This window comes from Streptomyces sp. NPDC047130 (genome assembly GCF_040643475.1).
Lineage (GTDB): Bacteria > Actinomycetota > Actinomycetes > Streptomycetales > Streptomycetaceae > Streptomyces.
The window spans coordinates 1-55,137 of the sequence record NZ_JBEYUK010000031.1; the positions used below are offsets into that span (position 1 = coordinate 1).

The following is a 55,137-nucleotide window of genomic DNA, read 5'->3' on the forward strand; positions in this document are numbered from 1 at the left end:
TACGTCAACCCGGCACAGAGTGACGACGTGCGGCTACGCACCCCCTGTACACGCTCCGTGAAGAAGTGTTCACTGGGAGTGAGTTCACGGCGAAGCGCGCGGCCGGACGCCGGCAGTACTCTGCTCGCAGGAGCGACGACCTCGGCCACGGGACAACGACTGCCGCTCCTCGTCCTCTGCCCCGGCGACCAGGTGTTGTCCCCCACTCCACCGGCCGGACACCCGGCTTCAACGTCCACGGCGCTCCGGCCACCTCTGCGAGAACGCCGTCCGAGCGCTCCGCCGACCGGACGAGCGGTCGATGACAGGGTCCGAGATCACGCCCTCGGGTGTCCGGGCCGGCAACGTCGGCCCCGCGCACCGAGGCATCACCCCCATCCGCGGGCCACCCGCCGGAACACCGCCCGCCATGCGTCCCGCACCACACTCCGCCAGATCCGTGATGCTTTCCTCGACGAACGGCGCCACCACAGGAACGCCGTCTCAGCAGCAGATGCTCCCCCGGGGACAAGAGGTCGGCATCCGCCCCCGCCCCAACGGCATGAGCGGAAAACCCGCCCTGGCCGTCCGGGCTCCTGTGACGCCCGCGGTGACGGAGTGGGGGTTTCGACCCGAGTGGTCGGCGCGGCAGCTCAGTGGCGGGGGGACCTCAGTTCGATCGCCGGGCACCGGTCCATCACCATGTCCAGCCCCGCCGCCCGCACCCGCTCGTACGCCGCCTCGTCGACGACCCCGAGCTGGAACCACACCGCCTTGGCGCCGATCGCGACCGCCTCGTCGGCGACCGCGCCGGCCAGGTCGGAGTTGACGAAGACGTCCACCACGTCGACGTCGAAGGGGATCGCGTCGAGGGAGGGGTACCCCTGCTCCCCGTGAACCGTCTCCGCCTTGGGGTGCACCGGCACCACCCGCTTGCCGAAGCGCCGCAGGACCTGCGCCACGCCGTACGCGGCGCGGTCGCGGTTGTTGGAGAGGCCCACGACCGCCCAGGTGTCACCCCGCTCGGTCAGGATCCTGCGGACCGTGTCCGTGGTGCCGTCGCTCATGGGGTTCCTCCTGGTCGTCGGGGGCTTCGTCGCGGCTTCGCCCGGGGCTGTGTCGGGGCTTCGTCGCGGCTTCGTCGGGCTTCACGGTGTCGAACGGCGGGTGAGGCGGGGGCATTCCCTTCCGCATACCCTGTGCTCGAACAAAGGAGCGCTGCACCACCATGAAGTACCTCCTGCGAGCCATCACCCGCGAGGAGCACCTGGCCTTCGTCGCCCGGCAGTCGTCGGTGAGCCATCTGCAGATCCCCTCCTGGGGCGAGGTGAAGAGCGACTGGCGTCCGGCCTCGCTGGGGTGGTTCGACGACCGGGGCCGGCTGGTCGGCGCCGGGCTGGTGCTGCTGCGCCCGCTGCCCAAGGTGCGGCGCTACCTCGCGTACCTCCCTGAGGGGCCCGTCGTCGACTGGGCCTCGCCGGACCTCGAGGACTGGCTGCGGCCCATGATCGACTACCTCAGCGACCTCGGCGCCTTCACGGTGCGGATGGGCCCGCCCGTGGTCGTCCGGCGCTGGGACGCCCCGGCCCTGCGGGCCGCGGTGAGCGACCCGGAGGTGCGGTGGCTGCGGGAGGCGCCGCCCTCCGAGGAGGACCCGGCGGCGGTGGAGCTCGCGGAGCGGCTGCAGGGGCTCGGCTGGCGCCCGGTCACCGCGGACGGCGAGGACAGCGCCGCCGTGAACCAGCCCCGGTACGTGTTCCAGGTGCCGTTCCGCGGGCGTCCGCTCAAGGAGGTCCAGCAGGGCTTCAGCCAGGAGTGGCGCAGGAGCGCCAAGAAGGCGTGGCGGTCCGGGGTGGAGGTGGTCCGGGGCGGCTACGAGGAACTGCCGGCCTTCCACCGTCTCTACGCGCGGACCGCGGAGCGGGACGGCTTCCTGCCGCGCCCGCTCCCCTACTTCCGGCGCATGTGGATCGCCCTGCGCAACGAGCACCCGGACCGCATGCGGCTCTACCTGTCCCGGTACGAGGGCGAGGACCAGGCCGCCGCCCTGATGCTCGCGGTCGGCGACCATGTGTGGCACGCCTACGGCGCCGCGCCCTCCGACCGCACGGACGTGTCGCCGGACCACGCGCTGCAGTGGCGGATGATCGCGGACGCCCACGAGATGGGCGCGGACCTGTACGACCTGCGGGGCATCAGGGACGCCGTCGCGGGCGAAGAGCAGCACCTGGCGCTGCTCCGTCACCGCCTGGGCACGGGCGGGCAGGCGGTCGAGTACCTCGGGGAGTGGGACTTCCCGATCAGCAGGGTCCTCCACAAGGCGCTCGACCTCTACATCGCGCACCGCGGCGCCTGAGGAGCCCTCCGGCCCCTCGGGCGCCGCGCGGGCGAGGGCGCGTCAGTTGAAGGTGTCCGGGTCCGGCCCCGTGCGCAGCCCGCGGTCGAGGGCGGCGAGGGAGGCCATCTCCTCCTCGGTGAGGGCGAACCCGAAGACGTCGATGTTCTCGGCGATCCGGGTGGGCGTGACCGACTTGGGGATCACGATGTTGCCCAGTTGGAGGTGCCAGCGCAGCACGATCTGCGCGGGCGACCGGTCGTACCGGCGGGCGAGGGTCTCGACGGCCTCGTCCTCCAGCACCGCGCCCTGGGCCAGCGGGCTCCACGCCTCGGTGGCGATCCCCAGCTCCGCGTGCGCGGCGCGCAGTTCGGCCTGCTGGAGGCCGGGGTGGAGCTCGACCTGGTTGACGGCGGGGACCAGCGAGCTGTGGTCCAGCAGCCGGCGCAGGTGCGCGGGCCGGAAGTTGGAGACGCCCGCGGCACGGATCCGGCCGTCGGCGGCCAGCCGCTCGAAGGCGCGCCAGGTGTCGAGGTAGAGGTCGCGGGCCGGGGTGGGCCAGTGGATCAGGTACAGGTCGACGTGGTCGAGGCCCAGCTTGGCGAGGCTCTCGTCGAAGGCCCGGAGGGTGGCGTCGTATCCCTGGTCGGTGTTCCACAACTTGGTGGTGACGAACAGTTCCTCGCGGGCGATGCCGGAGGCGGCGAGGGCCTTGCCGACGCCGGCCTCGTTGCCGTAGATCGCGGCGGTGTCGATGGAGCGGTAACCGGCATCGAGCGCGGCGGTGACGGCGGCGGTGGTCTCCTCGTCGGGGACCTGGAAGACGCCGAAGCCGAGCTGGGGGATGGTCACGCCGTTGTTGAGGGTGACGGCGGGGACGGAGGGGGTCATGGTGCGTTCCTCGCAGAGACGTTGGTCGAGATGCCGGGCTGTCGAGATGTCGGGCTGGTGGGTTGGTGGGCTGGTGGGGTGCCCTGGTGTTGCGGCGCCGAAGCCTGGAAGCGGCGATGTGTCGAGGCGGCCGGCGGGATGCCAGGTCGCCGCTCCCGGCGGCTCTTGGAAGGTCCGGTGTCAGAGGCGGGCCGGCTCCGGCTGTGCCGCCCGCCCGGACCCGGCGACCACACGGCCCGCCGGGTCCCCGCCCCGCGCACGACGGTCGAGGTGCGCGGCGAGGAGGAAGAGCAGGAGGGCGACGGCGGCCAGGATCGCGCCCACCCAGTTGGGGGCGGTGTAGCCGAGTCCGCCGGCGATCACCAGGCCGCCCAGCCAGGCGGCCAGCGCGTTGCCGAGGTTGAAGGCGCCGATGTTGGCGGCGGAGGCCAGGGTGGGCGCGGCCGACGCCTGGTCGAGCACCCACTTCTGCAGGGGCGGCACGGTGGCGAAGCCCAGCGCGCCGATCAGCGTCAGGGTGACGGCCGCGAGCGCCTTGTGCTGTGCGGTGAAGGTGAAGGCCAGCAGCGTGAGCGAGAGCAGGGCGAGGGCGGTGAACAGCATGGGCATCAGCGCGCGGTCGGCCAGTCTGCCGCCGGCCAGGTTGCCGAGGAACATGCCGAGCCCGAACAGCACCAGCAGCCAGGTCACGGAGGCCTCGGCGTACCCGGTGACCTCGGTCATCATCGGCGTGATGTAGGTGATGGCGGCGAAGACCCCTCCGTAGCCGAGGACGGTCATCGCCATGGCGAGCCACACCTGGACGTTGCGGAAGGCGGCGAACTCGGCGCGGACGTCGGCGGCCGGGGGCCGGCCGGCCTCGGGGACCAGCTTGGCGACACCGAGCAGCCCGACCACGCCGAGCGCGGCCACGGCGGCGAAGGTGACCCGCCAGCCGGCCGCCTGCCCGAGGTAGGTGCCGCCGGGGACGCCGACGATGTTGGCCACGGTCAGGCCCATGAACATCAGCGAGATCGCCGACGCCCGCTTGTGCGGGGCGACCAGGTCGGCGGCGACCACGGAGCCGATGCCGAAGAAGGCGCCGTGCGCCAGGGAGGCGACGATCCGGCCGGCCAGCATCAGTCCGAAGGCGGGAGCCACCGCGGAGAGCGCGTTGCCGACCACGAAGAGGCCCATCAGGAACATCAGCATCTTCTTGCGGGACACCTTGGTGCCCAGCACGGTCAGCAGCGGCGCCCCGAGGACGACGCCGAGCGCGTAGCCCGTGACCAGCCACCCGGCGGTCGGGATGGAGACGCCGAAGTCACCGGCGACCTGGGGCAGCACGCCCATGATCACGAACTCGGTGGTGCCGATCCCGAAGGCCCCGATGGCCAGGGCCAGGAGCGCGAGAGGCATGGGAAGATCTCCCAGTCGTTGTGAGGGGTGGTAACGAGCTAGAACAATAATTGCAGACGCGCTTTAATTGCAAGCGCGGGCTAAATCTGGCCCAGGGTTACCGCCGTGTGGAAGGATTGTGGGAGCGCCCGCGCTTCCCGCGGGTCCGCCCGCAAGCCCGAGCTGGAGGTCAGCGTGACCGCGACCGATCCCTCGCTCACCGCCCTCGCAGACGGCTGGTGCGCGCTGTCCCTGCTGCACGGCAGGATCGAGTCCCACCTCGAGCGCGCCCTGCAGCGCCACGGCCTGAGCGCGCGGGAGTACTCGCTGCTCGACGTGCTCAGCCGCCAGCACGACGGGGAGGGCGGCCATCTCCAGATGAAGCAGGTCGCGGACGCCGTGGTGCTGAGCCAGAGCGCGACCACGCGGCTGGTGACCCGCCTCGAGGACCGCGGACTGCTGTCGCGCTACCTGTGCCCCACGGACCGGCGGGGCATCTACACCAACGTCTCCGACGCCGGCCTCGCCCTGCTCGCCGAGGCCCGGCCGACGCACGACGCCGCCCTGCGGGAGGCGCTGGACGAGGCCGCCCGCGACCCTCGGCTGGAGCCTCTGGTGCGGGTGGTGGAGTCGGCGCGCACCACCGTCTGACACGCCCCACGCGCCCGGCCCGCGCACGGCCGCGCGGGGGGCGCGGCCGGGCGCCGCAGCGCCTTTGGCGCTCAGCCGGTGCCGAGGAGGAACGGCAGCAGGGCCTCGTAGGAGGGTGCCGTCGCGGGCGTGAACCGCCGCGTCCCGCCGCGGTACGAGCGGACCTCCAGCCAGCTCCCGGGGGTGGCACCGGGGAGCGCCGCCAGCAGGCTGCGCAGGTCGTCGGTCCGGAAGACCAGGAACTTCTTCCTCGCCGGCCGGTGGAAGGAGGGCTCCACGGCGTACCTCAGGTCCACCACCGGGCGCGGCTCACGGTCCCAGTCGCCCAGGCGTATCGCCCCGTGTCCGGTCGTCCGCGCGTCGACCAGTACCTCGGTGTCCGCGTCGCCGATCTCACAGTCGAAGACGGGGTGGGCGCTCGCCACCCGGGCGTCGCCCGACCCGGTGAGGGCCGGTGAGCGGAACAGGGCGTGCGTGAAACGGCCGGCCGGGGCGGGCAGGCGCACCTTGTGGTGGGAGCCGCCGTCGAACGGCAGGTCCCGGCGGGTGTCGAGGAAGGCGAGGAACGCGGCGACGGCCTCCGGGTCGTGCGAGGCGGCCCCCACGGCGAACCGGACGGCGCGGCGCCCGTCGTCGCCGAGGACCAGGTACTCGTGGAATCCGGCCCGCGGGGCGGCGGTCGCCGGACGCCGCCGGTGGATCGCCTCGAAGCCGTCCACCGGCAGGAAGCCGTCCGCGTCCGGGAGGTCGCCGAGCAGCGGCCGGTCGTCGGCACCCGGCCTCTCCCGGGCACCCTGCTCCCCGGGGGCACCCGCGTCGGGGGCCGACTCCGTGCCGGCGACCGCCTCCGTCGCGGTGAAGCCCTTGCGCAGGTACTCCCGTGCCTTGCGGGAGGCATGGCGGCGGGCGTCCCGCTCGTCGTCGCGGGTGACCGTCATCGCCGTGCCGTTCCCGCCGACGATCCCCCACCGGAGGTGGCAGCGGATGCCCTCCTGCCGGACCTCCCGGTACTCGGTCCGGCCGTCCGCGTGCCGCTCGAACCGCTGCCACTCCCCCACGCCGCTCACGTTCTCCACCGGGGCAGTGTGCCAGGCAGGGCCGACGGCCCCGCGCGGGCCGGGCGCCTCACTCGCCTGCGGCGTGGTCACCGATCTCCCGCGCCGCCCCCGCTATCCGATCTCCACCACCCGCGCCCAGTCCGGCGGGAGGTCAGGGATGCGGTCGGGGTCGTCCTCCGACCAGCGCGGGGCACGCGGGAACAGGCCGACGACCGTGCGGCACGGAGGCCGGTGCTCGGGCCACGGGGTCTGGCCGTCGGTGAGGGCCACCACGACGTCGGGACGCGGGCGGGCCCGCAGGGCCGTCGTGAAACCGGCGCGGAGGTCGGTGCCGCCGCCACCGAGCAGCGGGATGCCCTCGCCCCGGCACATCGGCCCCACCCGGTGCGCTGCGGCGTCGCAGCTGACCACGCTCACCAGGTCGCCGCGACCGCCCACCGCGCGGGTGATCGCGGCCACCTCCAGCAGCGCGCTGCCGAGTTCCAGGTCGCTCACCGACCCGGAGGTGTCGATGACCACCGTCACCCGCGGCGGCCTGCGCCGCAGGCTCGGCAGCACCACGCCGGGCAGCCCGGACGAGCGGCGCGAGGGCCGGCCGTAGGTGTAGTCCTGGCCGGCCCCGGATCCGGTGGCCGCCGAGCGGATCGCCGCGCCCAGCAGCGCCCGCCACGGCTGGGGCGCGTGGAACACCTCGTCGGCCCAGCGCCGCCAGGTGCGCGGGGTCCGCCCGGGCCGGGCGGTGATGCCCTGCGCGACCCGGAAGCGCACGGCGTCCCGCTCCTGGTCGCTCAGTCCGTCGGCGCCGTCCGGCCCGAGTTCCCAGGGCCGGACCACGCCGTCCGCGCCGCTGCCGCAGTCCAGCCAGGAGAAGGGGAGGGTGTGCCGGCCGAGCCGGAAGCTCTCCACGTACTCCTCCATCACCCCGCCCTCGGGCAGTCCCAGCGACCGCGGGGTGACGGCTCCCCGCGGCTCCACCAGCCCGTCGCCGAAGGCGTCGTCGTTGATCTCGCAGTCGGCGGCGATGTTCATCCGGAACCGGTCCCCCGGCCCGGTCAGGTCGTGCGCGCGGGCCAACCGGTCGCTGCGTCCGTGGTGGTCGCGGAGGAGGTGGGACACCTCGTGCACCCAGACGGAGGCCAGTTCCTCGACCGGCGTGGCCGCCACGAACGCCGGGGAGGCGTAGCACCGCCAGTACTGGTCCACGGCCATGGTGGGGACCTTGGACGACTCGACGACGTGCAGCGCGTACAGCGCCGAGGCCAGGTAGGGGCGGGCCCGGGCGGCTTGCAGCCGGGCCGTGAACAGCTTGTCGAGGTCCAGGGGTTCGTGGCACGGCGGCGCGGGGGCAGGCCGTGGCGGGCCCGGGGACGGCCGTGGCGGGTCGGCCGGACACTGCGCTGCGGGCCGGGGGCGGGGACCGAGCCGGGCCAGGTCGCTCGGCCTGGCGCTGACCTTCTTGGTGGACTGCGGGGTGGACCGCGGGGTGGACTGCGGGGTGGCCGCGTTCGCCCGCGTGCCGGTGGTCCTCGTCATCGCGACGCCTCCGCCTTCGCGGCGTCGGCGACCCTCCGTGCGGCCCGTGCCGCGGCCCGGTCGGCGCCGCGGGAGAGTTCGACGGCTCCGGCCAGCCGCTCGATCGCCGCCGGCACGTCCCACTCGTCCTGCCGCAGGGTGGCCAGCGTGGTCGCGGGCACCACCACCAGGTCGGGGGCGCCCGTCTCCATGGCCCGCACCAGCACGGCCCAGGCGGCGTCCCACCGCTGCCTGGTCGGCCGCTTCCGCACGGCCGCCACCACGCCGTCCAGCACGGCCTGGCGGAGGTCGCCCCGCTGCGGCAGCTCCGCCCCGGCCGGGTCGGCGAGGACGTCCTCCGGGTCCGGCAGGTCCATCCGGTCCATGCTCGCCAGCAGCTCCAGCCCGGGGCCGTCCCCCACCGTGCCCCTGACCAGCAGGGACAGCACGTCACGGTCGGCGCCCGCGGCGGTCGCGAAGGCGATCAGCCGCAGCGTCATGTCCCAGGTGCGGGGCGAGGGCCAGGCCCCGCCGCGCCGCGTCTCGGCGGCCGGCAGCTGGTGGACCAGCTTGGGACGCGCGGTCAGCAGCCCGCACACGGCACGCCGGGCGAGGTCGACCGCCGGCACCAGGGCGGCGGGGTCCAGCCGGGGCAGGGTGGCCCGCGGCCACACCCCGCCCAGGCCGCGGACCACCACGTCGGGGTCGTGCGCCCACATGAGGTGGACGAACCGGTTGGCGAGCGGCGCGCTCAGCTCCCACCCGTCGGCGGCGGACGCCCGCGGGTTGGCGGCGGCGACGATGCGGACCTCCGGCGGCAGCCGGAGGGCGCCGACGCGGCGTTCCAGCACCAGCCGCAGCAGCGCCGCCTGCACGGCGGGCGGCGCGGTGGACAGCTCGTCCAGGAAGAGCAGCCCGCGGCCCTGCCGGACCAGGCGGACCGCCCAGTCCGGCGGAGCCATCGGCACGCCCTGCGCCGCCGGGTCGTCCCCGACGACGGGCAGACCGGAGAAGTCGGAGGGCTCGTGGACGCTGGCGATCACCGTGGTCAGCGGCAGGTCCAGTTCCTCGGCGAGCTGGGTGACGGCGGCGGTCTTGCCGATGCCCGGCTCCCCCCACAGCAGCACCGGGAGGTCGGCGGCGACGGCGAGGGTCAGCGCCTCCAGCTGAGGGTCGCGGCGGACTTCGGTCTCGGTGTCGCCGAGCAGGCCCAGCAGGGCGGAGGCTACGGCGAGCGGGGTGGTGGCCGGGGCGGTCGCCGGGGCGGCGGGCAGGGTGGCTGTGGTCATGACCAACTCCTTCGGGGCGGGGCGGGGCGAGGCCGGAACGACGGGCACGTACGCGGCACGTACGCGACACCGGCGCGGCATGGACGCGGCAAGGACGCGGCATGGACCAGGCGAGGCCGCGGCGCAGCGGGGTGCGGGGTGCGGGCGGGGAGAGCGGGACGGCGGGTGTGCGCGCGGGATTCAGCCGGTGGCGGCTTCGCGGTCTCGGCGCCGCACGGCGCGGCGGTAGGAGGGGGCGACCCTGCCCGACTGGTGGTGGCGGGGCACGCCGCGGAGCCGGCCCGGCTCGAAGAGCCCGGCCCGGAACAGCCCGTGGACGGTCCGACGCTCCGTCACGGCCTGGAGGGCGTCGAGCAACTCCCCCTCGCGCAGCACCGCTCGGGGCCCGAGCAGGGCCGTCACGACGTCGAGAGCGCCCTCGACGTCTCCGTGCGCCAGGCGCTCCTGGACGCCGGGCAGGCACGCGGGGCTGCGGTGCGCCGCGTCGACGGCCCGCAGGCAGGGCAGCGGTGGTCCGCCCAGCGCGGCCAGGAGTTCCTCGCGGCGCAGCTCCGCCGGATCGTGGTCGAGCGGCGTCAGCACGCCGTCGACCTGGGCGATCCGGTGCAGGGCGCCGCGGCACTCCACCACGCCGGGCTCCCCCGCCCGGCCCGCGGGCGGGGCGCCGGGCTCCGGCCGGTGTCCGGGCGCGAGCGCGGAGGCCACCAGCGGATGGAGGTCGTGCGGCGCGACGAGACCGGCCGCGAGCAGGTCGAGGTCGGGCGGCACCCAGGTCGCCGCGTCGGGCAGGACCGGCAGGCCCGCCGGGGCGCCCCGCGCCTCGCGCGCCTCGGCGATCCGCCAGGCACCGCCTTCGTCGCGGGCCACGTCCAGCACCAGGCGGCCGCGGCCGCCGAGCCGCACCACCACGCTGCCCGCGGTGGCGCCCCCGTCGGCCAGCAGGATGCCCGCCTCCTCGGCCCAGCGGCCCACCGCGCAGCGGCGTTCCTCGGCGAGGGCGCGCAGCCGCCCGCCCAGGACGTCCGCGGTGTCCGCGAAGTCCGCCGGGGCCGTCGACCGGTCCGGCAGTTCGCCCGCCCGGCTCGCGTCCCAGAGGTGACGGTGCAGGTCGAGCCGGTAGCGGCGGCTCGGCGCGGGGTGCGGATGGCGGTGGGCCGCGGCGTCCGGGGCGGCGGGGTCCCACAGGAGCAGGGAGATCCGCTGTCCGGCGTCCGCCCAGGCGGGGTCGGTGCGCACCACCAGACGCAGCGGGTCACGGGCGTCGGCACCGGCCCCGTCGTAACGGGCGAGCGGCAGCGTCAGGCCGGGGCGCAGCAGTCCGTCCGGTGCGACCCTCGGCAGGTGCCAGCGCAGCAGGTCGGGCGCCAGCCTGCGCAGGTCGGCCCGGAGGCGGGCGGCGAACTCCCGCCCGTGGCGGCGGGAAACGGCGGGGAGGTCGACATCGACGTCGACCCGTGCGGCGGCGCAGGCCCCCGCCCAGTCGCCGGTCTCACGGCGGGCCGTCGCGGTCTCGATCATGGAGGGCGGCACGGCGTAGGCACGCACGCGCCGCCAGAGGGAAAGTCGTCCGTTCGCGGTTGTGGTGGGCATCAGCACTCACCTTGCGCGGACGGGACCCCCAATCTGCGAACACAGGTGGTCTTCATCGCCGCGAACGATACCCGCCTTCCGACGATCCGTCAGCCACTTTTTCCGGGCCCGGCCGAGCGGGCACATACCACTTAATAAGGGACAAAACATCCCGGAAACGGGATTTCCAAACTGGAATGACTCGTCTTTCTGTACCTCTCGCCTAAAGCAGGGTAAGGTTCGTGACCATGACCGCACACCCCGCCTCGCCCGCCGAGGAACTGCGCGGCGCCGGCCTGCGGGTGACGGCAGCCCGCGTCGCGCTGCTCGAAACCGTCAGGGCGGGTGACCACCTCGGCGCCGAGGCGATCGCCTCCGGCGTCCGCGAGCGCGTGGGCCACGTGTCCACCCAGGCCGTCTACGAGGCGCTGCACGCGCTGACGGCCGCGGGACTGGTCCGCCGCATCGAACCGGCCGGCAGCCCGGCCCGGTACGAGGCGCGGGTCGGGGACAACCACCACCACGTCGTGTGCCGCTCCTGCGGAGCGGTCGCCGACGTGGACTGCGCGGTCGGCGAGGCGCCCTGCCTGACCGCCTCGCAGAACCACGGCTTCGTCATCGAAGAGGCCGAGGTGACCTACTGGGGCCTGTGCCCCGCCTGTTCCACAGCTCGCAGCACCTGAGCCGTGATCGCCTGATCCAGAAGGACAGACATGACTGAGAACCACGACGCTATCGTCACCGAGCCGAAGGCGGAGACGGGCGGCTGCCCCGTCGCGCACGGCGCGCGCGCCCCTCACCCGACCGCGGGCGGCGGCAACCGCCAGTGGTGGCCGGAGCGGCTCAACCTCAAGATCCTCGCCAAGAACCCCGCGGTCGCCAACCCGCTGGGTGAGGACTTCGACTACGCCGAGGCCTTCAAGGGCCTCGACCTGGCCGCGGTCAAGCAGGACCTCGCCGAGCTGATGACCGACTCGAAGGACTGGTGGCCGGCGGACTACGGCCACTACGGCCCCTTCATGATCCGCATGGCCTGGCACAGCGCCGGCACCTACCGCATCACCGACGGCCGCGGTGGCGCGGGCGCCGGTCAGCAGCGCTTCGCCCCGCTGAACAGCTGGCCGGACAACGTCAACCTGGACAAGGCCCGCCGTCTGCTGTGGCCGGTCAAGAAGAAGTACGGCAAGGCCATCTCCTGGGCCGACCTGATGATCCTCGCGGGCAACGTCGCCCTGGAGTCGATGGGCTTCAAGACCTTCGGCTTCGCCGGTGGCCGCGCGGACGTGTGGGAGCCCGACGAGGACGTGTACTGGGGCCCGGAGACCACCTGGCTCGCCGATGAGCGCTACTCCGGCGACCGTGACCTCGAGGAGCCGCTCGCCGCGGTCCAGATGGGTCTGATCTACGTCAACCCCGAGGGCCCCAACGGCAACGGCGACCCGCTGGCCGCCGCCCGCGACATCCGCGAGACGTTCCGCCGCATGGCGATGAACGACGAGGAGACCGTCGCCCTGATCGCCGGTGGTCACACCTTCGGCAAGGCGCACGGCAACGGCCCGGCGGACTCCGTCGGCGACGACCCGGAGGCGGCCGCCCTCGAGGAGCAGGGCCTCGGCTGGAAGAACAGCCACGGCACCGGCAAGGGCGCGGACACCATCACCTCGGGTCTCGAGGGCGCCTGGACGTACGAGCCCACCAAGTGGGACAACGAGTACTTCAAGATCCTGTTCGGCTACGAGTGGGAGCAGTTCCGCAGCCCCGCCGGCGCCCTGCAGTGGCGTCCGAAGCACGGTGCGGGCAAGGTCGTCCCCGACGCCCACCTCGAGGGTGTCCGGCACCAGCCGATCATGTTCACCACCGACCTCGCGCTGCGCATGGACCCGATCTACGAGCCCATCTCGCGCCGCTTCCTCGAGGACGAGCAGGCCTTCGCCGACGCGTTCGCCCGCGCCTGGTTCAAGCTGACCCACCGTGACATGGGCCCGGTCCAGCGCTACCTCGGCCCGGAGGTCCCCTCCGAGGTCCTCATCTGGCAGGACCCGCTGCCGGAGCGCACCTTCGAGGTCGTCGACGAGGCGGACGTCCAGGCCCTCAAGGCCAAGATCGCCGAGGCCGGCCTGACCGTGCAGCAGCTGGTCTCCACCGCGTGGGCCTCCGCGTCCTCCTTCCGCGGCAGCGACAAGCGCGGCGGCGCCAACGGCGCCCGCATCCGCCTGCAGCCGCAGATCGACTGGGAGGTCAACGAGCCGGAGAAGCTCAAGACCGTCCTGCGCACCCTCGAGGGCGTCCAGGAGTCCTTCAACGCCTCCCTCTCCGGCGGCAAGCAGGTCTCCCTGGCCGACGTGATCGTCCTGGCCGGCGCCGTCGGCGTCGAGCAGGCCGCCAAGGAGGCGGGCTTCGACATCGAGGTCCCGTTCACCGCGGGCCGCGTGGACGCCACGCAGGAGCAGACGGACGTCGAGTCCTTCGCCGCTCTCGAGCCGAAGGCGGACGGCTTCCGCAACTACCTCGGCAAGGCCAACCGCCTGCCGGCCGAGCACCTGCTGCTCGACCGCGCCAACCTGCTCACCCTGAGCGCGCCCGAGCTGACCGTCCTCGTCGGCGGCCTGCGCGTCCTGGGCGCCAACTACCAGGACTCCGCCCACGGTGTCCTGACCGAGGCCCCGGGCAAGCTCAGCAACGACTTCTTCGTCAACCTGCTCGACCTGGGCACGACGTGGAAGCCGGTGGACGGCGACAGCAACCTGTTCGAGGCGTTCGACGACGCCACGGGCGAGAAGAAGTGGACCGGCACCCGTGCCGACCTCGTCTTCGGTTCCAACTCCGAGCTGCGCGCCCTCGCCGAGGTCTACGCCTGCGACGACGCCAAGGAGAAGTTCGTCCAGGACTTCGTCAAGGCGTGGAACAAGGTCATGAACGCGGACCGCTTCGACCTGGTCTGATCCGGCCCGCTCCGGCCTGCTCCGGGCGGAGCCCGGAACGCCCCCGACCGGCCGCGAGGCCGGGCGGGGGCGTTCCCGTGTCCCCTGCCGGGACGGGCCGTCAGGCGCCCGGAGAGTTCCCGGCCTCCGCCGCCCGCCGACGGCGTCCCGCCTCGCGGGCCAGCACGCCGCCCAGCGCGACCCGGAGCCGCACCGGCAGCGGCGTGACCACCACCCGCACCACCCGGGCGAGCCGCCGCAGCCACCGCTCCCGGCGCGCGGACCAGGGCAGGCCGAAACGTTCCCGCAGCGCGGGCGGCAGCACGCCGACGGTCACGAACAGCGCGGCGCGTCCGGCCGCCCGGCCCACCGGCCGCCACAGCGCCTCGGGAATCCACGGGGCGGGCCTGGCCGGGGCGGCCAGCGCGTCGAGCACGTCGCGTACGGAGCGGTTCGTCTCCAGCCGGTCGGCCACCATCGTGTCGTAGTACGCGCGGAACGCCTCCCAGTCCGGCGGCAGATGGTGCTCCTTCAGCCCCCAGACCCTTCCGACGTCCCTCATCTCGCCGTAGTAGGCGGCCAGTTCGGCCTCGCCCAGCTCCCGGCCGAAGAGCCGCATCGCGTCCACCGGGGCCTGGACCAGGGTGGCGTGCACCCAGTGGTAGGCCTCGGGGTGCAGCGCGTGGTAGCGGCGGCCGGAGGAGTCGACGCCCTTCATGTCGGCGTGCACGCCGATCAGCCGCCGGGCCTCCGCCGTGGCCGCCTCCTGCCCCCCGTAGATCACCGTGCTCAGCGACATCAGGGTGCGGCCCAGCCGGGGCCAGGGCTCGGCCCGGAAGGTGCTGTGGTCGGCGACCCCGGCACCCACCACCGGGTGGGCCACCTGGAGCAGCAGAAGTTCGGGCGCCAGCAGCAGCGACCGCACGTCGCCGAAGATCCGCCACACCGGTCCCCCGGGCAGCGGCGCCCGCACCCGCGCCGGGGTGGGGACGGACGGTGTCGCGCTCATGGGTGTCTCCTCGGTGCGGTGCGGCTTCCGGAAGGCCCGGACGGGCCCGGTCGGTCCGCGGGAAACGCCGCGACGGCGGCACGGGGGAACCGTGCCGCCGTCGGGCGGTGCGATGCGGGACGCGGTGCGACGCGGGACGCCGGTCAGGCGGCGACGGCGCGGCTGCGCTCGGCGACCTGGGCCAGCACCTCGGTCAGACCGGCGACGGCCTCGGTGTCGTCGGCCGGGTGCAGCTCGGCGAAGCGGACGACCGAGCCGGCGATGGCCAGCTTGGGCTCCTCGACGACCGCGGCGCCGGCGATGCCGAGGGCCTTGCGGGCCTCGTCCTGCGCCCAGACGCCACCGTACTGGCCGTAGGCGGTGCCGACGACGGCGGTCGGACGGCCCGTGAGGGCGCCGGCGCCGAACGGACGGGACAGCCAGTCGATGGCGTTCTTCAGCACGGCCGGCATGGTGCCGTTGTACTCCGGGGTGAAGAGGAGGAAGGCGTCGGCGGAGCCGGCGGCCTCCCGCAGACGGGCGGCGGCCTCGGGCAGCGAGCCCTCGACGTCGATGTCCTCGTTGTAGAACGGCACCTCGGCCAGACCCTCGAAGATCTGGACCTCCACACCCTCGGGGGCGTGCTTGGCGGCGGCCTCGGCGAGCTGGCGGTTGTGCGAGCCGGCACGGAGGCTGCCGACAAGGGCGAGGATGCGGACGGACATGAGCACTCCCTGAAAGACGGTACGAACCGGTGGCGGCAGGTCGGGCCGCCCCAGGAGCCGGCAGGACCAGCTCTCGTTCAAATTTGTACCACCTATCCGGACCACGGTCCACTTCGGTCGTGTTGCGGTACTGTGAAGCTCATGGACACCGCCGTACCGCCGCCATCGGGCGAGCCCCTCGCCGTCGCCGACGCCGCGACGGGGCGGTCGGCGGCGGACGCGCCGGGCGGGCCGTGCGGGCTGCGGGCGGACGCGGCCCGCAACCGGGCCCGGCTGCTGGACGCCGCCACCCGCCTGCTGGCGGAGCTCGGCGTGGCGCATCTCACCATGGAGGCCGTCGCCCAGGCGGCCGGCGTCGGCAAGGGCACCGTCTTCCGCCGCTTCGGCGACCGCACGGGCCTGCTCTTCGCCCTCCTGGACCACCGCGAGCAGCAGTTCCAGGCCGCGTTCCTCTCCGGTCCCCCGCCGGTCGGGCCGGGCGCCCCGGCGCTCGAGCGGCTCCACGCCTTCGGCCCCGCCGTGCTGCGCCACGAGGCCTGCCACCAGGAGCTCTTCCTCGCCCTGCAGACCGATCCGCTGCGCCACCTCAGCAGCGCGCCGCACCAGCTGCGTCACACCCATCTGGCCCATCTGCTGCGGGAGCACGGCGCCGAGGGCGACGTGGAGCTGCTCGCCCACACGCTGCTGGCCTTCCTGAGCACCTCGCTCACCCACCACCTGACGGTCGGCTGCGGCATGGCGCTGGAACGCGTCGAGGACACCTGGCACCACCTGGTCGCCCGCCTGGCCTCCTGACCCGGCACCGGGGATCCGGCACCCGGGACCGGGAACGTGGCGCCGACCGGCCCCCGGCGGTGGCGCGGGGTCGTCACCCCGCGCAGGGCCGTCGCCTCACGCTGGGCCGTCGCCTCACGCTGGGCCGGGCGGCCTCAGGCGCGGTCGCCGCGCCCGGACCGGTCCTCGCTCCCCGACCGCTCGCCGTTGCCGGACCGGTCGTCGCCGCCCGAGTCCGCCCCCGGGGCGCCGCGCGAGTCGCCGTGCGAGGCGTCACGCGAGTCGTCGCCGTCCGTCCCGGCGCGCCGTTGCCGCACCCGGACCACGATCCAGACCACCAGGCCCACCACCGCGAGCCCCAGCACCACCTTGGACAGCACGCCCACGTAGCTCTGGACGAGCTCCCAGCGGTCGCCCAGCAGGTAGCCGGCCAGCACCAGCGCGGCGTTCCAGATCAGGCTGCCGAGTCCGGTCAGCCCGAGGAAGATCGGCAGCGGCATCCGCTCCAGCCCGGCCGGTACCGAGATCAGGCTGCGGAACACCGGCACCATCCGGCCGAAGAACACCGCCTTGGTGCCGTGGCGGGCGAACCACTCCTCGGTCCGCTCCAGGTCGGAGGTCTTCACCAGCGGCAGCCTGTCCCACACGGCGTACATCCGCCGCCGGCCGAGCAGCATGCCGATCCAGTAGAGGACCAGCGCGCCCACCACCGAGCCGAGGGTGGTCCAGAACAACGCGGACGCCAGGCTGAGCACGCCCTGCCCCGCGGCGAAGCCGGTGAGCGGCAGGATCACCTCGCTGGGCAGCGGCGGGAAGAGGTTCTCCAGCGCGATGGCCAGCCCGGCTCCCGGACCGCCCAGGGTCTCCACCAGGTCGACGGCCCAGCCGGCGATGCCGCCCGGGCGGTCCTGCTCCGCGGCGGCCAAGGACGAAAGGTGCATGGAGTCTCCGGGCCGCTCGGGCCGTGCAGGGAACAGGGGTCTGTCTCCACCCTAGGAAACCCGAGGTCGAGACGGCGGGGCGGGCGGCCGCGGCACTCGGTGGTGTTCCGCACACCGGGCCGCCCGCCTCCGTTCATCACTCCCGGTTACCCCCGGCGGGCAGGCCCAGCCCTTCGACCACCTCGGCCCCCGGCAGCTCCGCAAGCGCCGGGCCGGGCACCAGCAGCTTCCCCCGCCGCCGTCCGCTGCCCACCAGCGCGTAGGGCAGCTCGGCCACGGCCGCGTCCACCAGCAGCGGCCATCCCTCGGGCAGGCCGACCGGGGTGATCCCTCCGTACTCCATTCCGGTGAGCCCGGTCGCCGTCTCCATCGGGGCGAACGACGCCTTGCGCGCGCCCAGCCGCCGCCGCACCACGCCGTTGACGTCCGCGCGTGTGGTGGACAGCACCAGGCAGGCCGCGAGGCTGGTCTCCCCGCCCCTCCTGCCCGCGACCACGACGCAGTTGGCGGACGCCTCCAGCAGGTCGCGCCCGTAGTGCTCGACGAAGACTGCGGTGTCCGCCTTCTCCGGGTCGGTGTCGACGTAGACGATGCTCTCCGCCGGCACGTCGCCCTTCCACCGGCGGACGGCGTCGGCGACCGGGGCGACGAGTTCGTCCAGGCACTCGGGGGCGGGGCGGGCGGAATCGAAGGTTCCGATGGGTGCGCGCATGGCGGCACGGTACCGAAGGGGCGCTCCCGCCTCGCCGGGGGTTCGCTCCCCGGCGGGTCACTCCGCGGCGGGCTCCCGCACGCGCTCGGCGCCCGCGGGCCGGGCGGACCGCCCGTCGGCGGGTCCGGCCAGGCGCGCGGCCTGCTCCTCGTCCAGCTCGGCGAGCCGGGCCAGCGTCTCCTCGTCGAGCGTGGCCAGCGCGAGCAGCTGCTCGGGGGTGGCGTCGGCGGGGATGGGCGACGGGGGCGGCGTGCGCAGCGGCGGCTGCCAGCCCAGGTCGGAGGTCCAGCGCCGGACGACCTTGGCGGGGGCGCCGACGACCACCGAGTGGTCGGGCACCACGCCGCGGACCACCGAGCCGGCGCCGACCACGACGTTCCGCCCGATCCGGGCGCCAGGGAGGATCACCGCGCCGGTGCCGATCCAGCAGCCGGGGCCGATCTCCACCGGCTCGGCGCGCGGCCACTGCTTGCCGATCGGCTGGTGCGGATCGTCGTAGGAGTGGTTGGTGGAGGTGACGTAGACGTACGGCCCGAAGTAGCAGTCGTCGCCGATGGAGACGGGGGCGTCGGCGATGACGTGGCTGCCGCGTCCGAGCACCACGCCGTCACCGACGCGCAGCACCGTCTCCGTGCCGAGGTCCAGGTCGGGCATCAGACCGGCGGTGAGGGTGACCTGCTCGCCGATGATGCAGTAGGAGCCGAGTTCGATCCACGGTTCGCCGAAGACGGTGCCGAGGGGGAAGGCCAGCTTGGTGTGCGGGCCTATGGAGCGGAAGCGCAGGCGCCCCGGCTGTTCGGCGGAGACCGATCCGGCGCGCTGGACCCACGCCCAGGCGGCGTGCACGCCGCGCTGCACGAGGCGGCGGCGCCACGCGGTGAGGGAGTTCTGGCTCTTGGGCACCCGCTCACGGTAACCAGCGCGCCGGACGGCGGCCCGGCCGGGGACCTGTGATCTTCACCCCAGCGCCGGTGGCATAACGTGCCGGGCACGGACGGCCGCCACGAGGCGGCCACGAGGCGGGCACCACGAGGAGGGGCTATGACGCACCAGGCACTGATCGCGGGCATCGGCGGCAAGGAACCGGTGCTGGAGGAGGACGCCTACGCGGCGCCGACCTCCGTCCTGCTGGGCGAGGTGACGCTGCGACGGGGCGCGAGCGTCTGGTACGGGGCGGTGCTGCGGTCGGAGGCCGGCCCGATCGTCGTCGGCGAGGACAGCAACATCCAGGACAACTGCACGCTCCACGTCGACCCGGGCTTCCCGGTGACCATCGGCCGGGGCGTCTCCGTCGGCCACAACGCGGTGGTGCACGGCGCCACGGTGGAGGACGACTGCCTGATCGGCATGGGCGCCACGGTGCTCAACGGCGCCGTGATCGGGGCGGGTTCGCTGGTGGCCGCGCAGGCGCTGGTCCCGCAGGGCATGCGGGTGCCGCCGGGCTCCCTGGTCGCGGGCGTGCCCGCCAAGGTGCGGCGGGAGCTCACCGAGGAGGAGCGCGAGGGCCTCGAACTGAACGCGGCGCACTACACCCAACTGGCGCGGACCCACCGCGCCGTCCACGCGGGGGACTGAACCGGCTCAGCGCTCGGCGGCCGGCTCGGGCTCCCGCCCGGCCGGCCCCGCCGCCGGTGCGGATGCCGGTGCGGATGGTGCCGGCTCCGCCGCCGTCCGGCCGTCGTCGGTGGCGGAGACCGTCATCCGCGCGGCCCGGCGCTTCATCAGCACCATGGACGTGATGCCGACGGCCACCGCGAGGACCAGCCCGACCCAGGAGAACCGCTTCAGCCAGGCCTCGGCGACGATGCCGACGTAGTAGATCACCGCCGTGGTGCCGCCCGCCCAGACGATGCCGCCGCTGACGTTGGCGATCAGGAACTTCCAGTACGGCATCCGCAGCACGCCCGCCAGCGGGCCCGCGAAGATGCGCAGCAGCGCGACGAACCGTCCGAAGAAGACCGCCCACATGCCCCACTTGTCGAACGACTTCTCGGCCGCGGCGACGTGCCCCTCGCTGAAGTGCCGTGGGAACCGCGCACCCAGCCGGGCCAGCAGCGGGCGGCCGCCCTTGCGTCCGATGGCGTAACCGATGGAATCGCCGATGATCGCGCCGGCGCTGGCGCAGATGCCCAGGATCAGCGGATCGATGTCCGAGTGCTGGGAGGAGAGCAGCGCCGAGGAGACCAGGACGATCTCACCGGGCAGCGGGATCCCCAGACTCTCCAGTCCGATGACGATGCCCACCAACGCGTAGACCGCGCCCGCCGGCACCGTCTCGAGCCATTCCTGGACGTGCACCTGTGCCTTCTTTCCTGCGTCTGCCGCCGGTTCGTCCGGTCGCCACAGGACCGGGGCGCGTCGTTGTCCACCGTGACGCGGGGGGCATCGGCATCCGTGCCCGCACCCGCGTCCGCACGCGGGTGAAGCCTACAGGCCGCCGGCCCACGCCCCGCGCCCGTTCCCCGCGGCGCCCGGCCTCCGGCCGCAGTCGCTACAGCACGGACGAGGAACGGTGACCAAAGCGTGTCCGAGCGCGACTAGGGTTACGGGCCATGTGGCCTGGACAGCAGCCGCCCGGTGGCGAGCAGAACCCGAACACCCCCCAGCAGCCGGTGAACCCCTATCAGCAGCCGGGGTACCAGCAGCAGCCGAACCCGTACCAGCAGCCGGGTTACCAGCAGCCCGGGTACCAGCAGCCGGGCTCCTACCCGCAGCCGGGCCGGCCCGGCCAGTGGGGGCCCGCGGGGCCCGCGGGCCCGGCGCAGCCCTCCGGCGGCGGCCCGGTGGACCCGTCGCGGCGGACCAAGCTGGTCGCGATCGTCGCGGCCTCCGCCGTGGTGCTGACCGCCGCGGTGACCGGGTTCCTGGTGCTGGGCGAGGACGACGGGTCGGCCGTGGCCGGCGGTGACGGCAAGGCGTCCCCGTCCGCCTCGAAGTCGCCGGCCCCGAAGCCGAGCGGCGGTGCCGTGGGCGAGAACCCGCGCGGCGGCGAGGCTCCGAAGGCCACCGTGCCCGGCTGGAAGGTCGTGGTGAACCCCAAGTGGGGCACCGCGTTCGACGTCCCCGCCGACTGGCAGGTCGAGACCCCGGGCACCTTCATCGGCTTCGAGAAGGAGGGCGGCGACATCGGCGAGGTCCTCATCGGCATGTCGGCGCCGGCGTACTACAAGGAACAGTGGTGCGTCTCCGACGACGACAAGGACGGGCACGAGGAGGACATGTCCCTGGCCGCGGTCGGTACCAAGGGCGCCAACGGCGCCAAGAGCACCGACGAGGTGGCGATCAACCACTCCGCGAACTGGGTCTTCGCCGGTTACACGCAGCCCGACAAGAAGAGCGTCACGGTCGACGAGAAGGCGAAGCCCTTCACCACCGCCTCCGGCGTCGAGGGCAGCATCGCCTGGGCCCGCTCGAAGGACACCCCGGCCAAGGGCAAGTGCGCCAGCGACGGCAAGGCCCTCACCTTCGGCTTCAAGAACTCCAAGGGCGACTTCGTGGCCTGGAGCCTCTACGGGGCCACCGGGGTGGACGACGAACTGCCCGACGAGACCGTCATGAAGATCCTCGACACGGTCCGTCTGCACGGCACCCCCACGGGCTGACGTCCCGCGCGGTCCGGCAACGGGGTGGCGAACGGGTTTGGCAACCGCCCTGGTCAGCGGCGATAGTCGGGGGGTGACCACCCCGCCCGCATCGACGCCGTCCACCGGCGGCCGCCGCAACTACCTGCTGCTCACCGCCGCCGCCTTCGTCACCAACCTCGGTGGCGCGGGCGCCATGATCGCCTCGGCCTTCGCGGTCCTGGAGTCCGGCGGCTCGGGCGGCGACGTGGGCCTGGTGGTCGCCTCCCGCACGCTCCCGCTGGTGGTGTTCCTGCTCATCGGCGGGGCGGTCGCCGACCGGCTGCCGCGGCACCGGGTGATGGTGGCGGCCAACACCGTCAACTGCGTCTCCCAGGCGGCCTTCGCCGCGCTGGTGCTGGCCGGGGAGGCCCGGCTGTGGCAGATGATGCTGCTGGCCGGCCTCGGCGGCGCCGCGCAGGCCTTCTTCGGCCCGGCGTCGGAGGGCATGCTGCTCTCCTCCGTCCCGCCGGGGCAGGCGAGCCGCGCCTTCGCCGTCTACCGCATGGCGATGCACGGCGCCTCGCTGGGCGGCGCGGCGCTCGGCGGCGCGATGGTCGCCGCGATGGGTCCGGGCTGGGTGCTGGCGGTGGACGCCGCCGCCTTCGCCGTCGCCGCCTCGCTGCGGGCCCTCCTCGACGTCCGGGGCATCGCCCCGCGCGAGCCGGGCGGCGGGATGCTCTCCGACCTCCGCGAGGGATGGCGGGAGTTCGCCTCCCGGCCGTGGCTGTGGGGCATCGTCGTCCAGTTCTCGGTGGCCAACGCGGTGGTGGGCGCGGCCGAGGCCGTGTACGGCCCGCTGGTGGCCCGCGACAGCCTGGGCGGAGCGGGGCCGTGGGGCCTGGCGCTGGCCGCGTTCGGCGCGGGCACGCTGGCGGGCGGGCTGCTGATGACGCGGTGGCGGCCTCGGCGGCTGCTGCTGGCCGGCACCTTGTGCGTCTTCCCGCTGGCGCTGCCCAGCGCGGCCCTCGCGGTGCCGGTGCCGGCCGAGGTGCTGTGGGGCGTGATGTTCCTGACGGGGGTGACCGTCGAGGTCTTCGGCGTCTCCTGGATGACCGCCCTCCACCAGGAGATACCGGAGGACAAGCTGTCCCGCGTCTCCGCCTACGACTGGTTCGGCTCCATCGCGATGGTGCCGGTGGCGACGGCGCTCGCGGGGCCCGCCGAGAGCGCGTTCGGCCGCGGGCCCGCGCTGTGGGGCTGCGCGGGACTCGTGGTCCTCGTCACCGCGGCGGTCCTCCTCGTCCCCGACGTCCGCAACCTCACCCGCCACCCGAAACCGCCCCTCCCCACCATCCCCACCCCCCGCGATGCCTCGCCCGGCGCCGAGGCCGCGACCGAGGCGGACACCGGGACCGCAGCAGGCACCGGGAGCGGCACCGAGGCGGGCACCGAGGCCGGCACTCCGCGCCCTCCCCGGACGACCGGCGAAGTGCCGACCCCCTGACGCGGCACCACCACCCCGCAGGGGCCGCAGGGCCACAGCGACCGCAGGGGCCGCAGCGGCTCCGCGGCGGGTGGGCTCAGCCGATGCCGAAGGAACCCGGTGGGGGTTCGGGTGACGGGACCGCCGCGCCGTCCGGGACGGCTGCCGCCACCCCCACGAATCCCCGCAGCGCCTCCCCGTGCACCACCCGCGCCGGGAACGCGTCGGAGGCCACCCGCCGCCCCAGCGCCATGACGTCCGGCCCTCTCCCGGACCCGATCAGCACCGCGTTGCCGAACCGCCGCCCCCGCAGCACCCCCGGCTCCGCGATCATCGCCGTCTCCGCGAAGACCTCCGCGACCGTCGCGACCTGGGACCGCAGGAAGTCGAACGGCGCCCCGTCGGCGAGGTTGGCGACGTACACCCCGGCCTCGCGCAGCACCCGCCCCGCCTCCCGCACGAACCCGAGGGAGGCCAGGTGCGCCGGCACCCGGGAGCCGCCGAAGACGTCCGCCACCACCACGTCCGCGCTGTCCGTCGGCGCCTCCGCCAGCCAGGCCCGCGCGTCACCCACATGGGTCCGCACCCCCGATCCCTCCGGCAGCGGCAGGTGCTCGAGCACCAGGTCCAGCAGCCCCCGGTCGTACTCGACCACCTGCTGGCGCGACCCCGGCCGGGTGGCGGCCACGTAGCGCGGCAGGGTGAGCGCTCCGCCCCCCAGGTGGAGCACGTCCAGCGCCTCCCCCGGCCTCCCCGCCGTGTCCAGCACGTGCCCGATCCGCCGGACGTACTCGAACTCGAGATGGTCCGGCCCGTCCAGGTCGACGTACGACTGCGGAGCGCCGTCCACGGTCAGCAGCCAGGCACGGTCCCGGTCCACGTCGGGCATCAGTTTGGCGGTGCCGTGGTCGACGGCGCGGGTCACGGGTACGGGCTCGTTCACCGTGTCATTGTGCCGGTATGACGGTATGTCGTACGCCACGGTACGGGGCGATCACCGCACATCCTCGGTTACTGTCACGGAATGCTCGATGCCACCACCCGCTCCGGGGGCACCGCCGCTGCTTCGTCCCCCACCGCGGCGACCGGATTACTGCTCACCTCTCCCGTCTCCCCGCCCGCCACCGTGCCACCCGCGCCGCCCGAGGCCGCCCCCCGCGGTCCGCTGGCCCGCTGTGCCCGGCTGCTGCTCTCGCCGTGGGCGCGCTTCGCCCTGCTGCTGTTGCTGCTCGCCGCCGCGGCCTCGGTGGTCCTGATGTTCGAGCCGCAGCGGCTGGTCGCCGACGGCTGGCCGCCCCGGTTCGGCGGCGGAACCGCCGCGCTGGTGTTCGGCGTGGCGTACGGCCTGTGCACGGTGGCCTTCGTGCCCCGCCCGGTGCTGAACCTGGCGGCCGGTGCGCTCTTCGGGTCCACGCTGGGCCTGGCCGCCGCGCTGGGCGGCACGGTCCTCGGGGCCGGTCTGGCGTTCGGCCTGGGCCGCCTCCTCGGCCAGGACGCCCTGCGGCCGCTGCTGCGCGCCCGCTGGCTCCAGGCCGCGGACGGGCAGCTCAGCCGGCACGGTTTCCGTTCGACGCTGGCCCTCAGACTCTTCCCCGGCGTCCCGTTCTGGGCCGCCAACTACTGCGCCTCCGTCTCCCGGATGCGCGCCTCGTCCTTCCTGCTGGCCACCGCCGTGGGCTCGATCCCGAACACCGCCGCCTACGCGGTCGCCGGGGCCCGTGCCTCCAGCCCCACCTCCCCCGCGTTCCTGATCGCGGTGGCCGTCATCGCCCTCCCCGCCATGGCGGGCGCCGTGATCGCCTGGCGCAAGCGCCACCACCTGCGCGGCCGCTGACCGGACGGCGGCGCGACGCGATCCGTTCACCCGCAGATCACCGGACCGACGGTCCCGGGCCGCTACAGTGCCCGCACATCGTGACCCGTCGTCATCCTTCGATCAGCGCTGGGACTACCTGCTTCCATGTCTTGGTTCGAATCGCTCGTCCTCGGACTCGTCCAGGGGCTGACCGAGTTCCTCCCCATCTCCTCCAGCGCCCACCTGCGGCTCACCGCCGCGTTCTCCGGCTGGGAGGATCCGGGGGCGGCGTTCACCGCCATCACCCAGATCGGCACCGAGATCGCGGTGCTGATCTACTTCCGCAAGGACATCGGCCGGATCGTCTCCGCCTGGTACCGCTCGCTGCGGGACAAGGAGATGCGGCGTGACCACGACGCCAAGATGGGCTGGCTGGTGATCGTGGGCTCGATCCCGATCGGCGTGCTCGGCGTGACCTTCAAGGACCAGATCGAGGGGCCGTTCCGCGACCTGCGGCTCACCGCCACCATGCTGATCGTGGTCGGCATCGCCATCGGCGTCGCCGACCGCATGGCGGAGCGCGCCGAGGCGGGTGGCCGGCACCGCCTCCGTCAGCCCAAGGACCTCGAACACCTCGGGGTGCGCGACGGCCTGGTCTTCGGCCTGTGTCAGGCGGCGGCGCTGATCCCCGGCGTCTCCCGTTCCGGCGCCACCATCAGCGGCGGCCTCTTCATGGGGTACCGTCGGGAGGCCGCGGCGCGCTACTCGTTCCTGCTGGCCATCCCCGCCGTGCTGGCCTCCGGCCTCTTCGAGCTCGGTGACGCCATGGAGGGCTCGCACGTCTCGTGGGGCCCGACCGTCTTCGCCACGGTGATCGCCTTCCTCTGCGGCTACGCGGTGATCGCCTGGTTCATGAAGTTCATCTCGACCAAGTCCTTCATGCCGTTCGTCTGGTACCGGATCGCCCTCGGCCTGCTCATCCTCGCCCTGGTCGGAACGGGTGTCCTGAGTCCTCACGCGGCCGGGTAGCGGGCCCTGCGGCGGCTCCGGGACCGCGGGCGCGAGCCCTTCAGCCGTACCGGCGCACCGCGTCACCCTCCGGGGCGGTCTGCCGGGGCGCCGCCTTGCACGGCCGCTCGTGGCGGACGAGGTCGGGGGCGGCCCCGGAGGCCGAGTCGACGGGGATGCGCTCGTGGCCCTCGCCTGCGCGGATCGGTCGGCAGCAGCGGTCACAGATCACGCGACGGCCCCCTCGCTCCGGCACGCCGGGGCGGTTTCACCCAGGGCCACCTCGTAGGCCGCACGCAGCCGCGCTCCGACCTCGCAGTACCGCCGCGCGGCACGGACGCAGCCCGCACGGCACCGGTACATGTGCCGCCGGTACGCGGCGCGCGGGTCGCGGTTCTGCCGGTCGCGGGAACACGGGTCCGTCACTGCCCGACGCTCCGCCGTCCTGCAGACCGCGCACGCCGGTTCCGTCCCGATGCCCTGACAGTGCGCGGCCGGCGCCAGGTAGGCGCGCTCCTCGGCCGACGTCCAGGGGACATGGGCGGCACGCGACCGCACTGCGAGACCCGCCATGACGGGCCCTCCCTCCCTCGCTGCTGATGGGGTCAGCAGGATGGCCCGCTGGGGCGGCCGGAACGCTCACAGATCTGTGAGCGTCACACCCCGACCCACACGGCCATGCGGGACAGGCCCTCGGTCGGCCGGCGGGTCGTGTGCAGCAAGCCCTTCACCGTTTCACGGGTCCGTGGGTGATACCGCGTCTGCTCGGGTGCCACCCGTCGGGCCGCGGTGAGGTGCCGGAGCGAGGCCTCACTCGATCCGGTCTCCATCTCGACCAGGGCGTAGTCGACCAGGAAGCGGGCGCGGCGCGAGGTGAGCGTGGACGGGGGCAGCCTCATCGCGCGTGCCTGCGCCAGGGCGTCGTCCCACTGACGCATCGCGATCGAGGCGCCCATCGCGTGCAGCTGCACGTTGAGGTGGCCGAAGCTGAGCCAGTGGATCTCGCGTGCCTCGCCTCCCACCCGGTCGGCGAGCTCGCGTGCCGCGTCGATGTGCCCTCTCACGCCGACGGTGTCGCCGGCGCGCGCGGCGACGGCGGACGCACCGAGGTGGACCTGCCCGGCCACGGCGAGCGCCTCTCGGGAGGAGCAGCCCCCGAGAATCCGGTGCGCGGACTCGATCAGGCGGGGGCCCAGCGGGGAGTTCTGCCAGCCGAGCGCCCTCTTGTAGTCGCGGATCGCGGCCAGGCACGGGTCGGAGGCACGGTCGGCTGCCCAGCCCATCCGGTCCAGCGCGAGCGCGGCAAGGTCTTGGTACCGCCACTTCAGGGCGATGTCGTGCGCGGTCCGGTACGTGGAGGCGAGGGCCCGCCACGTCTCCGTCGTGGGGGCGGTGAGCACCAGGTGCGTGAGGTCGGCGATCAGGTCAGGAAGCATCCTGGCCGCGTCCCGGAGACGGGTGGCGCGCACCTGCCGACAGACACGGTCCGCGTCAGCCGATAGGACGGACACCGGGCGGGCCGGACCGACCGAGTCTGGGGCGATGTCGTAGAGGGCGAGTGCCTCGCGGACCGGGCGCAGGAGGGCGGCCCGGTGTGCGGGTCGAGGGTCTGTCACAGCGGTTCCCGTGAGTACGGAGACGTCGACGCGCAGGGCCGCGGCCACCGCTTCCACCAGGTCTGCGGACGCCGGGCGGGCGCCGCACTCGACCTGGTTGAGGAGGCTGTAGGAGTAGGGAATGCGGGCGGCCAGCTCGCGCTGTGTCAGCCGGGCCGTTCTCCGGTACCTCCGGATGCGGGCACCCATGTGGTCGTCGTCCGGTGCGGGCATGCTCGTCTCCAGTCCTGACTCGTCATCCGGAACATACCCGCGCCGTTCGGCGCCGGAGGGCAATCGCCCCGATCCTCCGCTGCCCGGGGACGGTTGCGTGGCTGGGGGCGAGCACGGTGGGATGGCGCGGTGACCACTCTCTACCTGTTCGGATCTGCCGCTCCGCCTGTCCTCGACGTCGCACCGGTCATCGCGGACGCGCAACGGCAGGGGTTCGACGTCTGCCTCGGGCTGACGCCGACGGCCGCGCGGTGGCTGGAGCCGCAGACAGCAGAGTTGGAGCGGCTGACCGGTCACCCGGTGCGGTCCGAGTACCGCATGCCGGGTGCGCCCGACGTGTGGCCGCGGGCCGACGTCATCCTCTTCGCGCCGACCACGTTCAACAGCCTCAACTCCTTGGCGTCGGGCCTCACGGCGTCGTGGGTGGTGGGCGTGTGCGCCGAAGGCATCGGCAAGGGAATCCCTCAGGTGGTCATGCCGTGCGTGAACGCGGCCTACGCCCGGCACCGTGCTCTGCGTCGCAGCGTGGTCGAGCTCCGCGACATGGGCGTGACGGTGCTGTACGGCGCCGGTGGGTTCGAACCGAACCCACCGGGGGAGCGGCGCGAGTACCCCTGGGACGTCGCGCTCGCGGAGGTAGGCCGCGCGGCGGGCTGCGGGCCGGAGCCCTCGAGGGGTACGGCCCCCGCCTGACGCACGCGTCACGCGTGCAGCGGCAGCACCGCGACTGTGCGCTGGTGCTGGTGCTGGTGCTGGAGATGCTGCCGGCACCGCGCGGTGCTGAGCAGGAGTTTCGCTCGCGAGGGCGCCCGCGCGCCGTCGAGGTGTAGCGGGGCGGTAGCGGAGTGTCACACCTTGCCCCTAGGCTGACCCCCATGCTCCTCACATCCGAGGTCCCCGGCTCCGCGCGCTCCGCCGCCGAACTGAACGAGATGATCCGCGCCCTGTGGCTCCGTTCCGGTGGCGCGCCGACCGCCCAGGACCGTGCCCGGTACGAACAGCTCGTCGTCGAGTGGGCCCGCGCGGTCCGGGCGGAGGCGCTGCAGCCGGCCTGAAGGCCGACCGGCAGCGCCGCGCCGGAGGCGACGCCGCGGCGGCGCACCGGTGGTGGCCGGACGCCGCCGCACGGGTTCACCTGCCGAGCGCGGCCACGCCCGCCTGCGCGAACTTCTCGTCCAGGTCGCCGGACGGGGCCCCGGCGACACCGATGCCCGCGATCGGCGCGCCCTTGGCGGTGACCGGGGCGCCACCGGCCAGGAAGAGGGTGTTCGGGATGTCCTTGAGGTTGGGGGCCTGGGCCAGGCGCCCGGCGAGCACCGAGGTGGGGGCGTTCCAGGAAACGGCCGTGTACGCCTTGCGCACCGCCGACTCGTAGGACTGGGGACCGGCGCCGTCGCCGCGCAGGGTCACGACGGTGTTGCCGTTGCGGTCCACGACGGCGACCGTCACCTTCTGGTTCGCGTCCTCCGCCGCGTCCAGCGCGGCCTGGGCGGCCCTGACGGCGGCGTCGGCCGTGAGGTGGGTGGACTGCGTGGTGTTCCGGCTCTTCGTCGAGTCGGCGGCCGCGGGGACGGCTGCGGGGGCAGCCGCAGGGGCGGCCGACGGGCCGGCGGCGTTGGCGGTGACGGCGCCGAAGGTGCCGGCGCCCAGGGCCGCGGCGACGACCGTGCCGAGCAGGACCCGGGTGCGCAGGGTGGTCTTCTTCGTCATGGTGGAAGCTCCTCGTCGGTCTGCCGGGCAACCCTCGCTCCCCGGCTCTCGGCATCCATCCTTCAAGCGCCCACGCCTCCGGGCGTCGGCGTTCCGGCTGGTCACGCGGGTTCCGACGGCTGACGGGCATGTCATCCGAACGGCTGATGCGCCCACCCCACGCACGGGTTTACCTGGAGGGAGCGGCACAGGCGGGCATGAGCCCGGGACAGGCCCAGGCAGGCCCAGGCAGGCCCAGGCAGGTCGAAGCAGGCCGACGGCCGCGAGGCCGGAGGCGGACACGAGGAAACACCCATGCGGCACACACGGCACCGGTCCCCCGGGCCGACGGAACCGACGCCACGGACGGCACCGGCGCCACCGACGGCGCCGACGGAGCCGACGGCACCGGCCGACCCGGCAGCGGACCAGGACGCGCGCTGGCTCGGACCGGTGGTGCACCTCGCCTTCTACGCGCTGCTGGGCGGCTCGCTCGCCCGCTACCTGCTGCGGCATCCGCCGGGGCCCGGCGTCACCTGCGTGATCGTGGCGGCGGCGGTGCTCGCCCTGATGTACGCCCTGGGCCCGGTGGCCGGGCCGGCCCGTGGGCGGGACCGGTCGGCCTCGCGTCCGCTCGCGTGGCTGGTGGCGGTCGTGGCGGTCTGGTCGGTCCTGACCCTGCTGGCGCCCAGCTTCGCCTGGTGCGCGGCCCCTCTGCTGATCCTGGCGCTGCGTTCCCTGCCGGCCGGCGCGGCGATTCCCCTCGCGTGCCTGCTCACGGTCCTGGTCGTGGTGTCGCTGCAGCGGCTGAGCGACGGCTTCGACCCGGCGGTCCTGGTCACCCCGCCCGCCGTGGCCGCCCTGATGACCGGCGTCTTCCTGCACATGGAGCGGCAGGCCGAGCGGCGGCGCGCCCTCATCGACGACCTGATGCGCACCCGGCGCGATCTGGCGGCCACCGAGCGCCGCGAGGGCGCCCTGGCCGAGCGGGCGCGGCTGTCGATGGAGATCCACGACACCCTCGCCCAGGGGCTGTCGAGTCAGACGATGCTGCTGCAGGCCGCCGAACGCGTGTGGGCGACCGACCCGGCGGCGGCGCGCGAGCACGTGCGGGAGGCCGCCCGGGGCGCGGGACGCGACCTGGCCGAGGCCCGTCGCTTCGTGCACGACCTGGCGCCGGCCGATCTGGCGGACGGCGGCTCGCTGCTCGCCGCGCTGCGGCGGCTCGCCGAGCGCGAGACCAAGGACGGTTTGACCGTGCGCCACCACATCGAGGGCGTGCCGCTGCCCCTGCCCGACCGGGGCGAGGCCGCGCTGCTGCGCGTGGCGCAGGGGGCGCTGGCCAACGTGCGCCGGCACGCGGGGGCGACCCGGGCCGCCGTCACCCTCAGCTATCTCGACGACCAGGTGGTCCTGGACGTCGCGGACGACGGCCGCGGTTTCGATCCGGGCGCCCTGCCCGCTCCCGGCCGCGAGGGCGGGCACGGGCTGCCCGCGATGCGCGCCCGGGTCGCCCAGCTGGGCGGCACCCTGACCGTCGAGTCCGCGCCCGGCGAGGGCACCGTGCTCACCGCCTCGATCCCTCTGACCGCACCGGAGCCCCGATGACCTCCCCCGCCGAACCCCGCGTGCGCGTGCTGATCTGCGACGACCACGCCGTCGTCCGGGCCGGACTGCGGGCGCTGCTCTCCAGCGCGGCCGGCATCGAGGTCGTCGGCGAGGCCGCGGGCGGCGACGAGGCCGTGGCCCTGGCCGAGCGGGCGCAGCCGCAGGTCGTGCTGATGGACCTTCAGCTGGGCCCCGGCACGGACGGCATCGAGGCCACCCGCCGCATCACCGCCCGGCCCGACGCCCCCCGCGTCCTGGTCCTCACCACCTACGACACGGACGCCGACGTGACGCGTGCGCTGGAGGCCGGCGCCACCGGGTACCTGCTGAAGGCCGAGCGGCCGGAGGAGCTGTTCGCCGCGATCCACGCCGCGGCGCAGGGCCGCACCGCGCTCTCCGCGCCGATCGCGGGCCGCATGGTGGCGGCGATGCGCGCGCCGCGTCCGGCGCTCACCGCCCGGGAGCTGGACATCCTGGCGCAGCTCGCCCAGGGCCTGGCCAACCGGGAGATCGCCCGCGCCCTGTTCATCAGCGAGGCGACGGTGAAGACCCACCTGAGCCGCATCTACGACAAGCTCGGCGTGGACAACCGGGCCGGCGCCGTCGCCGCCGCCAAGGAACAGCGTCTGCTGCCCTGAGCGGCGGCGGCCCCGACCACCCGGAGGCGGCCCGAACACCGCGGAGGCTGCCACGAGCACCGCAGGGGCGGCCCCGAACGGGCGGGGGCGGCCCCCGGCGCCGCGGGCCCGCTTCAGCGCAGCAGGTGCGCGCAGGCCTCGCGGTCCAGCGGGTACTCCCGCTCCGCGGGCAGCAGCGCCCGCGCCCCGCCGACGTCCCCTCGGTGAGCAGCGCCTTGATCCGGTGGGCCAGCGGGGTCACGTCCTCGATGCCCGTGATCCACTCGTCCGCGTACCGGGCCGCCGCCTCCCCCGCGAGGCCGAGCTGCAGCGACCGGTGGGGCAGCGGCTGCGCCCGCAGGTCGCGCTCCGGGTACCACTGCACCCGGGCCGGCGCCCGCCGCAACGCCCTGCTCCAGGACGCCCGGTCCTCGTGCGCACCGCGCGCGTAGTGGGAGAGGCAGGCGTTGCGCAGCGCCCACTCGAACCCGTCCCGCCGGATCTCCACCGCCAGCTCGTCTGTTCGCCACCGAGCCGGTGAACAACGGTCTGCCCATTCGCATCGGCGCCGCCCTGCTCGGGCACCTCGACATCCGCACCACCCGCGGCTACGTCGCGGTCTTCGACGAGGACGTCATCAGCCATTACCACCAGTTCCTCGCCCGACGCCGAGGCACGCGACCGGTCGAGGAGTACCGAGAGCCCACCCGCGACGAGTGGGAGGACTTCCAGGAGCACTTCGACAAGCGCCGGGTCGAACTCGGCTCCTGCGGCCGTCCCTACGGCACCCCGTGCGCGCACGAACATGCCTGCATTCGCTGCCCAATGCTCAACAACCCGAAGATGCTGCCCCGCCTCAACGAGCTGGAGGAGGACCTCCTCGCCCGCCGCAAACGAGCCGTCGAAGAGGACTGGCGAGGCGAGATCGAAGGCCTCGATCTGACTCTCACCTTCTTGCGGAGCAAGCGCGAGCAGGCCCGCCGCTTCCAGCGCAGCGATCCCGTCTCCCTCGGAATGCCTCCGATCCCGCATCAGAAACCCCGAGTCAAAGAGAGGTAAGCAGCACTGCGAACACCAGAAGCGCGGCCTGGGTCAGAATCAGGCGCATGGATATTCCCAAGTTGCTGGAAGCCGCTTCCCTGCTCGTCCCCGAGGAAATGGCCACCGAGAACGACATCACGGTGGCCGACGTTTGGGAGTGCCTCACCCACGACGAGTGGGAGGTGGCCCTTGACCTGCTGGAGGAACTCGGAGACGTCCAACCGCTTCCCCTGAGTTTCTGGGAAACCCTGGCCACCGCTGCCGAACAGATGCGGCTGGAGACGAGTGCGGCCTGGTGCCACTGGCGCTGCTACGAAACCCGCAACGGCATCATCCGGGCCGACCTCACCCTCCGCCCGGCCGCCGAGGCCCGACGGCAGACACCCATCTCCGGCGCCGGCGTCCTGCGACCGATGTGGAACATCGGAAACCGAACCCCGACCGGCGACCCGACCCTCAACATCGCCATGCTCTGGGTTGAGCGCACGCCCTTCCTCGAACCTGGCGGGCGAGCCTCGGTGCGACTCGCTCCCCTTGACCCTCAGCAGTGGCAGCACCTTGAGCCCGGCCAAGTGATCACCATGCACGAGGACCGATCTGTGGCCGGGACGGCAGTCGTCCTGGAGGTTCAGCGACCCTGCGGCCACGCCCACGGCATAGAGTCGAACGATCAGTAACGACCGCGGGAGGGGAACATGGCGGAGCGGAGTTGGCAGCTCAGACAGGGTGAGCGGCTGGTGGGAACCTTGACCCTCGAAAGCGGCGACATGTTCTGGTCTGACTGTCGCTTCGAACCCGGCCCAGCTCGGCAGGGGCTTGCTCCCCTGTTCGCCGCGTCCCGTGATGCCTGGCGTCGTGGTGACGAGGATGCGGCCTTGGCCGCAGACGAGACGATCTACGCCCGGGACCTCGTCCTCGTTCCCAGCAACGGCGGAGCCCCGATCACGGAGTTCCTGATTCGGATCGAGGGGGAGGTCGCCCGATTCCGTCACTGATCCGGCGCAGTCACGCTCCTTCGAACTTCTAACGCCCGCGTTGGTGCAGAGAAGATCCACGTCATCCGGTCCCGCTTCCACGCCGCCGGGAACCGGCCGTCCCGGGCCGCGGGGAGCCCGATCCCCGGACGGTACGCCTGGTACACGGTCACGGTATCCGCGCTGTACAGCGCCCTGACCTGGTACCGGGATCCGGGCGCGGACGCCCTGTCGTCGCTCTGGCTCATCCGGTCAGCCTCCTGCACGGCCGCGGCCGCGCGCCACGCGTTTTCGCCACGCCCCCTCCCCCGACTCCCGTCGCCCATCGGGGGCACTCGGGTGGGGTGACGGCCGCGCGGTGGATCACCTCCTCGTGGCGGCGGCCGGTCGTGGCCGCCGTGGCGGGCGCGCTGCCGGTGCTCGCCTTCCCGGAGCCGGCCTGGTGGTGGGCGGCGCCGGTGGCGCTGGTCCCCTGGCTGCTGCAGCTCCGTGAAGCGCCCACCGGCCGGCGTGCCGCGCTGGACAGCTGGTGCGGAGGGTTCGGGCTGATGCTGGCCGCCCACCACTGGCTGCTGCCGAGCCTGCACGTCTTCACCCCCGTGCCGGCCGCGCTGCTCGGCCTGCTGTGGGCGCCGTGGGGAGTGCTCGCCCGGCGTCTGCTGCGGGGCGCCCCGTCCGCGCAGCAGACGCCGACGGGGCGCCCCGTCCGCGCTCCGAGCCACGGCGGCGCTGGCCGGTCTTCCCTCGGCGTGGCTGATGATCGAGCTGGTGCGGTCCTGGCAGGGCCTCGGCGGTCCCTGGGCCGTGCTGGGCGGCGGCCAGTGGCAGACGGCGCCCGCGCTCGCGCTGGCCTCGGTGGGCGGCGTCTGGCTGCTCAGCCTCCTCCTGGTCGGGGTGAACACGGCGGTCACCCTGCTGCTCACGGTGCCCGCCGCCCGCCTCCCCGCGGTGGCCGCACTGGCCGCCGTGGCGGCGGCCACCGTCGGCGCCTGGGCTCCTCGCCCGGCCCCCGGCGACACGGCCCGGATCGCGCTGGTGCAGCCCGGAGTCGTGGCCGGCGAGGACTCACCGCAGCGGCGGTTCGCCCTTCAGGAGCGCCTGACGCGCGGTCCTGCCGACCGGGGCCGGGACCTGGACCTGGTCGTCTGGGGCGAGAGCAGCGTGGGCGCCGACCTGACCGCCCGCCCGGACCTCACCCGCAGGCTGACCGCGCTGTCCCGTGACACCGGAGCGCCGCTGCTGGTGAACGTGGACGCCCGCCGCTCGGACCGTCCCGGCATCTTCAAGAGCTCGGTGCTGATCGGGCCGCAGGGGCCGACCGGGGACCGGTACGACAAGATGCGCCTGGTCCCGTTCGGGGAGTACGTCCCGCTGCGGTCGCTGCTCGGCTGGGCCACCTCGGTGGGGCGCGCGGCCGAGGAGGACCGCCGCCGCGGGTCGGCCCCGGTGGTCATGGACGCCGGGTCCGGGCTCCGGCCGGGGCCGCTGATCTGCTTCGAGTCCGCCTTCCCGGACATGAGCCGCCATCTGGCGGCCGAGGGCGCGAACCTGCTGGTCGTGCAGTCGTCCACGGCCACCTTCCAGCGGACCTGGGCCCCCGAACAGCACGCCTCGCTCGCCGCGCTGCGGGCGGCCGAGACGGGCGTTCCCGTGGTGCACGCCACCCTGACCGGCGTCTCGGTGGTGTACGACGGCGCCGGGCGCCAGGTGGGGACCTCCCTCGGCACCTCCGCCGGTGGGGTCTCGCTGCACACCCTCCGGACGGCGGGCCCGGGCGCCACCCTCTACACCGACCTGGGTCCGTGGCCGCTGCCGTGCGCCGCCGGCGTGCTGGTGGTACTGGGCGCGGCGGGCGGCCTGGGTCGCGTCCGCCGGCGACGGGACCCGGGCGGGGCGGGGACCGCACGGCAACCCCGGTGACCACGCGTCACCCTTACGAAGGGACCGCCCGCCTGTCGCCTGTCCCCGGTCGGCCCGCACCCACCAGAGTGGCGAGGGTGAAGCGAACGACGATCACCACCGCCCTGCTTCTCGTCACCGTCGCGGGCGCCGCCCTCTCCGGCTGCGTGACGGTCCCCTCCGCCGACACGGCCCCGGGCGGCCCCGTCACGCCGTCCGCGCGTTCGGCACCCGGTCCGGACGGCAAGGGCGAGCCGCTGCCGGTGCGGTCCCCCGCCCCGGAGGACGCCGAGGACCGTGCCGGGGCGGACGAGGACGGCAGGGGCAAGGGCAAGGAGAAGGACGGCAAGGGGAAGGGCAAGGGCAAGGACGGCGGGAAGGGCAAGGGCGCGAAGGACGCCGGCACCACGTCGTCGGACGCCTCCGGCGGCAAGGGCGACCGGGCCGGTTCCGACGGTGCGGGCCGGGATCCGGGCCACCACCTGTTCCCGCCCCGGGGCGGCCACGGCGGCGGCCCCCGGGCCGAGGACCGTCCGGCCCGGCCGCGCAAGCCCGGAGGCGGTTCCGTCGACGCGTGCGGCATCGGCACCGAGTACGGCGGCTGGCGTCAGGGCAGCGCCGAGGAGGCCATGTGCCGGGACCTCCAGCACCGGGCCACCAAGTAGGCGGAGCCGGAACGCCCCGAGGTTCGGGTCCCGGTCGCGGTTCCCCTGCCGGTCAGGGGTCCAGCCCCTCCTCCAGTTCCCGGATGGCCCGGCGGACCCGCGTCCCGTAGCCGTCGTCGGACAGCACCTGGGCCGCGTCGCGGGCGCGGCCCAGGTGGCTGCGGGCCGCCTCCGGGCAGCCCAGCTTGGCGTAGTCGGCGGCCACGTTGAGGTGCAGCGAGGGATAGAGGGACCGCACCGCCTCCATCAGTTCCTCGGCCGCCGACAGTGCCCGCAGGTCCCAGGCGAGCTCGTCCGCGGGGTCGTCCTGGGTGTCGGCCATGTAGTGCGCGAGGGCGCAGCGGTGGAACGGGTCGCCCTCGGCGCCGATCTCCCGCCAGATGTCGAGGAAGCGCCCCCGCGCCTCCTCCCGGTCGCCTCCGTGGTGCAGCAGCACGGCCTGACCGATCCGCGTCGTCACCGCGACCGGGTCCCGCTCGTCCAGCTCCATCGCGTCCTCCGTCGCCCGCCGTTCCCGGCATGCACCGCGGGGCCGCCGCTCGGCGGTCCCGCGGTCGACGCTAGGGCCACCGGGCCCGCGCCGCCCGGCGACGCCCGCCGGTCGGCCCACGCCCGCCCGGTGCGCGGGTGCCGCGGTGGCGGGCGTCGAGGGGTCCGTCTGCCGGAGTCAGCCGAGGTTCGGGATGCGCCAGTCGATCGGCTCGTGCCCCTGCGCGGCGACGGCCTCGTTGATCTGGGTGAACGGGCGCGATCCGAAGAACTTCTTGGCGGACAGCGGCGACGGGTGCGCCCCCTTGACCACCGCGTGCCGGCTCTCGTCGATCAGCGGCAGCTTCTTCTGGGCGTAGGCGCCCCAGAGCACGAAGACGGCCGGGTCGGGCCGGTCCGCGACGGCGCGGATCACGGCGTCGGTGAACTTCTCCCAGCCCTTGCCCTTGTGCGAGTTGGGCTCGCTCTCGCGGACCGTGAGCACCGCGTTGAGCAGCAGCACGCCCTGTTCGGCCCAGGGCATCAGGTAGCCGTTGTCGGGGATCGGGTGGCCGAGTTCGGCCTGCATCTCCTTGTAGATGTTCCGCAGCGACGGGGGCGTCCTGACGCCCGGCCGCACGGAGAAGCACAGCCCGTGGCCCTGGCCGGGGCCGTGGTACGGGTCCTGGCCGAGCACGAGGACCTTCACCTTGTCGTACGGCGTGGCCTCGAGCGCCGCGAAGACCTCCTCGCGGGGCGGGTAGACGGGTCCGTTCGCCCGCTCCTTCTCGACGAACTCGGTCAGCTCCTTGAAGTAGGGCTGCTCCAGTTCGCCGCCCAGAACCCCGCGCCAGGACTCGGGCAGCATGGCGATGTCGGTCACGTCAACGTCCTCCGGTGTGCGATCACTTCCAGGTCAGGAACCTACAGGCGACCACCGACAACGGTACCGGCGCCCCGGAGCGCGTGGAGGCGCGGAAGGGGCGGGGCGGGACCGCGTGCACACGGGCAGGGCCCGGCGGCCGGACGGGGGTGTCCGGCCGCCGGGCCCTGCCCGTCAGGAGCCGTGCGCGTCAGGCGACGCCGGCGTTGAGGAAGAGACCGCCCTCGATCACCAGGTTCTGGCCGGTGATCCAGCCGGAGGCGTCCGAGGTCAGGAACGCGGCGGCGCCCCCGATGTCCTCCGGCACGCCGAGGCGGCCGAGCGGGTAGCCCGCGGCCACCTCCTCCTCGCGGTTCTCGTACAGCGCCTCGGCGAACCTGGTCTTGATCACGCCGGGCGAGATCGCGTTGACCCGGACCTTCGGCGAGAACTCGTGCGCGAGCTGCAGCGTCAGGTTGATCATCGCGGCCTTGCTGATGCCGTACGGGCCGATGAAGGGCGAGGCCTGCACGCCGGCGACCGAGGCGATGTTCACGATCGTGCCGCCGTTCTCCCGCTGCCAGGCGGCCCAGGTCTTCTGGGCGAAGCCGAGCGCGGAGATCACGTTGGTCTCGAAGACCTTGCGCGCGACGTTCAGGTCGACGTCGGCGATCGGCCCGAACACCGGGTTGGTCCCGGCGTTGTTGACCAGGTGGTCGATCCGGCCGAACGCCTCCATGGTGGCGGCGACGACCGCGTCCTGGTGCTCCAGGTCGTGGGCCTTGCCGGCGACGCCGATGGCGCGGTCGGAGCCGAGCCGCTCGACGGCCTCCTTCAGCGCCTCCTCGTTGCGCCCGGTGATGCAGACGCGGTCGCCGCGGGCGACGAACGCCTCGGCGATGCCGAAGCCGATGCCCCGGCTCGCGCCGGTGATGACGGCGACCTGGCCGGAGAGCTCAGGCAGTTCGGTCATGTGGGGTTACCTCCGTGTCCCGGTACCTCGCGGTCCGGCGTCAGTTGAGCGGGCCGCCGGCGACGTACAGGACCTGGCCGGAGACGAAGCCGGCCTCCTCGCCCGTGAAGAAGGCGACGGCGTTGGCGATGTCCTCGGGGACGCCCACCCGCTGGACCGGGATCATCGCGGCGGCGCCCTTCTTGAAGTCCTCGAAGTCCACGCCCACCCGGTCGGAGGTGGCCTTGGTCATCTCGGTGGCGATGAAGCCGGGGGCGACGGCGTTGGCGGTGACGCCGAACTTGCCGAGCTCCTTGGCGAGGGTCTTGGTGAAGCCCTGCAGGCCGGCCTTGGCGGCGGAGTAGTTGACCTGGCCGCGGTTGCCGAGCGCCGAGGACGACGACAGGTTGACGATCCGGCCGAACTTGGCGTCCACCATGTACTTCTGGCAGGCGCGGGCCATCAGGAAGGCGCCCTTGAGGTGCACGTTCATGACGGTGTCCCAGTCCAGGGCGCTCATCTTGAACAGCAGGTTGTCGCGGAGCACGCCCGCGTTGTTGACCAGGATGGTCGGCGCGCCGAGCTCCTCGGCGATCCGGGCCACGGCCGCCTCGACCTGCGCCTCGTCGGAGACGTCGCAGCCGACGCCGATCGCCTTGCCGCCGGCGGCGGTGATCTGCTCGACGACGTCCTTGCAGTTGGCCTCGTCCAGGTCGATGACCGCGACGGCACGGCCCTCGGCGGCCAGCCGGACGGCGGTGGCCGCGCCGATGCCGCGCGCGCCACCGGTGACTACCGCGACTCGCTGCTCAGTGGTGGACATGGGTGCTTCTCCTCGCCCTCGGAAAGCCTGAACGCCTTCGGTGATCCTGCGGTCCCGCCGCTGCTCGAACAATACGCCGATCGGTGAGCGACCGCTTAGTACCCTCGACAGGACGTGACGCTAGAAGCCCGGGCACCCGCTGTCAACGGGCCACCGCGCGATGTGATCCACCTGACCGGCCCGACGGGTCCCGGCCTTGCTCCCGTCGGCGGAACCACGGCCGGACCACGGCCGGACCACGGCCGGACCACGGCGGGACTACCGGACGAGCAGCTCGAGCAGCCGGTCCGCCTCGGCCGCCGGATCGGCCGTCAGGCCGGTGTGCACGGGGCCGGGCTGCAGCACGGTGGAACGGGGCGCGACCAGCCACCGGAAGCGCTTGCCGGCGTCGTCCCCGGCCGCCGGTCCGGCCGCCTCGCCGCCCGCGCAGACCGCCTCGACGGCGCGCAGCGCGGCCCGGACGGCGGTGACGTCGGCGTGCGGGTCGAGGGCGAGCAGCCGGGCCTCGTCCAGATGGGTCCGGGCGGCGACGAACCGCTCGCCGCGGCAGTAGAGCAGCACGCCGACGTTGACGCACTCCCCGCGCTCCACCCGGGGCACGGCCCGCAGCAGCGCGTACTCGTAGACCTGGCGGTCACGGGTCCGGCGGTCGACGACGTTGCGGGTGAACACCTGCCGGTCGGCGTCGTGCCGTTCCTGCCGTTCGGCGTCGTGCCGTTCCTGCCGTTCGGCGTCGTGCCGTTCCTGCCGTTCGGCGTCGCGGTTCACTTCAGTCCCTCGATGCGTTCGTGGATGACGGCGGCGCGCGCCAGCAGCGGACGGGCGTAGGCGCGGCGGAGGTCGTCGGGCGCGGCGAAGCCGGGCTCGTCGGCCAGCCAGGCGTCGGGGATCTCCGCCGTGACCTCGGTGAGGAGTTCCTCGGTCACCAGGGGGGCGAGCTCGGCGGCGGCCGCGGCGACGTCGGGGGCGAACCGGGCGAGCGTGTGGTCGGCGGCGTCGTAGGGGCGTGCCGCGGAGGCCTCGGCGCCGGGCCAGTTGTGGTGCCAGATCATGGTGGCGCCGTTGTCGATGAGCCAGAGCGCGCCCTGGTGGACGAGCAGGTTCGGGTTGCGCCAGGACCGGTCGACGTTGTTGACCACGGCGTCGAACCAGACGATCCGTCCGGCCTCCTCCGGCGTCACCTCGAAGGCCAGCGGGTCGAAGCCGGTGGCGCCGCTGAGGAACTCCATGCCGAGGTTGGAGCCGCCGCTGCCGCGCAGCAGCTCCTGCACCTCGCGGTCCGGCTCGCCGAGCCCCAGCGCCGGGTCGAGGTCCACGACGACCAGCCGGGGCATCCGGAGCCCGAGCCGCCGGGCCAGCTCGCCGCACACCACCTCGGCGGTCAGCGTCTTGGGGCCCTGCCCGGCCGAGCGGAACTTCAGGACGTACAGGCCGAGGTCGTCCGCCTCGACCAGCCCGGGCATGGACCCGCCCTCACGCAACGGCGTGACGAAGCGGAGGGCTGCGACTTCGCTGAGCATCCGCCCAGGCTATACGGTGCGCCTCCCCTCGCTTCCTCCCGGCCCGAGCGGCCCTGAGCGGCCCCGAGCGGCCCTGAGCGGCCCCGAGCAGCCCCGAGCAGCCCCGAGCAGCCCCTCCGGGCTTTTCCCCCCCCAGGCGCGAACCCGCCGGGAAGGAGGCCCGGCCGCGCCGCGGTCAGTCGGGCGGCCCCAGCGGCACGCACCACTCCAGCCGCGTGCCGCCCTCCTCGGGCGTGCTCAACTCCATCGTGCCGCCCAGCTGCTGGGCGCGTTCGGACATGTTCCGCACGCCGCTGCGGCGGCCCCCGGCGGGCATGCCGACCCCGTCGTCGGTGACCGTGAGCCGCACGACACGGCCGTCGGTCTCCAGCGACACGTCGGCGCGCCCGGCCTTCGCGTGCCGGGCAACGTTGGTCAGCGCCTCGGAGAGCACGGCGACCACCTGGTCGGCGGTCCGCGGCGGTACGTGGGTGTCCACCAGCCCCTGCACCCGCACCCCCGGCGCGAAGCCGAGCACCGGTGCCGCCTCCCCCGCCACCCGCACCACCCGCGCCCGGAGGCCGGACGGCGTCCCGCCGGACTGCGAGCGCAGTCCGAAGATGGTCGACCGGATGATCTTGATGGTCTCGTCCAGGTCGTCGACGGCCCGCACCACCCGGTCGGCGGCCTGCGGGTGCTCGATGAACCGTCCCGCGCTCTGCAGGGTCATGCCGGTGGCGAACAGCCGCTGGATGGCGAGGTCGTGCAGGTCTCGGGCGATCCGGTCACGGTCCTGCAGCACGGCCATCCGTTCGGCGTCGTGCCGCCGTTCGGCCAGCTCCATGGCGATGGCCGCCTGTGCCGCGAAGGCCTGGAGCGGCTCGATCTCCGCCTCGGTGAAGACCGGCTCCTCCGCCTCGCGGACCAGCATCACCACGCCCCGCACCCCGGTGTCGCCGGTGCCGAGGGGGAGGGCGACGGCGGGCCCGAGTCCGGCGAGGCGGGACGACGAGGTGGCGAGCCGCTCGTCGTGGGCCACGTCGTCGCTGGTCACCGGGGCGGCCGTGGCGAAGGCGGTGCCGATCAGGCCCCTGCCGGAGACCGTCTCGGCGCCGTCGAACCGCGCGACACCAGTACCGGTACCGGTACCCGTGCCCGTGCCCGTGCCCGTGCCGGTACTGGTGCCGGTCCCGGGACCGCTGCCGCTGCCGCTGCCGCTGCCGCTGTCACTACCGCTGCCGCTGCCGCCGTCGCTGTCGCTGCCCGTGCCGGTGGCCAGTTCCACCCGCAGGCTCTCGCCCGCCTCGTCGGGAACGGCGACCACGGCGCGGGTGGCGCCGGTGATCTCCCTGGCCCGTTCGGCCACCACCCTCAGCACCTCGGCGCGGCCGGCGCCGGACATCAGGCGGTGCGTGACCTCCGCGTTGGCCCGCAGCCACCGCTCCCGCAGCCGGGACTCCTCGTACAGGCGGGCGTTGTCGATGGCGACGCCGGCCGCGACGGCGAGCGTCGACAGCACCGACTCGTCGTCCTCGTCGAACTGGGCCCCGCCCCGCTTCTCCGTCAGGTACAGGTTGCCGAAGACCTGGTCCCGCACCCGGATGGGCACGCCCAGGAAGCTGTCCATCGGCGGATGCCCCGGCGGCAGCCCGAAGGACGCGGCGTGCTCCGACAGCCTGGTCAGCCGCAGCGGCTCCGGGCGGCGGATCAGCTCGCCGAGGATGCCGTGCCCCTCCGGGTAGGGGCCGATCCTGGCGGCCTCCTCCTCGCCGACCCCCACGGTGTGGAAGGCGGACAGCCGCCGTCCGTCCGTCCCGATCACCCCGAGCGCCGCGTACCGGGCGTCGACCAGCACCGCGGCGGCCTCCACTATGCCGCGCAGCGCCTGCTGGAGGTCGAGCTCCCGGCCGACCGACAGCACCGCCTCCAGGAGGCTGTGCACCCGGTCCCGGGTGCCCCGGGCCGCCTCCAGCCGGGCCTGGACCTCCTGGAGCAACTCGTCCAGGTGGAGCTGGGGCAGCCGCACCCGCGGCGGCTCGTGGAATTCCTCGGTACTGCCCACCGTCGGCCTCTCAGTACTGCTCGCGGGCCGACCGGTCCTGGACCTGGTGGGCGATGACCGCGGCCTGGATGCGGCGTTCGACGCCCAGCTTGGCCAGCAGCCGCGAGATGTGGTTCTTGACGGTCTTCTCCGCGAGGTAGAGCCGCTGCCCGATCTGGCGGTTGGTGAGGCCCTCCCCGACCAGCGCGAGGATCTCGCGTTCGCGGTCGGTCAGCCCCGGCAGCGGGTCGGGCTCGGGCTCCGGGGTGGCGCCGGCCCTCAGCCGGGCCATCAGCCTGGCGGTGGCGCTGGGGTCCAGGAGCGACTTGCCCTGGGCGACCACGCGCACCGCGGAGATCAGGTCGGACCCCTGGATCTGCTTGAGCACGTATCCCGCGGCCCCCGCCATGATCGAGTCCAGCAGGGCCTCCTCGTCGTCGAACGAGGTCAGCATCAGGCACGCCAGGTCCGGCATCCGCGAGCGCAGTTCGCGGCAGACGGTCACGCCGTCGCCGTCCGGCAGCCGCACGTCGAGCACGGCGACGTCGGGGCGCAGCGCGGGCACCCGGACCAGGGCCTGGTCGACGGTGCCGGCCTCACCGACCACCGTGATGTCCGGCTCGTCGTCCAGCAGGTCGCGCACGCCTCGCCGTACCACTTCGTGATCGTCCAGCAGAAAGACCCTGACCGGGCCCTCGGTGCCGGCACGCCCGGTCTCCGCCATCGTTCTCCTTCTCGCAGGTCCGCCGCGCCGTGGTGCGACGCCGCTCCGCCGGCCGGCCCCCCTGCCAGAGCATTCCCGGCGCGGGCCCCGGCGGACAGGGCCGGTCGGCCCTCCTGTCCCGGCCGGTCGGCCCCCGTCACAGGATCGCCCATGGCCGGCCGGGTCAGGAGCCCAGGTCCGCGTCGTGCAGGGCGCGGCCGCCGGCCACCTCACGCCCCGTGACCAGTTCGGGCCGGATCCTGAGGAACACCTCCTGCCGCGCGGGGACGGCCACCCAGGAGCGCGGACCGGTGGTGGCCAGACGCCGGTGTTCCTCCGGGTCGGTCACCACCTCGGCCGCCCCGGTGACGACCACGCTCCAGCCCGTGCGGGTGGCCCGGTCGACCTCGTCGGCCTCGAAGGCGACCACGGTCCCGTCGACCGCGCGGGCCAGCTCGGAGGCCGCCGAGGTCCGCAGCACCACCGCGCCGTCGTGGTCCAGGCAGAAGTTGACCGGCAGCACTGCGGGCAGGGCCTGGCGGGTGTGGACGATCCGCCCGATGGCGGCGGTCGCCAGCAGGCGCATGCTCTCCCGCCGGTCGAGTTCGCGGAATCCGTCGTTGCGGTACATGCGGTTCTTTCCGCGACCGGTCAGTCGTGCGCGACGACGGCGACCGGGGCGGTCGCGTGGTGCAGCACCGCGTGGGCGACGGGCCCGATGTGCGTGCCGAGCGGGTTGCGCCGGACCCTGCGGCCGAGGACGACCAGGGAGGCGCCCGCCGCCGCGTCCAGCAGGTGGTCGACGACGCCGCCGGTGCGCGAGACCTCGACCACCTCCACGGACGGGTACTTCTCCCGCCAGGGGAGCAGCGTCCCGGTCAGCAGCGCGGCCATGTCGCGCGCGTACTGCTCGTACAGGTCCGCCGCGGCGGCGACGGCGTGGACGGTGTACGGCGGCAGCGCCCAGCTCTGCACGACGTGGAGGGGGGCGCCGCGGCGGGCGGCCTCCTCGAAGGCGAAGGCGGTGACGGTGTCGCCCGCCCGCTCGGTGTCCAGGCCGAGCACGACGGGCCGGAAGCGGCGGCCCGCGCCGTGCGCGGTCTCCGGCAGGTACTCGTCGGCGGCGTTCTCCCCGGCCCGCACCAGGACGACGGGCGTGCGGCTGTGGGCGACCACGGACAGGCCCACCGAACCGACCAGGAACCCGCCCAGCCGGCCCAGCCCGCGCGACCCGAGGACCAGCAGTTCGGCCTCGGCGGCGGCCTCGGGGAGGGCTTCGGCCGGCCGTCCGGCGATCAGTTCCTCCAGCACCTTCAGGGCGGGGTGGCGTGCGGTCGTCTCCTCGACGGCCGCGCGCAGCACCTTGCCGCTCCAGTGCTCCAGGGTCGTGGTGTCGGAGGCGGACGTCGCCGCGAGGGTGTCGGGCAGCGGTTCCCACACCTTGACGAGCTTCAGCGGCAGGTCGCGGAGTTCCGCCTCGCGGGCGGCCCAGTCGGCGGCGGCGCGGCTCGCCGGGGAGCCGTCGATCGCGGCGACGATGGTGCGGGTCATGGTGGCCTCCTGTGTCGGCGTCTGCCCCCAGCCTCCCGGCCGCGGCCCGCGAAGTCCGGGGCCCGCGGGCCCCGCGGTGAGGGCCGACCGGCCCCATCGGTGCCGGGCCGTTCGGCGGACGTGACCTGTGCGCCTTGTCCCCGGCCGAGGCACGGTGAGAGTGTGCGGTCGACGACGGGGCCCGGGAGAGGGAGCAGATGACAGCGACGCAGCGGCGGGGCCGGAAGATCATGATGACCGCGGAGGAACTGGACGCGTTCCTCTCCACGGAACGCACCTGCCGTGTGGCCACGGTCTCGCCGGACGGCGCCCCGCACGTCTCCGCGCTGTGGTTCGTCTGGGACGGCGTCTCCCTCTGGCTCTACTCCCTGACCCGCAGCCGCCGTTGGGCGGATCTGCGCAAGGACCCGCGGGTGGCCGTGGTGGTGGACTCCGGCGCCGAGTACGGCGACCTGCGCGGCGCGGAGCTGTCCGGCACGGCGGAGTTCGTCGGCGAGATCCCCCGCACCGGCGAACCGTGCCCCGGACTCGAACCGGTCGAGGCGTTGTTCGCCCGGAAGTACTTCGGTCTGGAGGCCCTGCCGCACGACCACCGGCACGCCTGGATCCGTCTCACCCCCGAGGCGGTCGCCTCCTGGGACTTCCGCAAGATCCCGCGGGGCTGACGGGACGCCCGGCGGGCGGAGGGCCGCGCCGCCGTCACGCGCCGCCGCCCCCGCCCCGGGCGCGCAGTGCCGAGACCACCGCGCCGATCGCGGGCCGCCGGTCGGCGTCCTCGCGCCACACCGCGTAGACGTGGCGGGAGACCCGCGGCCGCAGCGGCACCGTGACCACGCCGGCCGGGACCGGGTCCCGGCCCAGCGCCGGTACCACGCAGACGCCCAGACCTGCGGCGACCAGGGCGAGCTGGGTGTGCGTCTCGGGCGCCCGGTGGGCGATGTCCGGCTCGACGCCTCGGGCCCGGAGGGTGGCCAGCAGCCACTCGTGGCAGAACTCCCCGGCGCCCCAGGTGATCCACTCCTCACCGGCCAGTTCGGCGAGGTCGATCCCGGCCGCGCCCGCGAGCCGGTGCCCGGCCGGGAGCGCCGCGTCGGCGGGATCGTCCAGCAGCGAGGCCGTGCGCAGGCTCTCGGGCACGGCCAGCGGCCGGTCGTGCCAGTCGAGCACCACCGCCAGGTCGTGGTCACCGCGGGCCACCCCCGCCACGGCCGCCCCCGGGTCGACCTCCCGGGACCGCACCCGCAGGCCGGGGTGCTCCTCCCGCAGCGCCGCCAGCGCCCCGGGCAGCAGGCCCCGCGCGGCGGTCGGGAACGCCGCCACCCGCAGGTCGCCCGCCACGGTCCCGCGCCGCGCCTCGAGCTCCGCCCGTGCCCGTTCGGCCTGGGCCAGGATCCGCGCCGCGTGCCCGGCCAGCAGCCGCCCGGCGTCGGTGAGCCGCACGCCCCGGCCGTGCCGGGCGAGCAGCCGTTCCCCGGCCTCCCGTTCCAGCTTGGACAGTTGCTGGGAGACGGCGGAGGTCGTCACGTGCAGCGCCTCGGCGGCCCCGCCGACGGACCCGTGGCGCGCCAGCGCGTCCAGGACCCGCAGGCGTTCGAGGTTCATCATGGCGGCGATGCTACGAGGGCCCGCCCCCGGCCCGCGCCCGCAGGCGGGACCGCGGGAAGCGCCGGCACTCAGACGTACGGCCGCGCCGGCCCCGCCTCCAGCACCCGGGCCAGCGCACCGGCCAGCCGGGCCACCTCGCCCTTCTCCAGCTCCGACACGGTGATCCGGATCCCCGGCCCGGCCCCTGTCCCGGCGCCCGTCCGGAACCGCGCCCCGGGGGCCACCGCCCATCCGGCCTGCAGCATCCCGGCCACCGCCCCGGTCTCGTCGGGGACCGGGACCCAGACGTTCATCCCGCTGCGCCCGTGCGCCCGGACGCCCAGCCGCCCGAGTTCCGCGATCAGCGCCCGGCGCCGCCGCCCGTAGGACTCCGCGACGGCGGCCCGGTCCACGGCCCCGCTGGTCCACAGCTCCACCACCGCCCGCTGCGTCAGCCGGCTCACCCATCCGGGCCCGAGCCGCTGCCGCCCGCGGACCCGGTCGACGGTGACCGGGTCGCCGGTGAGCACCGCGAGCCGCAGGTCGGGGCCGTACGTCTTGGCCACGGAGCGGACGAAGGCCCAGGAGCGGGTGACCCCGGCCAGCGGGTGCAGCGGCAGGTCGACCATGCCGTGCCCGTGGTCGTCCTCGATCAGCAGGGTGTCGGGGTGCCGCCGGAGCAGTGCCCGCAGTTCCCGGGCCCGTTCCGGGCCCACGGCCGCTCCGACGGGGTTCTGCGCCCGGTCGGTCACGACCACCGCCCTGGCCCCGTCCTCCAGCGCGCGCCGCAGGTCCTCCGGCAGCGGCCCCTCGTCGTCGACGCCGACGGGCGCCACCCGCAGCCCGAGCGCCGGGACCAGGTCGAGGACGCTCCCCCACCCGGGGTCCTCCACGGCGACCGCGTCACCGGGCCTCAGGTGGGCGGCCAGGACCCGTTCGATGCTGTCGAGCGCGCCGGAGGTCACGGTGAGCGGTCCGTCGGGCACCGCGTCCGCGTCCAGCTCCGCGCGGGCGATCCGTACCAGGTCGGGGTCGAGCGGATCGTCCCCGTAGAGCACCGGCGTCCGGTCCGCGCGGGCCGTGGCCGCCGCGAAGGCGGGGGCCAGCGGCGGCAGGAGCGCCGGATCGGGGTTGCCGCGGGAGACGTCCCGGGCGCCGGGCGGCACCCGCACCTGGATCGCCTCACGACCGGTGGTGGCCGGCCGGGGCCGCACCCGGCTGCCCTTGCGGCCGGCCGTCTCGATCACCCCGCGCTCGCGAAGTGTCCGGTAGGCGGACGCCACGGTATTCGGATTCACCCCCAGCTCTTGCGCCAACTCCCGCATGGGAGGCAGCTGTCGGCCCGGTTCGAGCCTTCCCTCACTCACCGCGCGCTCCACGTCGGCGGCAATCTCCATGGCGCGACGGCCTGCGATCCGATAATCTACTAGCACAAACCACATTATGCACTAGTGCAATGGAGAACGCCATGCAGGGGGCGCAGTACACGCCGACCGACCGCACCGTCCCGACCCGTTCGCCGGACCGCGCCTCCTACGACCGGGAGGTGGTGCACGCGATCCTCGACGAGGGCTGGGTGTGCCACCTGGGGTTCGTCCGCGACGGCGCGCCGGTGGTGCTGCCCACCATCTACGCGCGGGTCGGCGAACGCCTGTACCTGCACGGCTCGACCGGCTCCCGCCCGATGCGGATGGCGGGCGCGGCGGCCGAGGAGGAGCCGGGCCTGCCGATGTGCGTGACGGTCACCCACGTCGACGGGGTGGTGCTGGCCCGCTCGGCGTTCCACCACTCGGTCAACTACCGCTCGGTGGTGGTGCACGGGACGGCCCACCAGGTCACCGACGTCGAGGAGCGGCGTGCGGCGCTGGACGCGCTGGTCGACCACGTCGTTCCGGGCCGTTCGCGCGAGTCGCGTCCGGCGAACAAGAAGGAGCTGGCCGCCACGGCGGTGGTGCGCCTGGACCTCACCGAGGTCTCCGCGAAGATCCGCACCGGCGGCGTCAACGACGACCCGGAGGACCTGGGGCTCCCCCACTGGGCCGGCGTCCTGCCCCTCCGCAAGGGCTACGAGGCGCCGCTCCCGGACGCCCGGCTCGCCCCCGGCACGCAGGTCCCGCCGCACATCGCGGCCGTCCTGGGATGAGCCGCGCCCGCCGCGGAGGATCCGGGCATCCTCCACGGCGGGCCCTTCCGCCTCCGGCCGGGGCGTGCCGCCCAGGCGTATCTCACGCGGGCGTGCACCCCGGGCAGGCTGCCGAGCCCGCACACGCTGCCCAGGCAGACCGCCCAGGCCCGGGCAGACTCCCGGGCGGGCCGCCTAGGTTCTGTCCGGCGGATCATGTGACTTTCTGACCGGTCGCTCGTTAGATCGGTCATGGGTCGGGGGGATCTGACGAATCGCGAGTGGTCGTTACTGGAGCCGCATCTGCCACCTTCAGGTGGTCGGGGCGGGAGGTGGAACGACCACCGCACCGTGGTCAACGGGATCCTGTTCCGGGTCCGGACCGGCGTCCCCTGGCGTGACCTGCCGGAACGCTACGGCTCGTGGAAAACCGTCTACGAACGGCACCGCCGCTGGTCGGCGGACGGAACCTGGGACCGGATCCTGCACGCGGTCCAGGCCGACGCCGACCTCGCCGGGTGGATCGACTGGTCGATGGTCGGCGTCGACTCGACGTCCTGCCGGGCCCACCAGCATGCGGCCGGAGCCCGCAAGACCCGGCCGCGGGTCCCGAAAAAAGGACGACGCCCCGGCACCACCGCCCCGACGAGGGACTCGGGCGCTCCCGGGGCGGCCTGACCTGCAAGATCCACCTCGCCGGCGAAGGCGGCTGCCGACCCATGGCCCTCCTGCTCACACCGGGCCAGTGGGGTGACGCCCCGCAACTGATCGAGGTCCTGGGCCGGATCCGGGTGCCCCGGCCACTGGGCGGACGCCCCCGGACCCGGCCCGAGCACGTCAGCGGCGACAAGGCATACAGCTCCCGCCGAAACCGCCGTTACCTGCGAAGACGCCACATCCGGCACACGATCCCCGAACCGAAGGACCAGCGGGCCAACCGCCGGCGCAGAGGCAAAGACGGCGGAAGGCCAACCGGCTTCAACCCCGACCACTACCGCCGCCGCAACGAGGTCGAACGCACCATCAACCGGCTCAAGAACTCCCGCGCGGTCGCCACCCGCTACGACAAGCGGGCCTACGTCTTCCACGGCACCGTCACCCTGGCATCAATCCGACTGTGGCTCAAAAGGTGAGGCCGGCCGCCGTCACTCCGGCGCCAGCACGCCGAGCTCGACCTCTTCGAAGACTCTCGACCACCAGGCGTCCTCGTCATCGAATGCGGCTGGATCCGCCTGTTGAGCCTGGTCCAACAACGCAGAGACGTAGTCCTCGTAACCCTCGTCGTCCTCGCTGCGGCGTGACAGGACGAAGGACTCCCACAGTCGAAGCATCCGCTGAAGGGCGGCCACCGAGGAGTTGACCAGAGCGAATCGTTGCGGACCGCCTTCGTAGCCGTAGGCCATCCATACTTCGCCCGAGTCGATCACAAGCCAGTAGGAGTTCACCCCGTCCTCGAAAGAGCCGAGGCATGCGGCCCTGCCGCAGGGCAGATCGCGAACCCGCAGCTCCAGCTCGGCGTCCCGGACGAACATGCCGATGCAGTTGACCGGGAGCCCTGGATTTTCCAGGTACCGCCCCACCTCGGCACCGACACCGGCAGCACGAAGCGCTGCCACGTCGAGCGGCTGCCACGGCAATCCCTCAGTGCTCTGCTGGTTCACGCTGCGGATTCTTCCATCCACACATGATCCGCCGGACAGAACCTAGCCGTCCTGCCGTCCGCCGGCCTGCGCCAGCGGTTCGGCCGCGGCCGCGACCGTCCCGCCGCCACCGGCCACCGGCTCCGGGGCCGCCGGGGCGGGAGCCGAGGACTGGGCGACCAGCGCGCCGACGAGCACCAGCACACCACCCGCGATCTGCACCGCCCCCAGCTGCTCCCCGAGCAGCATCCACGCCGCCACCGCGGCCACCACGGCCTCCACGCAGGCGACCACGCCCGCGACGGCCGGCGACAGCCGGCGCACCGACACCACGCCGGTGACGTACGCCAGCACCGTCGCGACCAGCACGATCCACAGCAGCAGCGCCCAGGCCGGCGCCCCGCTCCCGTCCATGTCGACGGACCGCGTCAGCACAGCCCAGTCCATGCCCCACGGCCGGGCGACCACCGTCATCGTCAGACAGCCGACCAGCAGGCCGAAGGAGATCATCCCGAGCGGGTCGGGCGCCTGCCGCCCGGCGCCGGAGCCGTGGTCGGCGAGGACGAAGTAGGCGACCTGGCAGCAGGCCGCGCCGAACGCCAGCAGCAGCCCGAGGGCGTCGAAGCCGAGACCGGCCCAGATCTCCACCACGCAGCCCAGGCCGGCCACCGCCAGCACCACGCCCAGCGCGGCCGCGCGGCCGACCGGCCGGCGCTGCACGAACCGCACCCAGCCCAGCACCAGGGCGGGCGCCAGGTACTCCACCAGCATGGCCACGCCGACCGGGATCCGGGAGATGGAGGCGAAGTAGCAGGCCTGGACGCCCGCCACCGCGAACATCCCGAACCCGAGGAGCATCAGCGGCCGTTGCCGCACCAGCCCGCGGTGCCGCCAGGCCACCGGGAGCAGCACCAGCGCCGCGCCCGTGATCCTCAGCCAGGCCACCTCGAGCGGGTCGAGGCCCGCCTCGATCAGCGGCTTGGCCGCCACACCCGATCCACCGAACGCCACCGCGGAGAGGGCGGCGAGAGCGAGTCCCGCACCCTTCCCGGAACGCACCACACCGATCCCAGAGTCACGCACGTGCACATGATGACAGCAGCCGACAGGACCGTCACCCCGGATGGGTGCTGTCCCATCCTGCGGACCGGCCGCTTCCCGCGTCCCGGTCCACCGGAGGGCGATTGGCCTTGTCGGCGCCGCCGCCGGGGCCGTTACCGTCCTTGCCATGCGTATCCGACTCGTCGACGCCTTCACCGACCGTCCGTTCGCCGGCAACCCGGCGGGCGTCCTCCTCCTCGACCGCCCCGACTCCCGCTCCGGCTTCCCCGACGACGCCTGGCTGCAGAACGTGGCCATGGAGATGAACCAGGCGGAGACCGCCTTCCTCCACCCGCTGCCCGACGGCGGCGACGCGGACTGGGCCCTGCGCTGGTTCACCCCCGCGACCGAGGTCAACCTCTGCGGGCACGCCACCCTGGCCGCGGCGCACGTCCTGCAGACGACCGGCGCCCACCGGGGACCGGTCCGGTTCGCCTCGCGCAGCGGTGTCCTGACCGCCGTGCCCTCCGAGGACGGCTGGATCACCCTCGACTTCCCCACCGCCCCGCTGACCCCCGCGAAGGCGCCGGAGGGCCTCGCCGAGGCCCTGGGCACCGAGCCGCTCACCGTCCTGGACACCGGCCCGAACCTGGGCGACCTGCTGGTGGAGGTCGCCGACGAGCGGACCCTGCGCGGCCTCACGCCGGCCTTCGACGCCCTCGCCCGCTGCTCTGATCGCGGGGTCGTCGCCACCTGCCGTCCCGACGACCCGGCCGCGGGGTACGACTTCGTCTCCCGCGGGTTCTTCCCCGGGGTCGGCATCGACGAGGACCCGGTGACCGGCAGCGCCCACACCGCCCTGGCCCCGTTCTGGTCCGGACGCCTGGGGCCCACCGCCCTCACCGGCCTGCAGGCCTCGGCCCGCTCCGGCCTGGTCCGCACCGAGCTGCGCGGCGACCGCACCCTGCTGACCGGGCGCGCGGTGACCGTCGTCGAGGGGGACCTGCTCGCGTCTCCGCGGTGACGGACCGCGCGGCGATCAGGCGGTGGGCAGCCAGTCCACCCGCCCGGCGAGCAGCGCGTATCCGACGAACGCCCCGACGTCGAGCAGCGTGTGGGCCGCCACCAGCGGCCCCACCCTCCCCCACCGCCGGTACAGCAGCACGAAGACGACGCCCATCACCAGGTTGCCGATGAACCCGCCGATGCCCTGGTAGAGGTGGTACGTGCCGCGCAGCACCGAGCTGGCGGCCAGCGCGGCGACGGGGCTCCAGCCCAGTCCGCCCAGCCGGTGCAGCAGGTACCCGAGCACGATGACCTCCTCGACCACCGCGTTCTGCGCGGCGGACAGGAGCAGCACCGGGAACTTCCACCAGACGTCCGGCAACGCCTCGGGAACGACGGTGAGGTTGAACCCGAGGCCGCGCGCCGCGAGGTAGAACGCGATCCCGGCGCTGCCGATGACCGCGGCGACGACGGCGCCCCGGCCGAGGTCCGACCACGGCCGGGTGCGGTCGAAGCCGAGCGTCCGCAGGCTCCCGCCCTCACGCGTCAGGAAGTGCGCCACCAGCAGCACGGGGACCAGCGCGGAGGCGATCCCGAACAGCTGCCAGGCGAGGTCCAGCCAGGGCCGGCCGGGCGCGGCGGAGGCGTTGAGCGTGGCCGCCTGGTCCTTCAGTCCTCCGGGCCTGGTCAGCGAACCGACGAAACTGATCACCGCCGCGACCGCGCTGGCCCCGAGCGACAGACCCAGCACCAGCAGCGTCTCGTCCCGCAGCGTCCGCCGCGTCACGATCCCGGACCCCGACCCCGTCACTCACGCCTCCGTCAGCCGCACCACCGGCCCCACAGCTTGCCAGAACCGGACGGCACGCCGTCCACCCCCTGCCGGGCCCCGCGCCGGACTACCGGGCGTCCGGCAGCCCCGCGGGCCAGGTGTGGACGGGGTCGCCCTTCCACTGCAGCTCCGCGTACCGCCGTGTCGTCGCGGCCAGCGCCTCCTGCCGGGACAGGCCCCGCTCCAGCCCGGCGTGGAAGGCCGCGGCCTGCCAGGAGGCGCCGTTCACCCGCCGTCGGCAGCGCTCCTCGATCACGCCGAGGTACAGCTCCCGGTCGGCCGGCTCGATCCCCCAGGCCTCCAGGCCCGCGTGGGCCAGCGGGAGCAGTTCCTCGAGGACCAGCGTGACCGCCTCGACCTGCTGCGTGCCGCCGAGCCGCCCGCGCCGCGGCCACTCCAGCCGCGCGTCGATCCCGTAGCGGCAGGCCGTCTCGAAGTTGGCCGCCGCCGCCTCGAACGGCAGACGCGTCCACACCGGCCGCGCCTCCTCGGCCAGCGCCCGCACCAGGCCGTAGTAGAAGGCCGCGTTGGCGACCACGTCGATCACCGTGGGCCCGGCCGGCAGCACCCGGTTCTCGACCCGCAGGTGCGCCGCTCCGTCGGCCACGTCGTACACCGGCCGGTTCCAGCGGTAGACCGTGCCGTTGTGCAGGACCATCTCGGCCAGCTTGGGCGTGCCTCCGGCGTCGAGCACCTCCATCGGGTCCTCGTCGTCCATGATCGGCAGCAGCGCCGGGAAGTAGGTGAGGTTCTCCTCGAACAGGTCGACCACCGAGGACACCCACCGCTCGCCGAACCAGGTCCGCGGCCGCACGCCCTGCGCCTGGAGCTCCGGGGGCCGGGTGTCGGTCGACTGCTGGAACAGCGGCGGCCGCGACTCCCGCCACAGCTCCTTCCCGAACAGGAACGGCGAGTTGGCGCCGATCGCGATCTGCGCCGCGGAGACGGCCTGCGCCGCGTTCCACACGTCCGGGAACCGCTCCGGCGTCACCTGCAGGTGCAGTTGCACCGAGGTGCAGGCGGCCTCCGGGGTGATCGACCGCGCGGTGGTGGTGAGCCGTTCGACCCCGTCGATCTCCAGCGTGAAGTCCTCGCCCCGCGCCGAGACGATCTGGTCGTTGAGCAGTGTGTAACGGTCGACGTCGGAAATGTTCGCGGAGATCAGGTCGTCCCGCTCGAGCGTCGGCAGGATGCCGATCATCACGATGCCGGCGTCGACCTCCCCGGCCTTTCGGTGGGCATATGCCAATGACGTTCGCAGCTCTTCGGCGAGCTGATCGAATACCTGCCCGCCGAGCCGGTGCGGTTCGATGTTGACCTCGAGGTTGAACATCGCGAGTTCGGTCTGGAAATCACGGCTCGCGATCCGTTCGAGCACTTCCGCATTCATCATTCGCGGCATGCCGTCGGACCCTGCGAGATTCAGCTCGATCTCCAGTCCCATGAGATTCTTCGGGCGGTCGAACTGCCTCTCCTTCAGCAACCTCTCAAGACCCGCCAGGCACCGCTGGAGCTTGTCCCGGTAGCGCTGGCGATCGGACAGGTCGAACGACCCTGCCTCGACCTTCTCCCCCATCGCTGCGTCCTCCTCGGATGGGTGGGCCGCCTCTGCGGCCGGTGTCCGTGTGTCTGTCGCCCGGGTCCCTCGTCCGGTCCGCAACTGATGATGCCCGCCCTGGACGATCGATAACGTCCCCATGAGGACCCGACGGCCGTTAGGCTGACCTCCAGCGCCATTCGGCACATTCGTTCGGCATGACCCGCAACGCGGATCACCGGGGTTCGAGCCCCTGGTATTACGGCGGTGAAAACCGGCCGACCCCGCCGCGGACGTCGCCCGAGGTCACTCCCGGCGAACCCTCTCAGAATCGGGATGTAACACCCCGAAATTTCGACGCGAACAAAACTTGCCGTTCACACGGAAAACAGCTAGCCGAAACATCGCGTGAACACGCCTCGTATAAACTGCGCAAACGAGGCGGAGAAGCGCGTGCGCCCACGACCGAGCGGCCCGTCACTCCGGTGACGAACGGGCCGCACCCGGCCCGAGAGGTCCGACCGGTCCGGCGCGGCTCTCCGACCCCCCTCGAGCTGGCAGCAGACAGCGCCCGTCCCACCACC

The 55,137-nt window shown here is 74.0% G+C and carries 55 protein-coding genes and 3 pseudogenes; 23 read left to right on the forward strand and 35 right to left on the reverse strand.

From position 1 onward, the window contains the following. Positions 1–632: 632 nt before the first annotated feature. Entirely contained in the window at positions 633–1,046 is a 414-nt protein-coding gene (locus ABZ836_RS26860) for a CoA-binding protein (protein ID WP_356138959.1), read from the reverse strand. 161 nt (positions 1,047–1,207) lie between these two features. Here ABZ836_RS26860 and ABZ836_RS26865 point away from each other — a divergent pair, with 161 nt between their 5' ends. Then, entirely contained in the window at positions 1,208–2,335 is a 1,128-nt protein-coding gene (locus ABZ836_RS26865) for a peptidoglycan bridge formation glycyltransferase FemA/FemB family protein (RefSeq protein ID WP_361146285.1), read from the forward strand. A gap of 42 nt (positions 2,336–2,377) precedes the next feature. On the opposite strand, the gene ABZ836_RS26870 is transcribed toward ABZ836_RS26865, so the two are convergent. After that, positions 2,378–3,205, reverse strand: coding sequence for an aldo/keto reductase (locus tag ABZ836_RS26870; RefSeq protein ID WP_361146288.1), 828 nt, complete (start codon positions 3,203–3,205; stop codon positions 2,378–2,380). Between the two features lie 180 nt (positions 3,206–3,385). Then, the gene (locus ABZ836_RS26875; RefSeq protein WP_361146291.1) at positions 3,386–4,603 is read right to left on the reverse strand and encodes an MFS transporter; all 1,218 of its coding nucleotides are present in this window, start codon (positions 4,601–4,603) and stop codon (positions 3,386–3,388) included. A gap of 174 nt (positions 4,604–4,777) precedes the next feature. Between ABZ836_RS26875 and ABZ836_RS26880 the strand changes: the two genes are divergently transcribed. Then, the gene (locus ABZ836_RS26880) at positions 4,778–5,233 is read left to right on the forward strand and encodes a MarR family transcriptional regulator (RefSeq protein ID WP_356138951.1); all 456 of its coding nucleotides are present in this window, start codon (positions 4,778–4,780) and stop codon (positions 5,231–5,233) included. 71 nt (positions 5,234–5,304) lie between these two features. Here the strand turns inward: ABZ836_RS26880 and ABZ836_RS26885 are convergent, their stop codons facing one another. The 4 genes from ABZ836_RS26885 to ABZ836_RS26900 all read right to left on the reverse strand — a co-directional run bounded on the left by ABZ836_RS26885 (position 5,305) and on the right by ABZ836_RS26900 (position 10,682). Further along, positions 5,305–6,309 carry a WGR domain-containing protein gene (locus ABZ836_RS26885; protein ID WP_361146295.1) on the reverse strand — a complete coding sequence of 335 codons (1,005 nt, stop codon included), beginning with the start codon at positions 6,307–6,309 and terminating at the stop codon, positions 5,305–5,307. 93 nt (positions 6,310–6,402) lie between these two features. Beyond that, complete coding sequence (locus tag ABZ836_RS26890) at positions 6,403–7,824, reverse strand: VWA-like domain-containing protein (protein WP_356138947.1); 1,422 nt, start codon at positions 7,822–7,824, stop codon at positions 6,403–6,405. Further along, positions 7,821–9,092: a MoxR family ATPase gene (locus tag ABZ836_RS26895; protein ID WP_361146298.1), complete on the reverse strand. Its 1,272-nt coding sequence runs from the start codon at positions 9,090–9,092 to the stop codon at positions 7,821–7,823. The genes ABZ836_RS26890 and ABZ836_RS26895 overlap by 4 nt, the downstream gene beginning before the upstream one ends. A 180-nt stretch (positions 9,093–9,272) precedes the next feature. Next, on the reverse strand, positions 9,273–10,682 hold the full coding sequence (locus tag ABZ836_RS26900; RefSeq protein ID WP_361146301.1) for a hypothetical protein: 1,410 nt from the start codon (positions 10,680–10,682) through the stop codon (positions 9,273–9,275). A 227-nt stretch (positions 10,683–10,909) separates the two neighbouring features. On the opposite strand from ABZ836_RS26900, the gene ABZ836_RS26905 reads away from it, so the two are divergent. Both ABZ836_RS26905 and katG read left to right on the forward strand, forming a co-directional pair. Further along, on the forward strand, positions 10,910–11,344 hold the full coding sequence (locus ABZ836_RS26905) for a Fur family transcriptional regulator (protein WP_356138941.1): 435 nt from the start codon (positions 10,910–10,912) through the stop codon (positions 11,342–11,344). Positions 11,345–11,374: 30 nt separating this feature from the next. Beyond that, positions 11,375–13,603 carry a catalase/peroxidase HPI gene (gene katG / locus ABZ836_RS26910; RefSeq protein WP_361146304.1) on the forward strand — a complete coding sequence of 743 codons (2,229 nt, stop codon included), beginning with the start codon at positions 11,375–11,377 and terminating at the stop codon, positions 13,601–13,603. 100 nt (positions 13,604–13,703) lie between these two features. Here katG and ABZ836_RS26915 read toward each other — a convergent pair whose 3' ends face one another. Next, the gene (locus tag ABZ836_RS26915) at positions 13,704–14,591 is read right to left on the reverse strand and encodes an oxygenase MpaB family protein (protein WP_361146307.1); all 888 of its coding nucleotides are present in this window, start codon (positions 14,589–14,591) and stop codon (positions 13,704–13,706) included. A 143-nt stretch (positions 14,592–14,734) separates the two neighbouring features. Continuing rightward, the gene (locus ABZ836_RS26920) at positions 14,735–15,295 is read right to left on the reverse strand and encodes an NAD(P)H-dependent oxidoreductase (RefSeq protein WP_356138936.1); all 561 of its coding nucleotides are present in this window, start codon (positions 15,293–15,295) and stop codon (positions 14,735–14,737) included. Positions 15,296–15,436: 141 nt separating this feature from the next. On the opposite strand from ABZ836_RS26920, the gene ABZ836_RS26925 reads away from it, so the two are divergent. Continuing rightward, positions 15,437–16,090: a TetR/AcrR family transcriptional regulator gene (locus ABZ836_RS26925; RefSeq protein ID WP_361146310.1), complete on the forward strand. Its 654-nt coding sequence runs from the start codon at positions 15,437–15,439 to the stop codon at positions 16,088–16,090. 134 nt (positions 16,091–16,224) lie between these two features. On the opposite strand, the gene ABZ836_RS26930 is transcribed toward ABZ836_RS26925, so the two are convergent. From ABZ836_RS26930 to ABZ836_RS26940, 3 genes are all read right to left on the reverse strand, one after another. After that, positions 16,225–17,010 carry a DedA family protein gene (locus ABZ836_RS26930; RefSeq protein ID WP_361146313.1) on the reverse strand — a complete coding sequence of 262 codons (786 nt, stop codon included), beginning with the start codon at positions 17,008–17,010 and terminating at the stop codon, positions 16,225–16,227. 136 nt (positions 17,011–17,146) lie between these two features. Then, on the reverse strand, positions 17,147–17,722 hold the full coding sequence (locus tag ABZ836_RS26935; RefSeq protein WP_361146316.1) for a YbaK/EbsC family protein: 576 nt from the start codon (positions 17,720–17,722) through the stop codon (positions 17,147–17,149). Positions 17,723–17,779: 57 nt separating this feature from the next. Beyond that, positions 17,780–18,625, reverse strand: coding sequence for an acyltransferase (locus tag ABZ836_RS26940; protein ID WP_361146319.1), 846 nt, complete (start codon positions 18,623–18,625; stop codon positions 17,780–17,782). A 138-nt stretch (positions 18,626–18,763) separates the two neighbouring features. On the opposite strand from ABZ836_RS26940, the gene ABZ836_RS26945 reads away from it, so the two are divergent. Then, entirely contained in the window at positions 18,764–19,297 is a 534-nt protein-coding gene (locus ABZ836_RS26945; protein WP_356138927.1) for a gamma carbonic anhydrase family protein, read from the forward strand. Between the two features lie 6 nt (positions 19,298–19,303). Here ABZ836_RS26945 and ABZ836_RS26950 read toward each other — a convergent pair whose 3' ends face one another. Next, positions 19,304–20,020 carry a DedA family protein gene (locus tag ABZ836_RS26950; protein WP_361146322.1) on the reverse strand — a complete coding sequence of 239 codons (717 nt, stop codon included), beginning with the start codon at positions 20,018–20,020 and terminating at the stop codon, positions 19,304–19,306. Positions 20,021–20,274: 254 nt separating this feature from the next. Here ABZ836_RS26950 and ABZ836_RS26955 point away from each other — a divergent pair, with 254 nt between their 5' ends. Together ABZ836_RS26955 and ABZ836_RS26960 are read left to right on the forward strand one after the other, a co-directional pair. Next, positions 20,275–21,324 carry a hypothetical protein gene (locus ABZ836_RS26955; RefSeq protein WP_361146325.1) on the forward strand — a complete coding sequence of 350 codons (1,050 nt, stop codon included), beginning with the start codon at positions 20,275–20,277 and terminating at the stop codon, positions 21,322–21,324. A 73-nt stretch (positions 21,325–21,397) separates the two neighbouring features. Beyond that, a complete protein-coding gene (locus ABZ836_RS26960; protein WP_361146328.1) occupies positions 21,398–22,789 on the forward strand; it encodes an MFS transporter in 1,392 nt (463 codons plus the stop codon). A 76-nt stretch (positions 22,790–22,865) separates the two neighbouring features. Here ABZ836_RS26960 and ABZ836_RS26965 read toward each other — a convergent pair whose 3' ends face one another. Beyond that, entirely contained in the window at positions 22,866–23,711 is an 846-nt protein-coding gene (locus ABZ836_RS26965; RefSeq protein ID WP_361146331.1) for a fused MFS/spermidine synthase, read from the reverse strand. Positions 23,712–23,792: 81 nt separating this feature from the next. Here ABZ836_RS26965 and ABZ836_RS26970 point away from each other — a divergent pair, with 81 nt between their 5' ends. Further along, complete coding sequence (locus tag ABZ836_RS26970) at positions 23,793–24,602, forward strand: VTT domain-containing protein (RefSeq protein WP_356138918.1); 810 nt, start codon at positions 23,793–23,795, stop codon at positions 24,600–24,602. A gap of 126 nt (positions 24,603–24,728) precedes the next feature. Beyond that, complete coding sequence (locus ABZ836_RS26975; RefSeq protein ID WP_361146334.1) at positions 24,729–25,592, forward strand: undecaprenyl-diphosphate phosphatase; 864 nt, start codon at positions 24,729–24,731, stop codon at positions 25,590–25,592. Positions 25,593–25,632: 40 nt separating this feature from the next. On the opposite strand, the gene ABZ836_RS26980 is transcribed toward ABZ836_RS26975, so the two are convergent. Then, positions 25,633–25,803, reverse strand: a complete 171-nt coding sequence (locus ABZ836_RS26980; RefSeq protein WP_356138914.1) for a hypothetical protein — start codon at positions 25,801–25,803, stop codon at positions 25,633–25,635. A gap of 424 nt (positions 25,804–26,227) precedes the next feature. Continuing rightward, a complete protein-coding gene (locus ABZ836_RS26985; RefSeq protein ID WP_361146337.1) occupies positions 26,228–27,400 on the reverse strand; it encodes a helix-turn-helix transcriptional regulator in 1,173 nt (390 codons plus the stop codon). A 129-nt stretch (positions 27,401–27,529) separates the two neighbouring features. On the opposite strand from ABZ836_RS26985, the gene ABZ836_RS26990 reads away from it, so the two are divergent. Next, positions 27,530–28,093, forward strand: a complete 564-nt coding sequence (locus tag ABZ836_RS26990) for a flavoprotein (RefSeq protein WP_361146340.1) — start codon at positions 27,530–27,532, stop codon at positions 28,091–28,093. 182 nt (positions 28,094–28,275) lie between these two features. Then, positions 28,276–28,455, forward strand: coding sequence for a hypothetical protein (locus ABZ836_RS26995; protein ID WP_356138908.1), 180 nt, complete (start codon positions 28,276–28,278; stop codon positions 28,453–28,455). 76 nt (positions 28,456–28,531) lie between these two features. On the opposite strand, the gene ABZ836_RS27000 is transcribed toward ABZ836_RS26995, so the two are convergent. Then, positions 28,532–29,110 (reverse strand): heme-binding protein, encoded by a 579-nt coding sequence (locus ABZ836_RS27000; protein WP_356138906.1) that lies wholly within the window; start codon positions 29,108–29,110, stop codon positions 28,532–28,534. A 432-nt stretch (positions 29,111–29,542) separates the two neighbouring features. Here ABZ836_RS27000 and ABZ836_RS27005 point away from each other — a divergent pair, with 432 nt between their 5' ends. Then, entirely contained in the window at positions 29,543–30,697 is a 1,155-nt protein-coding gene (locus ABZ836_RS27005; RefSeq protein WP_361146344.1) for a sensor histidine kinase, read from the forward strand. Beyond that, positions 30,694–31,335 (forward strand): response regulator transcription factor, encoded by a 642-nt coding sequence (locus ABZ836_RS27010; RefSeq protein ID WP_361146347.1) that lies wholly within the window; start codon positions 30,694–30,696, stop codon positions 31,333–31,335. The genes ABZ836_RS27005 and ABZ836_RS27010 overlap by 4 nt, the downstream gene beginning before the upstream one ends. 113 nt (positions 31,336–31,448) lie before the next feature. Here the strand turns inward: ABZ836_RS27010 and ABZ836_RS27015 are convergent. Further along, positions 31,449–31,828, reverse strand: a pseudogene (locus ABZ836_RS27015) (DUF4291 family protein); the annotation flags it as partial. 23 nt (positions 31,829–31,851) lie between these two features. Here ABZ836_RS27015 and ABZ836_RS27020 point away from each other — a divergent pair. From ABZ836_RS27020 to ABZ836_RS27030, 3 genes are read left to right on the forward strand one after another with little or no spacing between them, the layout of a single operon-like run. Further along, positions 31,852–32,373 carry an integrase gene (locus tag ABZ836_RS27020; RefSeq protein ID WP_361146350.1) on the forward strand — a complete coding sequence of 174 codons (522 nt, stop codon included), beginning with the start codon at positions 31,852–31,854 and terminating at the stop codon, positions 32,371–32,373. Between the two features lie 47 nt (positions 32,374–32,420). Further along, positions 32,421–33,032 carry a hypothetical protein gene (locus ABZ836_RS27025; RefSeq protein ID WP_361146353.1) on the forward strand — a complete coding sequence of 204 codons (612 nt, stop codon included), beginning with the start codon at positions 32,421–32,423 and terminating at the stop codon, positions 33,030–33,032. Positions 33,033–33,050: 18 nt separating this feature from the next. Beyond that, on the forward strand, positions 33,051–33,350 hold the full coding sequence (locus tag ABZ836_RS27030) for a hypothetical protein (protein ID WP_361146356.1): 300 nt from the start codon (positions 33,051–33,053) through the stop codon (positions 33,348–33,350). A 53-nt stretch (positions 33,351–33,403) separates the two neighbouring features. On the opposite strand, the pseudogene ABZ836_RS27035 reads toward ABZ836_RS27030, so the two are convergent. Continuing rightward, positions 33,404–33,577 (reverse strand): annotated as a pseudogene (locus ABZ836_RS27035) (DUF4291 family protein); the annotation flags it as partial. 96 nt (positions 33,578–33,673) lie between these two features. Here ABZ836_RS27035 and lnt point away from each other — a divergent pair. Further along, positions 33,674–35,249, forward strand: a pseudogene (gene lnt / locus ABZ836_RS27040) (apolipoprotein N-acyltransferase). Between the two features lie 77 nt (positions 35,250–35,326). After that, positions 35,327–35,893, forward strand: a complete 567-nt coding sequence (locus ABZ836_RS27045) for a hypothetical protein (RefSeq protein ID WP_361146359.1) — start codon at positions 35,327–35,329, stop codon at positions 35,891–35,893. Positions 35,894–35,945: 52 nt separating this feature from the next. Here the strand turns inward: ABZ836_RS27045 and ABZ836_RS27050 are convergent, their stop codons facing one another. The 10 genes from ABZ836_RS27050 to ABZ836_RS27095 all read right to left on the reverse strand — a co-directional run bounded on the left by ABZ836_RS27050 (position 35,946) and on the right by ABZ836_RS27095 (position 44,792). Next, a complete protein-coding gene (locus ABZ836_RS27050) occupies positions 35,946–36,383 on the reverse strand; it encodes a hypothetical protein (protein WP_356138897.1) in 438 nt (145 codons plus the stop codon). A gap of 177 nt (positions 36,384–36,560) precedes the next feature. Next, positions 36,561–37,244: a uracil-DNA glycosylase gene (locus tag ABZ836_RS27055; RefSeq protein ID WP_356138895.1), complete on the reverse strand. Its 684-nt coding sequence runs from the start codon at positions 37,242–37,244 to the stop codon at positions 36,561–36,563. 190 nt (positions 37,245–37,434) lie between these two features. Further along, positions 37,435–38,196 carry an SDR family oxidoreductase gene (locus ABZ836_RS27060; RefSeq protein ID WP_356139079.1) on the reverse strand — a complete coding sequence of 254 codons (762 nt, stop codon included), beginning with the start codon at positions 38,194–38,196 and terminating at the stop codon, positions 37,435–37,437. Positions 38,197–38,236: 40 nt separating this feature from the next. After that, a complete protein-coding gene (gene fabG / locus ABZ836_RS27065) occupies positions 38,237–38,998 on the reverse strand; it encodes a 3-oxoacyl-ACP reductase FabG (protein WP_356139081.1) in 762 nt (253 codons plus the stop codon). A gap of 258 nt (positions 38,999–39,256) precedes the next feature. Then, positions 39,257–39,670 (reverse strand): DUF3037 domain-containing protein, encoded by a 414-nt coding sequence (locus ABZ836_RS27070; RefSeq protein WP_356139130.1) that lies wholly within the window; start codon positions 39,668–39,670, stop codon positions 39,257–39,259. A gap of 92 nt (positions 39,671–39,762) precedes the next feature. Continuing rightward, the gene (locus tag ABZ836_RS27075; protein ID WP_361146363.1) at positions 39,763–40,518 is read right to left on the reverse strand and encodes a HipA family kinase; all 756 of its coding nucleotides are present in this window, start codon (positions 40,516–40,518) and stop codon (positions 39,763–39,765) included. A gap of 175 nt (positions 40,519–40,693) precedes the next feature. After that, positions 40,694–42,559, reverse strand: a complete 1,866-nt coding sequence (locus tag ABZ836_RS27080) for a GAF domain-containing protein (protein WP_361146366.1) — start codon at positions 42,557–42,559, stop codon at positions 40,694–40,696. A 10-nt stretch (positions 42,560–42,569) separates the two neighbouring features. Continuing rightward, complete coding sequence (locus ABZ836_RS27085; protein ID WP_361146369.1) at positions 42,570–43,262, reverse strand: response regulator transcription factor; 693 nt, start codon at positions 43,260–43,262, stop codon at positions 42,570–42,572. A gap of 163 nt (positions 43,263–43,425) precedes the next feature. Beyond that, positions 43,426–43,872: a pyridoxamine 5'-phosphate oxidase family protein gene (locus ABZ836_RS27090; RefSeq protein WP_356139089.1), complete on the reverse strand. Its 447-nt coding sequence runs from the start codon at positions 43,870–43,872 to the stop codon at positions 43,426–43,428. A gap of 20 nt (positions 43,873–43,892) precedes the next feature. Beyond that, a complete protein-coding gene (locus tag ABZ836_RS27095) occupies positions 43,893–44,792 on the reverse strand; it encodes a universal stress protein (RefSeq protein WP_361146372.1) in 900 nt (299 codons plus the stop codon). Between the two features lie 197 nt (positions 44,793–44,989). On the opposite strand from ABZ836_RS27095, the gene ABZ836_RS27100 reads away from it, so the two are divergent. Then, positions 44,990–45,457: a pyridoxamine 5'-phosphate oxidase family protein gene (locus ABZ836_RS27100; RefSeq protein ID WP_356139093.1), complete on the forward strand. Its 468-nt coding sequence runs from the start codon at positions 44,990–44,992 to the stop codon at positions 45,455–45,457. Between the two features lie 34 nt (positions 45,458–45,491). Here the strand turns inward: ABZ836_RS27100 and ABZ836_RS27105 are convergent, their stop codons facing one another. Together ABZ836_RS27105 and ABZ836_RS27110 are read right to left on the reverse strand one after the other, a co-directional pair. Then, positions 45,492–46,397 carry a LysR family transcriptional regulator gene (locus ABZ836_RS27105; RefSeq protein WP_361146375.1) on the reverse strand — a complete coding sequence of 302 codons (906 nt, stop codon included), beginning with the start codon at positions 46,395–46,397 and terminating at the stop codon, positions 45,492–45,494. Between the two features lie 68 nt (positions 46,398–46,465). Next, a complete protein-coding gene (locus ABZ836_RS27110) occupies positions 46,466–47,809 on the reverse strand; it encodes an aminotransferase class I/II-fold pyridoxal phosphate-dependent enzyme (RefSeq protein ID WP_361146378.1) in 1,344 nt (447 codons plus the stop codon). Positions 47,810–47,832: 23 nt separating this feature from the next. On the opposite strand from ABZ836_RS27110, the gene ABZ836_RS27115 reads away from it, so the two are divergent. Together ABZ836_RS27115 and ABZ836_RS27120 are read left to right on the forward strand one after the other, a co-directional pair. Next, positions 47,833–48,519 carry a pyridoxamine 5'-phosphate oxidase family protein gene (locus ABZ836_RS27115; RefSeq protein ID WP_361146381.1) on the forward strand — a complete coding sequence of 229 codons (687 nt, stop codon included), beginning with the start codon at positions 47,833–47,835 and terminating at the stop codon, positions 48,517–48,519. A 231-nt stretch (positions 48,520–48,750) separates the two neighbouring features. Next, a protein-coding gene (locus tag ABZ836_RS27120; protein ID WP_361146384.1) for an IS5 family transposase occupies positions 48,751–49,631 on the forward strand; the annotation gives its coding sequence in 2 pieces (ribosomal slippage) (positions 48,751–49,111 and positions 49,111–49,631; 882 coding nt in all). Between the two features lie 12 nt (positions 49,632–49,643). On the opposite strand, the gene ABZ836_RS27125 is transcribed toward ABZ836_RS27120, so the two are convergent. Further along, positions 49,644–50,159 carry an SUKH-4 family immunity protein gene (locus ABZ836_RS27125; RefSeq protein WP_361146387.1) on the reverse strand — a complete coding sequence of 172 codons (516 nt, stop codon included), beginning with the start codon at positions 50,157–50,159 and terminating at the stop codon, positions 49,644–49,646. Between the two features lie 42 nt (positions 50,160–50,201). Beyond that, positions 50,202–51,221, reverse strand: coding sequence for an EamA family transporter (locus ABZ836_RS27130; RefSeq protein WP_356139101.1), 1,020 nt, complete (start codon positions 51,219–51,221; stop codon positions 50,202–50,204). Between the two features lie 145 nt (positions 51,222–51,366). On the opposite strand from ABZ836_RS27130, the gene ABZ836_RS27135 reads away from it, so the two are divergent. Beyond that, positions 51,367–52,203 carry a PhzF family phenazine biosynthesis protein gene (locus tag ABZ836_RS27135; RefSeq protein ID WP_361146390.1) on the forward strand — a complete coding sequence of 279 codons (837 nt, stop codon included), beginning with the start codon at positions 51,367–51,369 and terminating at the stop codon, positions 52,201–52,203. A 15-nt stretch (positions 52,204–52,218) separates the two neighbouring features. Here the strand turns inward: ABZ836_RS27135 and ABZ836_RS27140 are convergent, their stop codons facing one another. Further along, on the reverse strand, positions 52,219–52,971 hold the full coding sequence (locus ABZ836_RS27140; RefSeq protein WP_361146393.1) for a type II CAAX endopeptidase family protein: 753 nt from the start codon (positions 52,969–52,971) through the stop codon (positions 52,219–52,221). Positions 52,972–53,083: 112 nt separating this feature from the next. After that, positions 53,084–54,592, reverse strand: a complete 1,509-nt coding sequence (locus ABZ836_RS27145; protein WP_361146396.1) for a glutamate--cysteine ligase — start codon at positions 54,590–54,592, stop codon at positions 53,084–53,086. Between the last annotated feature and the right edge of the window lie 545 nt (positions 54,593–55,137).

Bases quoted from the DNA above. Each gene is read 5' to 3' on its own strand.
- ABZ836_RS26860 (WP_356138959.1), bottom strand. From the start codon at position 1,046: ATGAGCGACGGCACCACGGACACGGTCCGCAGGATCCTGACCGAGCGG.
- ABZ836_RS26865 (WP_361146285.1), top strand. From the start codon at position 1,208: ATGAAGTACCTCCTGCGAGCCATCACCCGCGAGGAGCACCTGGCCTTC.
- ABZ836_RS26870 (WP_361146288.1), bottom strand. From the start codon at position 3,205: ATGACCCCCTCCGTCCCCGCCGTCACCCTCAACAACGGCGTGACCATC.
- ABZ836_RS26875 (WP_361146291.1), bottom strand. From the start codon at position 4,603: ATGCCTCTCGCGCTCCTGGCCCTGGCCATCGGGGCCTTCGGGATCGGC.
- ABZ836_RS26890 (WP_356138947.1), bottom strand. From the start codon at position 7,824: ATGACGAGGACCACCGGCACGCGGGCGAACGCGGCCACCCCGCAGTCC.
- ABZ836_RS26895 (WP_361146298.1), bottom strand. From the start codon at position 9,092: ATGACCACAGCCACCCTGCCCGCCGCCCCGGCGACCGCCCCGGCCACC.
- ABZ836_RS26900 (WP_361146301.1), bottom strand. From the start codon at position 10,682: ATGCCCACCACAACCGCGAACGGACGACTTTCCCTCTGGCGGCGCGTG.
- ABZ836_RS26905 (WP_356138941.1), top strand. From the start codon at position 10,910: ATGACCGCACACCCCGCCTCGCCCGCCGAGGAACTGCGCGGCGCCGGC.
- katG (WP_361146304.1), top strand. From the start codon at position 11,375: ATGACTGAGAACCACGACGCTATCGTCACCGAGCCGAAGGCGGAGACG.
- ABZ836_RS26915 (WP_361146307.1), bottom strand. From the start codon at position 14,591: ATGAGCGCGACACCGTCCGTCCCCACCCCGGCGCGGGTGCGGGCGCCG.
- ABZ836_RS26920 (WP_356138936.1), bottom strand. From the start codon at position 15,295: ATGTCCGTCCGCATCCTCGCCCTTGTCGGCAGCCTCCGTGCCGGCTCG.
- ABZ836_RS26925 (WP_361146310.1), top strand. From the start codon at position 15,437: ATGGACACCGCCGTACCGCCGCCATCGGGCGAGCCCCTCGCCGTCGCC.
- ABZ836_RS26930 (WP_361146313.1), bottom strand. From the start codon at position 17,010: ATGCACCTTTCGTCCTTGGCCGCCGCGGAGCAGGACCGCCCGGGCGGC.
- ABZ836_RS26935 (WP_361146316.1), bottom strand. From the start codon at position 17,722: ATGCGCGCACCCATCGGAACCTTCGATTCCGCCCGCCCCGCCCCCGAG.
- ABZ836_RS26945 (WP_356138927.1), top strand. From the start codon at position 18,764: ATGACGCACCAGGCACTGATCGCGGGCATCGGCGGCAAGGAACCGGTG.
- ABZ836_RS26955 (WP_361146325.1), top strand. From the start codon at position 20,275: ATGTGGCCTGGACAGCAGCCGCCCGGTGGCGAGCAGAACCCGAACACC.
- ABZ836_RS26970 (WP_356138918.1), top strand. From the start codon at position 23,793: ATGCTCGATGCCACCACCCGCTCCGGGGGCACCGCCGCTGCTTCGTCC.
- ABZ836_RS26975 (WP_361146334.1), top strand. From the start codon at position 24,729: ATGTCTTGGTTCGAATCGCTCGTCCTCGGACTCGTCCAGGGGCTGACC.
- ABZ836_RS26985 (WP_361146337.1), bottom strand. From the start codon at position 27,400: ATGCCCGCACCGGACGACGACCACATGGGTGCCCGCATCCGGAGGTAC.
- ABZ836_RS26995 (WP_356138908.1), top strand. From the start codon at position 28,276: ATGCTCCTCACATCCGAGGTCCCCGGCTCCGCGCGCTCCGCCGCCGAA.
- ABZ836_RS27000 (WP_356138906.1), bottom strand. From the start codon at position 29,110: ATGACGAAGAAGACCACCCTGCGCACCCGGGTCCTGCTCGGCACGGTC.
- ABZ836_RS27010 (WP_361146347.1), top strand. From the start codon at position 30,694: ATGACCTCCCCCGCCGAACCCCGCGTGCGCGTGCTGATCTGCGACGAC.
- ABZ836_RS27025 (WP_361146353.1), top strand. From the start codon at position 32,421: ATGGATATTCCCAAGTTGCTGGAAGCCGCTTCCCTGCTCGTCCCCGAG.
- ABZ836_RS27030 (WP_361146356.1), top strand. From the start codon at position 33,051: ATGGCGGAGCGGAGTTGGCAGCTCAGACAGGGTGAGCGGCTGGTGGGA.
- ABZ836_RS27050 (WP_356138897.1), bottom strand. From the start codon at position 36,383: ATGGAGCTGGACGAGCGGGACCCGGTCGCGGTGACGACGCGGATCGGT.
- ABZ836_RS27060 (WP_356139079.1), bottom strand. From the start codon at position 38,196: ATGACCGAACTGCCTGAGCTCTCCGGCCAGGTCGCCGTCATCACCGGC.
- fabG (WP_356139081.1), bottom strand. From the start codon at position 38,998: ATGTCCACCACTGAGCAGCGAGTCGCGGTAGTCACCGGTGGCGCGCGC.
- ABZ836_RS27075 (WP_361146363.1), bottom strand. From the start codon at position 40,518: ATGCTCAGCGAAGTCGCAGCCCTCCGCTTCGTCACGCCGTTGCGTGAG.
- ABZ836_RS27085 (WP_361146369.1), bottom strand. From the start codon at position 43,262: ATGGCGGAGACCGGGCGTGCCGGCACCGAGGGCCCGGTCAGGGTCTTT.
- ABZ836_RS27090 (WP_356139089.1), bottom strand. From the start codon at position 43,872: ATGTACCGCAACGACGGATTCCGCGAACTCGACCGGCGGGAGAGCATG.
- ABZ836_RS27095 (WP_361146372.1), bottom strand. From the start codon at position 44,792: ATGACCCGCACCATCGTCGCCGCGATCGACGGCTCCCCGGCGAGCCGC.
- ABZ836_RS27100 (WP_356139093.1), top strand. From the start codon at position 44,990: ATGACAGCGACGCAGCGGCGGGGCCGGAAGATCATGATGACCGCGGAG.
- ABZ836_RS27105 (WP_361146375.1), bottom strand. From the start codon at position 46,397: ATGATGAACCTCGAACGCCTGCGGGTCCTGGACGCGCTGGCGCGCCAC.
- ABZ836_RS27115 (WP_361146381.1), top strand. From the start codon at position 47,833: ATGGAGAACGCCATGCAGGGGGCGCAGTACACGCCGACCGACCGCACC.
- ABZ836_RS27135 (WP_361146390.1), top strand. From the start codon at position 51,367: ATGCGTATCCGACTCGTCGACGCCTTCACCGACCGTCCGTTCGCCGGC.
- ABZ836_RS27145 (WP_361146396.1), bottom strand. From the start codon at position 54,592: ATGGGGGAGAAGGTCGAGGCAGGGTCGTTCGACCTGTCCGATCGCCAG.